This window comes from Tractidigestivibacter sp., assembly GCF_050946515.1.
GTDB lineage: Bacteria > Actinomycetota > Coriobacteriia > Coriobacteriales > Atopobiaceae > Tractidigestivibacter.
Window position 1 is genome coordinate 1 of sequence record NZ_JBMNUX010000002.1, and the last position, 57,333, is coordinate 57,333.

At 59.5% G+C, this 57,333-nt stretch carries 52 protein-coding genes and 1 tRNA gene (1 of these 53 only partly in view); 21 read left to right on the forward strand and 32 right to left on the reverse strand.

The annotated features are described in order from the left end of the window. Positions 1–77: transfer RNA gene (locus ACOYJL_RS01310), tRNA-Pro, on the reverse strand. Positions 78–239: 162 nt separating this feature from the next. Between ACOYJL_RS01310 and ACOYJL_RS01315 the strand changes: the two genes are divergently transcribed. Continuing rightward, positions 240–812 (forward strand): NUDIX hydrolase, encoded by a 573-nt coding sequence (locus tag ACOYJL_RS01315; protein ID WP_433568397.1) that lies wholly within the window; start codon positions 240–242, stop codon positions 810–812. A gap of 38 nt (positions 813–850) precedes the next feature. Here ACOYJL_RS01315 and ACOYJL_RS01320 read toward each other — a convergent pair whose 3' ends face one another. Next, positions 851–1,666, reverse strand: a complete 816-nt coding sequence (locus ACOYJL_RS01320) for a MerR family transcriptional regulator (RefSeq protein ID WP_433568398.1) — start codon at positions 1,664–1,666, stop codon at positions 851–853. A gap of 174 nt (positions 1,667–1,840) precedes the next feature. Between ACOYJL_RS01320 and ACOYJL_RS01325 the strand changes: the two genes are divergently transcribed. The 3 genes from ACOYJL_RS01325 (at position 1,841) to ACOYJL_RS01335 (ending at position 6,988) form a co-directional block, all read left to right on the forward strand. After that, positions 1,841–3,835, forward strand: a complete 1,995-nt coding sequence (locus ACOYJL_RS01325) for an FAD-dependent oxidoreductase (RefSeq protein ID WP_433568399.1) — start codon at positions 1,841–1,843, stop codon at positions 3,833–3,835. Positions 3,836–4,066: 231 nt separating this feature from the next. Further along, positions 4,067–6,130 (forward strand): glycogen synthase, encoded by a 2,064-nt coding sequence (locus ACOYJL_RS01330; RefSeq protein WP_433568400.1) that lies wholly within the window; start codon positions 4,067–4,069, stop codon positions 6,128–6,130. A 201-nt stretch (positions 6,131–6,331) separates the two neighbouring features. Next, positions 6,332–6,988 carry an MIP/aquaporin family protein gene (locus tag ACOYJL_RS01335; protein ID WP_433568401.1) on the forward strand — a complete coding sequence of 219 codons (657 nt, stop codon included), beginning with the start codon at positions 6,332–6,334 and terminating at the stop codon, positions 6,986–6,988. A gap of 76 nt (positions 6,989–7,064) precedes the next feature. On the opposite strand, the gene ACOYJL_RS01340 is transcribed toward ACOYJL_RS01335, so the two are convergent. After that, a complete protein-coding gene (locus ACOYJL_RS01340) occupies positions 7,065–7,658 on the reverse strand; it encodes a metal-dependent hydrolase (RefSeq protein ID WP_433568402.1) in 594 nt (197 codons plus the stop codon). 48 nt (positions 7,659–7,706) lie between these two features. Next, positions 7,707–8,720, reverse strand: a complete 1,014-nt coding sequence (locus ACOYJL_RS01345; RefSeq protein WP_433568403.1) for a dipeptidase — start codon at positions 8,718–8,720, stop codon at positions 7,707–7,709. A gap of 98 nt (positions 8,721–8,818) precedes the next feature. On the opposite strand from ACOYJL_RS01345, the gene ACOYJL_RS01350 reads away from it, so the two are divergent. Further along, positions 8,819–9,478, forward strand: coding sequence for an HAD family hydrolase (locus ACOYJL_RS01350; RefSeq protein WP_433568404.1), 660 nt, complete (start codon positions 8,819–8,821; stop codon positions 9,476–9,478). Between the two features lie 34 nt (positions 9,479–9,512). Here the strand turns inward: ACOYJL_RS01350 and ACOYJL_RS01355 are convergent, their stop codons facing one another. The 5 genes from ACOYJL_RS01355 to ACOYJL_RS01375 form a co-directional block, all read right to left on the reverse strand. After that, on the reverse strand, positions 9,513–10,280 hold the full coding sequence (locus ACOYJL_RS01355; protein ID WP_433568405.1) for a hypothetical protein: 768 nt from the start codon (positions 10,278–10,280) through the stop codon (positions 9,513–9,515). Between the two features lie 13 nt (positions 10,281–10,293). Continuing rightward, positions 10,294–11,061 carry an energy-coupling factor ABC transporter ATP-binding protein gene (locus ACOYJL_RS01360; protein ID WP_433568406.1) on the reverse strand — a complete coding sequence of 256 codons (768 nt, stop codon included), beginning with the start codon at positions 11,059–11,061 and terminating at the stop codon, positions 10,294–10,296. 2 nt (positions 11,062–11,063) lie between these two features. Next, positions 11,064–11,786, reverse strand: coding sequence for an energy-coupling factor transporter transmembrane component T family protein (locus ACOYJL_RS01365; protein ID WP_433568407.1), 723 nt, complete (start codon positions 11,784–11,786; stop codon positions 11,064–11,066). Positions 11,787–11,916: 130 nt separating this feature from the next. Next, a complete protein-coding gene (cbiM, locus tag ACOYJL_RS01370; RefSeq protein ID WP_433568408.1) occupies positions 11,917–12,930 on the reverse strand; it encodes a cobalt transporter CbiM in 1,014 nt (337 codons plus the stop codon). Positions 12,931–13,063: 133 nt separating this feature from the next. Continuing rightward, positions 13,064–13,813 (reverse strand): HAD family hydrolase, encoded by a 750-nt coding sequence (locus ACOYJL_RS01375; protein ID WP_433568409.1) that lies wholly within the window; start codon positions 13,811–13,813, stop codon positions 13,064–13,066. Positions 13,814–14,112: 299 nt separating this feature from the next. Here ACOYJL_RS01375 and serC point away from each other — a divergent pair, with 299 nt between their 5' ends. Continuing rightward, entirely contained in the window at positions 14,113–15,195 is a 1,083-nt protein-coding gene (gene serC, locus ACOYJL_RS01380; RefSeq protein WP_433568410.1) for a 3-phosphoserine/phosphohydroxythreonine transaminase, read from the forward strand. 96 nt (positions 15,196–15,291) lie between these two features. Beyond that, entirely contained in the window at positions 15,292–16,467 is a 1,176-nt protein-coding gene (locus ACOYJL_RS01385) for a phosphoglycerate dehydrogenase (protein WP_433568411.1), read from the forward strand. A 78-nt stretch (positions 16,468–16,545) separates the two neighbouring features. Here ACOYJL_RS01385 and ACOYJL_RS01390 read toward each other — a convergent pair whose 3' ends face one another. After that, positions 16,546–16,863, reverse strand: a complete 318-nt coding sequence (locus ACOYJL_RS01390) for a DUF1292 domain-containing protein (RefSeq protein WP_433568412.1) — start codon at positions 16,861–16,863, stop codon at positions 16,546–16,548. A 199-nt stretch (positions 16,864–17,062) separates the two neighbouring features. Here ACOYJL_RS01390 and ACOYJL_RS01395 point away from each other — a divergent pair, with 199 nt between their 5' ends. From ACOYJL_RS01395 to ACOYJL_RS01450, 12 genes are all read left to right on the forward strand, one after another. After that, positions 17,063–18,475, forward strand: a complete 1,413-nt coding sequence (locus ACOYJL_RS01395) for a M20/M25/M40 family metallo-hydrolase (protein ID WP_433568413.1) — start codon at positions 17,063–17,065, stop codon at positions 18,473–18,475. 115 nt (positions 18,476–18,590) lie between these two features. After that, positions 18,591–19,337, forward strand: coding sequence for a CDP-alcohol phosphatidyltransferase family protein (locus ACOYJL_RS01400; RefSeq protein ID WP_433568414.1), 747 nt, complete (start codon positions 18,591–18,593; stop codon positions 19,335–19,337). Then, positions 19,337–20,479, forward strand: a complete 1,143-nt coding sequence (locus tag ACOYJL_RS01405) for a D-alanyl-D-alanine carboxypeptidase family protein (RefSeq protein WP_433568595.1) — start codon at positions 19,337–19,339, stop codon at positions 20,477–20,479. The genes ACOYJL_RS01400 and ACOYJL_RS01405 overlap by 1 nt, the downstream gene beginning before the upstream one ends. A 49-nt stretch (positions 20,480–20,528) precedes the next feature. Then, entirely contained in the window at positions 20,529–21,416 is an 888-nt protein-coding gene (locus ACOYJL_RS01410) for a hypothetical protein (RefSeq protein WP_433568415.1), read from the forward strand. Between the two features lie 49 nt (positions 21,417–21,465). Then, positions 21,466–21,843: a RidA family protein gene (locus ACOYJL_RS01415; RefSeq protein WP_433568416.1), complete on the forward strand. Its 378-nt coding sequence runs from the start codon at positions 21,466–21,468 to the stop codon at positions 21,841–21,843. A 42-nt stretch (positions 21,844–21,885) separates the two neighbouring features. Continuing rightward, a complete protein-coding gene (locus tag ACOYJL_RS01420; RefSeq protein WP_433568417.1) occupies positions 21,886–22,320 on the forward strand; it encodes an FHA domain-containing protein in 435 nt (144 codons plus the stop codon). Between the two features lie 6 nt (positions 22,321–22,326). Then, positions 22,327–23,061, forward strand: coding sequence for a transcriptional regulator FtsR (ftsR, locus tag ACOYJL_RS01425; RefSeq protein ID WP_433568418.1), 735 nt, complete (start codon positions 22,327–22,329; stop codon positions 23,059–23,061). 61 nt (positions 23,062–23,122) lie between these two features. Further along, on the forward strand, positions 23,123–23,659 hold the full coding sequence (locus tag ACOYJL_RS01430; RefSeq protein WP_433568419.1) for an adenine phosphoribosyltransferase: 537 nt from the start codon (positions 23,123–23,125) through the stop codon (positions 23,657–23,659). 158 nt (positions 23,660–23,817) lie between these two features. Beyond that, entirely contained in the window at positions 23,818–25,101 is a 1,284-nt protein-coding gene (locus ACOYJL_RS01435; protein ID WP_433568420.1) for an NlpC/P60 family protein, read from the forward strand. A gap of 45 nt (positions 25,102–25,146) precedes the next feature. Continuing rightward, positions 25,147–26,493: an NlpC/P60 family protein gene (locus ACOYJL_RS01440; protein WP_433568421.1), complete on the forward strand. Its 1,347-nt coding sequence runs from the start codon at positions 25,147–25,149 to the stop codon at positions 26,491–26,493. A 144-nt stretch (positions 26,494–26,637) separates the two neighbouring features. Further along, positions 26,638–28,245 (forward strand): chloride channel protein, encoded by a 1,608-nt coding sequence (locus ACOYJL_RS01445; protein WP_433568422.1) that lies wholly within the window; start codon positions 26,638–26,640, stop codon positions 28,243–28,245. A 443-nt stretch (positions 28,246–28,688) separates the two neighbouring features. Next, on the forward strand, positions 28,689–31,088 hold the full coding sequence (locus tag ACOYJL_RS01450) for an RICIN domain-containing protein (protein ID WP_433568423.1): 2,400 nt from the start codon (positions 28,689–28,691) through the stop codon (positions 31,086–31,088). Positions 31,089–31,207: 119 nt separating this feature from the next. Here the strand turns inward: ACOYJL_RS01450 and ACOYJL_RS01455 are convergent, their stop codons facing one another. The 6 genes from ACOYJL_RS01455 to ACOYJL_RS01480 all read right to left on the reverse strand — a co-directional run bounded on the left by ACOYJL_RS01455 (position 31,208) and on the right by ACOYJL_RS01480 (position 36,431). After that, entirely contained in the window at positions 31,208–32,146 is a 939-nt protein-coding gene (locus ACOYJL_RS01455; RefSeq protein ID WP_433568424.1) for an NAD(P)/FAD-dependent oxidoreductase, read from the reverse strand. A gap of 110 nt (positions 32,147–32,256) precedes the next feature. Continuing rightward, positions 32,257–33,519: a uracil-xanthine permease family protein gene (locus tag ACOYJL_RS01460; protein ID WP_433568425.1), complete on the reverse strand. Its 1,263-nt coding sequence runs from the start codon at positions 33,517–33,519 to the stop codon at positions 32,257–32,259. 88 nt (positions 33,520–33,607) lie between these two features. After that, the gene (locus ACOYJL_RS01465) at positions 33,608–34,921 is read right to left on the reverse strand and encodes an NCS2 family permease (RefSeq protein ID WP_433568426.1); all 1,314 of its coding nucleotides are present in this window, start codon (positions 34,919–34,921) and stop codon (positions 33,608–33,610) included. A 60-nt stretch (positions 34,922–34,981) separates the two neighbouring features. Beyond that, a complete protein-coding gene (gene dut / locus ACOYJL_RS01470; RefSeq protein ID WP_433568427.1) occupies positions 34,982–35,431 on the reverse strand; it encodes a dUTP diphosphatase in 450 nt (149 codons plus the stop codon). Continuing rightward, positions 35,421–35,876, reverse strand: coding sequence for a transcriptional regulator NrdR (nrdR, locus tag ACOYJL_RS01475; RefSeq protein WP_433568428.1), 456 nt, complete (start codon positions 35,874–35,876; stop codon positions 35,421–35,423). The genes dut and nrdR overlap by 11 nt, the downstream gene beginning before the upstream one ends. A gap of 102 nt (positions 35,877–35,978) precedes the next feature. Beyond that, entirely contained in the window at positions 35,979–36,431 is a 453-nt protein-coding gene (locus ACOYJL_RS01480) for a LysM peptidoglycan-binding domain-containing protein (RefSeq protein WP_433568429.1), read from the reverse strand. 192 nt (positions 36,432–36,623) lie between these two features. Between ACOYJL_RS01480 and lexA the strand changes: the two genes are divergently transcribed. Both lexA and ACOYJL_RS01490 read left to right on the forward strand, forming a co-directional pair. Next, a complete protein-coding gene (gene lexA, locus ACOYJL_RS01485; protein WP_433568430.1) occupies positions 36,624–37,283 on the forward strand; it encodes a transcriptional repressor LexA in 660 nt (219 codons plus the stop codon). A 21-nt stretch (positions 37,284–37,304) separates the two neighbouring features. Continuing rightward, positions 37,305–38,114, forward strand: coding sequence for a heparan-alpha-glucosaminide N-acetyltransferase (locus ACOYJL_RS01490; protein ID WP_433568431.1), 810 nt, complete (start codon positions 37,305–37,307; stop codon positions 38,112–38,114). Here the strand turns inward: ACOYJL_RS01490 and hflX are convergent. From hflX to ACOYJL_RS01570, 16 genes are all read right to left on the reverse strand, one after another. Then, positions 38,111–39,460, reverse strand: coding sequence for a GTPase HflX (gene hflX / locus ACOYJL_RS01495; protein ID WP_433568432.1), 1,350 nt, complete (start codon positions 39,458–39,460; stop codon positions 38,111–38,113). The genes ACOYJL_RS01490 and hflX overlap by 4 nt on opposite strands. Positions 39,461–39,463: 3 nt before the next feature. Further along, the gene (gene miaA / locus ACOYJL_RS01500) at positions 39,464–40,432 is read right to left on the reverse strand and encodes a tRNA (adenosine(37)-N6)-dimethylallyltransferase MiaA (protein ID WP_433568433.1); all 969 of its coding nucleotides are present in this window, start codon (positions 40,430–40,432) and stop codon (positions 39,464–39,466) included. Next, positions 40,429–41,805 (reverse strand): tRNA (N6-isopentenyl adenosine(37)-C2)-methylthiotransferase MiaB, encoded by a 1,377-nt coding sequence (gene miaB / locus ACOYJL_RS01505; RefSeq protein ID WP_433568434.1) that lies wholly within the window; start codon positions 41,803–41,805, stop codon positions 40,429–40,431. The genes miaA and miaB overlap by 4 nt, the downstream gene beginning before the upstream one ends. Next, on the reverse strand, positions 41,806–42,126 hold the full coding sequence (locus ACOYJL_RS01510) for a stage V sporulation protein S (protein WP_433568435.1): 321 nt from the start codon (positions 42,124–42,126) through the stop codon (positions 41,806–41,808). Positions 42,127–42,266: 140 nt separating this feature from the next. Then, positions 42,267–43,361, reverse strand: coding sequence for an ATP-binding protein (locus ACOYJL_RS01515; protein WP_433568436.1), 1,095 nt, complete (start codon positions 43,359–43,361; stop codon positions 42,267–42,269). A 6-nt stretch (positions 43,362–43,367) separates the two neighbouring features. Further along, on the reverse strand, positions 43,368–44,918 hold the full coding sequence (gene rny / locus ACOYJL_RS01520) for a ribonuclease Y (RefSeq protein ID WP_433568437.1): 1,551 nt from the start codon (positions 44,916–44,918) through the stop codon (positions 43,368–43,370). Positions 44,919–45,207: 289 nt separating this feature from the next. Further along, the gene (locus tag ACOYJL_RS01525) at positions 45,208–45,915 is read right to left on the reverse strand and encodes a regulatory protein RecX (protein ID WP_433568438.1); all 708 of its coding nucleotides are present in this window, start codon (positions 45,913–45,915) and stop codon (positions 45,208–45,210) included. Continuing rightward, entirely contained in the window at positions 45,912–47,030 is a 1,119-nt protein-coding gene (gene recA, locus ACOYJL_RS01530) for a recombinase RecA (protein WP_433568439.1), read from the reverse strand. Before recA ends, ACOYJL_RS01525 begins: the two co-directional genes overlap by 4 nt. A 204-nt stretch (positions 47,031–47,234) precedes the next feature. Beyond that, on the reverse strand, positions 47,235–47,762 hold the full coding sequence (locus ACOYJL_RS01535; RefSeq protein ID WP_433568440.1) for a CinA family protein: 528 nt from the start codon (positions 47,760–47,762) through the stop codon (positions 47,235–47,237). A 1-nt stretch (position 47,763) separates the two neighbouring features. Continuing rightward, the gene (gene pgsA / locus ACOYJL_RS01540; RefSeq protein ID WP_433568441.1) at positions 47,764–48,375 is read right to left on the reverse strand and encodes a CDP-diacylglycerol--glycerol-3-phosphate 3-phosphatidyltransferase; all 612 of its coding nucleotides are present in this window, start codon (positions 48,373–48,375) and stop codon (positions 47,764–47,766) included. Beyond that, entirely contained in the window at positions 48,376–49,701 is a 1,326-nt protein-coding gene (rimO, locus tag ACOYJL_RS01545; protein ID WP_433568442.1) for a 30S ribosomal protein S12 methylthiotransferase RimO, read from the reverse strand. It lies immediately after the preceding gene. Between the two features lie 12 nt (positions 49,702–49,713). Then, positions 49,714–50,211, reverse strand: a complete 498-nt coding sequence (locus ACOYJL_RS01550) for a YajQ family cyclic di-GMP-binding protein (RefSeq protein ID WP_433568443.1) — start codon at positions 50,209–50,211, stop codon at positions 49,714–49,716. Positions 50,212–50,284: 73 nt separating this feature from the next. After that, positions 50,285–51,937 (reverse strand): helix-turn-helix domain-containing protein, encoded by a 1,653-nt coding sequence (locus ACOYJL_RS01555; protein WP_433568444.1) that lies wholly within the window; start codon positions 51,935–51,937, stop codon positions 50,285–50,287. 3 nt (positions 51,938–51,940) lie between these two features. Beyond that, complete coding sequence (locus ACOYJL_RS01560) at positions 51,941–54,526, reverse strand: DNA translocase FtsK 4TM domain-containing protein (RefSeq protein WP_433568445.1); 2,586 nt, start codon at positions 54,524–54,526, stop codon at positions 51,941–51,943. Continuing rightward, complete coding sequence (locus ACOYJL_RS01565) at positions 54,527–56,191, reverse strand: ribonuclease J (protein WP_433568446.1); 1,665 nt, start codon at positions 56,189–56,191, stop codon at positions 54,527–54,529. It abuts the gene before it with no gap. A gap of 222 nt (positions 56,192–56,413) precedes the next feature. Further along, on the reverse strand, positions 56,414–57,333 hold the 3' portion of the coding sequence (locus ACOYJL_RS01570; protein ID WP_433568447.1) for a hypothetical protein. The gene runs 379 nt beyond the window's last position; the window shows 920 of its 1,299 coding nt (coding positions 380–1,299); its start codon lies beyond the right edge, outside the window; its stop codon occupies positions 56,414–56,416.

Sequence of the window (57,333 nt, forward strand, 5' to 3'; positions counted from 1 at the left end):
TGGTCGGGTGGACTGGATTCGAACCAGCGACCCCTTGACCCCCAGTCAAGTGCGCTACCAAACTGCGCCACCACCCGAATATTTGTTTGCGCTCGCGCGCGAGGAATAATGTAGCATTCTGCTCGGCAGGATACAAGCAAAGTTTTCAATTCCTCCACGAATTGCCGTTATTTGTTGACAGCATCACGAACTTCTCGCGCGATCGCGACGAGAGCGCCTCTAGACACAGGGGAGAGGGCATGGACGACAGCAACCTCATGTGGCACGTCGCAAGCTCACGCCAGCTCATAAAGGACCGCTGGTTTGACCTGCGGGAAGTCCACTACCAGATGCCTGGCGGGACCAAGAACCCCTGGCCGTACTACACCTTCTCAAAGCGCAGCTACGTCGTGATTGCCGCCATCGACACGGATGGCAACTACCTTTGCGTGCGCCAGTTCAGGCCCGGGATAGGGGAGGTCACGCTCGAGATGCCAGCCGGCGGGATCGAGGGGGACTCCAAGCGCCCCGCAGAAGAGGCTGCGCTTGCCGCGGCGCGTCGCGAGCTTAGAGAGGAAACCGGCTACGAGGCGGATCAGTGGACGCACCTTCTGACGATTCCCTCCTGGGCCACGCTGAGCGACGACTTGGCATACCTCTACCTGGCGCAAGGCTGCCGCCGCGTGGGCAGCCAGGAGCTGGACGAGACAGAAGCCCTCTCCGTGGAGACCCACAGCCCCTCAGAGATGCGCGAGCTCGCCCGTGCGGGAAAGCTCCAGCAGGTGGTTCACGTCGCGGCGCTCTACCTGGCAGAGGAAGCGCTTGGAAGGTAGCCGCCGCGCACGAGCATGCGGCCATTCTCGACGCGCCCCTATGCCAGCAAGAGCCGCGCGTGGAGAAAGCGATGATACCCGTCCGCCTCGTGCGTGCGGCAGATGAGCCTTCCCGCCAAAGGCCCGGCTGGCCTTGCGCCGCGCCGCGCAGCCTCGGCCAGAAGCCCCTCAAAGACCGAGATGTTGAAGCCTCCTCGGTCTCCGGCGTCCAGATAGGTCGAGAGCGCCTCTCCGCCATTCAGATGGAAGACGTACGGGCCTTCCTCAGGACCGCCGAGCTCGCGATAGATCTTCTCGTCCGCCGAGAACCCCCAATAGTACGAGCCGGACGCGCAGTCGGGAAAATAGAACGTGGCGGCAAGGCAGCCGCGGTACTCGTCCACGAAGTCAAGCTCGTCGGAGCCAAGCCCCTTCAGGAACTCGTGGTCCTTGCGCTCGGCAATCATGACCTGCCCGCCAAGGCGCTCGACCGAATAGGACGGGGCCTCTCCCTTGGCCATCCGGGCGCGCGCCTCTTGGACGCGCGACATCTCGGCCTCCAGCCTGCGGGCGGACTCCACGACAAGCTGCTGGCGGCGGAGCTCGTGCTCAAGCGCCTCCGTGCGCTGGTCGAACATCTCGTGGATCTCGTCGAGGCTTCCCTCTTGGACGATGCGCCTCACTTCCTTGAGGGAGAAGCCAAGGCCCTGGTAGAGCTTCGCGTCCCAAAGAAGGTTGACCTGCCAGTCGTCGTAGGAGCGGTAGCCGTTATTGGGGTCAATCTCGGGAGAGATGATTCCCTGCTTCTCATAGAGCCTCAGCGTGTCACGAGAAAAGCCGAGGTTTCGCCTGATGTCGCCCTGTCTCTCTCCCATGTCCCTCGCTTCTTCCCTCGTCAACGCCGCAGCTCATGCCGCCGGCAAAACGAAAAAACTCGCTTGACCTGGGGGCAACCCCCCGGTTGAAGATAGCTCAATAGTAACCGTTGGCTTTGCCAGCGCCCCAAAGGCAACCTTTGCCGGGGAACCACACGTGAGATGGAGACTGCGATGAAGCTTGACACCTTGTTCTCACCGATGAAGATCGGCACCTGCGAGATCCCGAACAGACTCGTCGTGCCCGCGATGGTCACGAACTATTGCAACCTCGAGGGCACCATCACCGACCGCTACCTTGCCTACATGGAGGAGAAGGCCAAGGGCGGCTGGGGCCTGCTGATAACCGAGGACTATTGCGTGCAGGAGAACCGCAAGGGCTACACACGCATACCCGGCCTTTGGAACGATGGGCAGATTCCCGGAAACGTCGAGCTCACGAAGCGCGTCCACGCGCACGGCTCCAAGATCTTCTGCCAGATGTATCACCCGGGCCGCCAGGTGATGCCCCAGTCCACCTTCGGCCTGGACACGCTCGCGCCCTCCGCCTCGACGGACCCCGCCACCCAGGCAAGCGCACGCGCCATGACCGTCGACGAGATTCACCAGCTGGTCGCTGACTTTGGCTCTGCCGCCGGTCGCGCCAAGAAGGCCGGCTTTGACGGCATCGAGCTCCACTGCGCTCACGGCTACCTGCTGGCCGAGTTCCTCTCGCCGGCCATCAACAAGCGCGTCGACCAGTACGGCGGCTGCTTCAACAACCGCGTCCGCATCATCGACGAGATCATCGCCGCGATGAGGGAGCAGGTAGGCCCCGACTTCCCGATCCAGGCGCGCGTCTCGTCCGAGGACTTCGTCGCAGGCGGCCGCACCATGGCCGAGACGCTGGAGCTCTGCCGCCACCTTGAGGATGTCGGCTTTGACGCCATCAACTGCTCCAACGGCATGTACGCCTCCGCTCCGACCGACGCGATCATCGCGCCCATGTTCACCCCGCACGCCTTCAACATGGACCGCGCCGAGCAGATAAAGCGCGCCGTGGGCATCCCCGTTATCTTGTCCAACCGCGTGAACGACCCGCAGATGGCAGACACCCTGATCAAGATGGGCAAGGCAGACTTTGTCGCAATGGGCCGTGGCTCGCTCACCGACCCGCGCATGCCCGAGAAGGCCAAGTGCGGCAAGTTCGCCAACATCCGCTATTGCATCGGCTGCCTGCAGGGCTGCGAGTTCCCGCTCTATATGGACTCCGAGGTCACCTGCCTTGTGAACCCGCGCGTTGGCCGCGAGTACGAGAACAAGATGGAGAAGGTCGAGAGCCCCCGCAAGGTCATGGTCATCGGTGCCGGCCCTGCCGGCCTTCAGGCGGCCGAGACGGCTGCGCTGCGCGGCCACAACGTCGAGGTCTTCGAGGCTCAGGGAGAGCTTGGAGGCGCTTTCCGCTCGGCAGCCTACCCCGTAGGCAAGGGCGAGCTGGCAACCTACGTCAGCAGCCTGCGCGCCGACCTCGAGGAGCTGGGCGTGCCCGTACACCTGAACGCGCCCGTCACGGAGGAGACCATCGTCGCCGAGAAGCCCGACGCGATCATCGTCGCCACCGGCTCCAAGCCGCTGACGCCGCGCATCCCCGGCATCGAGGCAGCCGTGACCGCCGAGGACGTGCTTCTGGGCAACGTGACGCTCCCCAACGGCCCGGTCGTTGTCTGCGGAGGAGGCGAGGTGGGAGCCGAGACCGCTCACTTCATCACGCAGGTTCACCCCGACGTCACCATCCTTGAGATGCAGCCTGACATCTGCATGGACATGATGCCCATCACCAAGGCGTGCCTGATGCAGATGCTTGGCGAGGCTCACGTGAAGGTGCAGGTAAACGCAACAGTCCAGGAGGTCCGCTCAGGCGTAGCCGTCAAGGCGGCGGCATCCAGCTGGGTTGACCAGAGCGCCTCGCAGGCAGAGGGCTACGCGGTCGTCTACAAGGGGGCTGACGGCGAGCTGCATGAGGTCCCGTGCGCAAGCGTCGTCTCGGCGTTTGGCTACAAGGCCTATAACCCCCTCGAGGACATCGCTCGCGCCCGCTGCAGCGACGTGAGGGTCGTCGGCAGCGCCGTGAAGGCCGGAAACGCGCTCGTCGCCTCTCGCGAGGGCTACGAGGCAGGCCTTGCCGTCTAGCCTCCGGCCTCAAGCGGCAAGACGCTCAAGCTTTCGCGTCGCCAAGGCGGGCACCGCATCAAAGGTGCCCGCCTTTTTCCGCCGCTTCGACCTTGCCTGGCCGCGCAAGGGCGAAGCGGCGCGACTTTGGACTGCTCGTGTCGACAGATAGCCCATTTACCATGCAAAATAGGTCACGGTTGCGTTACGTTTATGTCACTGGTTAGTTCGTCATTACGTTTGGGGGAGAGCATGGCAAACAACGCTCGCAAGACGACCACCTCGAGACCTGCCGCAGCAGCCGCCACCAAGACGACAAAGACGGCAGCCTCTTCGGCAGCCAAGACTGTCGAAGAGACCAAGAAGCCAGAAGAGCCAAAGCCCGAGAAGACAACCTCAGCGACCGCCAAGGCAACCACGCCGAAGCCCGAGAAGAAGGTCGAGGCGGAGCCTGCCGCCAAGGCGGATGCGCCAATGACCAGCGCGAAACCCGAGCCAACTCCCAAGGCTGGCGCCGTCAAGCCTGCCAAGAAGGCGGCGCCCGCGGCAAAGAAGCCCGCAGAAAAGAAGACTACGCGCAAGGCCAAGGCATCAGCCGCCAAGGCCGCAGAGAAGAAGACGGCACCCGCGAAGAAGCCTGCCGAGCCGACAAAGTCTGAAGCTGCCCCCAAGGCGGCGGCTGCTCCTGCAGCCAAGGCCGAGCCAGCCCCGAAGGCGAAGCCGACGCCCGCGCCCAAGGCCGAGGAAGCGCCGAAGGCAGAGGCAAAGCCTGCCCCCAAGGCAGAGGCAAAGAAGCCGAATCCCGCTCCAGCAGAGCCCAAGCCTGAGCCCGCTCCCGCGCCTGAGCCGAATCTCCCGCAGCCGCGCCGCTCCGTCGCCTTCATCGGCTCCGAGTGCTACCCGTTCGTGAAGACCGGCGGCCTGGGCGACGTCATGTATGCGCTTCCCAAAGCGCTCGTGAAGCAGAACTGCGACGTCAAGGTCATCGTCCCCAAGTACGCCTGCATCAAGCAGGAGTGGAAGGACAAGATGGTCTATCGCGGCTCGTTCCAGATGGACCTTTGCTCTGACGGTCGCTCCTTCTACGTCGGAATCATGGAGTACGTCTCGCCCAGCGGCGTTGTCTACGACTTCATCGACAACGAGGACTTCTTCAGCTACGGCAACCCGTACACCAACTTGGTCGACGACATCCCGCGCTTCTGCTACTTCTCGAAGGCGGCTTTGGCAGCCCTGAACTACATGGGCTGGATTCCCGACGTCATCCATTGCCACGACTGGCAGGCAGCCCTTGTGCCCATCTTCCTGAAGACCATGTTCCAAGGCACGTACCTTGCGCGCTCCAAGACGGTCCTCACGATCCATAACCTGCGCTTCCAAGGCAAGTACAACATCCCGACCATCAAATATTGGACCAACCTGCCCGACAGCGTCTTCAACATGGGCGCTCTTCAGGAAGACTGGACCGAGGCCAACTGCCTAAAGGGCGGCCTTGCTTACGCAGACATGATCACGACGGTCTCCGGCACGTACGCGCAAGAGATCCAGACCCCCGAGTATGGCGAGAAGCTAGACGACCACCTGCGCTACTACTCTTGGAAGCTCCGCGGCATCGTGAACGGCATCGATCCCGAGATGTGGAATCCCGCCACGGACAAGCTCCTTGCCGCCCCGTATAGCGCCGAGAACTTCCTGGACGAGAAGCCCAAGAACAAGCGTGCCTTGCAAGAGGAGCTTGGCCTTGAGGTAGACGACAGCAAGATGGTCATCGGCCTTATCTCGCGCCTCACCAACCAGAAGGGCCTTGACCTGGTGAACGACGTCATCCCCGGCCTTATCGACGGCAACACGCAGATTGTCATCTTGGGCACCGGCGACCCGCAATACGAGGACTCGTTCCGCTATTACGAGAACACGTACAAGGGGCAAGTCTGCTCCAACATCATGTACGACGAGGGTCGCGCGCACAGGATCTATGCGGGAGCCGACGCGCTGATGGTCCCCTCTCGCTTCGAGCCCTGCGGGCTCACCCAGCTCATCGCCATGCACTACGGCACGGTGCCCATCGTTCGCGAGACGGGCGGCCTCAAGGACACGGTGCAGCCCTACAACCAGTTCAGCAACGAGGGCAACGGATTCACCTTCGACCGCTACGAGTCAGGGCTCCTCTACGACGCGGTCAACCGCGCCAAGACGCTCTACTTCACCAACCGCTGGTGCTGGGACCAGATGGTGCGCCGAGACATGGAGAAGGACGTGACGTGGGACAAGTCGGCGCAGCAGTATCGCTGGCTGTACCTGGAGCTCACGCAGTAAGCGTATGACCTCAAGCGAGGCTTGGCAGTTGCCAGCCGACGCGATGCGGACCCGTCGTCTATGCGGCGGGCCCGCTTTCTTCTTGCCGGATATGGTTATCCAAACGCAAAGGCAGCACAGTCCAAGATTCCTGGACGCGATTGAAGTGGTAGCATTTTAGCTGCCCGTTAAATCGCAGCTTAAATGTTTGAGGGTGGTTGCATGAAGAAGTACCTAGCAGAGTTCATCGGAACGTTCGTCCTCGTGTTCGTCGGCTGCGGCGTTGCCGCGGTCACCGGGTGCAACGGTGACGTCAACGCCTCCTACGTCCTTACGGCACTTGCCTTCGGGGGGACCATCGTCGCAATGGCCTACTCCATCGGCAACATCTCTGGCTGCCATGTCAACCCCGCCGTCTCACTCGGCGTCTGGATGACGGGCGGCATGTCCTCGTCCGACTTCGTCGGCTACCTGGTTGCCCAGTTCCTCGGCGGCATCGCCGGCGCCGCGGTCCTCGAGGCCCTCATCGGCACGAGCATGGGCCTTGGCTGCAACGGCCTCTACGACGGCAGCGTCGGAAAGTCGCTGCTCGTCGAGATAATCCTCACCTGCATCTTCGTGCTCGCCGTGCTTGGCGCCACCAGCAAGCCCGAGAACTCCTCGGTCGCAGGGCTTGTCATCGGCGGCTCGCTCACCCTGGTCCACCTGATGGGCATCTACTTCACCGGCACCAGCGTGAACCCTGCGCGCTCCTTTGGCCCCGCGCTTCTCATGGGCGGAGAGTCCCTGTCCGTCGTGTGGGTCTTCATCGTGGCCCCGCTTGTGGGCGGCGCCCTTGCGGCGCTCATCTGGAAGGGTCTCAACGCCCAGTCCAAGTAGCTGCCAGCACCTCTAGAGCCACAAACTGCCTCGTCGCGCAAGCGGCGGGGCTTTTTTCTTGCAGGCGACCCGACCGTCAGAGGGCGACGCGCGACAGAAGGGAGATTGCCGAGAAGGCGCATACCAGAAAGATTGCATGGTCGATCGTGCCGCCAGAGTGGCAGAGCCCAAGCGAGAAGCCAGCCTTCAGGGGGAAGAGAATCCGCACGCCCTTGCTGTTCAGAAGGTCAAGCGCCACATGAGAGGCGAAGCCGACGGCAAACGGGGCAGCAAGCGAGGGGAGCGAGTGCCAAAGGCTTGCTGTCAAGATGACGGCCGCCAGAATCGAGTGCATAAAGCTTCTATGCGGGGTGAGCGACCCCACCATGCAGGTTCCGACGAACACGACCGCCGCTATCACCGGGACTGGTCCTGCCTGGTCGAGCGCTCCAGCCCAAAGCGACTGAATCGAGAATCCGTCAACAAGAAGGCTTGCTGCCACAATCGCAGCCAGCAGGAGCCATGCGACGCGTGCGTCGCGACCCTGCTCGCTTGCACGGGCGTCGACGTCGGGAACAAGGCCGCCGAGGCCTCCGCCGATGACGCAAGCCGCGGCAAGGCTTGCCGTCTGCGGCTGAACAAGCGCGAGGGCGGCGGTGATTCCGGCTGCAAGGTGAGTCTTTCCCGTCATCGCGCGTCTCTTCCTTCCGTCACTCAAACCTGTCGAACCAGCATCGACCTAGTCAGCTTCTACCCGCGAAAAGAACTCGCGCGCATTGCCAAAGCAGAGGCGCTCGGCCTGCTCGTCCCCAAAGCGCTGGCGCATCATCTTGACGAGCCCGCGCATCTTGTCGCAGGGCTCGAGCCACGAGGGAACGTTGCTCCCGTCGTAGTCGCTGCCAAGGGCCACAACGCGCTCGCCGCCAAGGTCAAGCCAGTGCTCCACGTGGGCAAGAAGCTCGTCGGGCGAAGGGTCCTTCTCGCCAGAGATGAAGCTCCTGCAGAAGTTGAGGCCGACGACCCCTCCTGCGTCGCGAATCGCGCGGAACTGGTCATCGGTGAGGTTCCTTGGGACGTCCCGCACCGCGCGAGAGTTTGAGTGGCTGGCCGCAAAGGGGCGCTTGGAGATGCGCGCCACGTCCCAGAACCCCTCGTCGTTCAGGTGCGAGACGTCGACGGCGATGTGCCTTCGCTCGAGCGCGCCCACTGACTTGGCGCCAAAGTCGGTCAGCCCTTGGTGCGTTTCATGCCCAGATCCTAGCGGGTTCGCTCCGTTCCACGTGAGCGTCACCATGCGCACTCCGGCAGCGGCGATCTTCTCGAGCATGTCGGGGCTAGCGGCGAGAAGCCCGCCGCCCTCGATCGTGAGAAAGCCGCAGGTCTTGCCAGAGCCAAGCACCTCGTCAACCTCGGAAGCGCAGCGGGCGACGCCCAATAGGTCGGGATGGGCGGCGACATGGCTGGGAAGGGACCTTGACACCACGTCGAAGAAGCGGGCCGCCTCGTCGGGCGCAAGCTGGTCCGGGATGAAGACGGCCAGGCACTGGCACCATGAGAAGCCTGACATCGCGTTGAGAGACAGGTGGCCTTTGCTTATCGCGAAGTCCTGCAAAGTGCCCCGCTCGACGGAGCCTTCATCCCCAGGGGCGTAAGAGGCGTGGCCTCCGTTGAGCTCGTCGGGAAGGAGCGGCCAGGCAAGCCGGTCCAAGGTGTCGCAATGCAAATCAAAGATGCGCGTCTTCTCTTGTGCCATCGGTCCTCCGTAGCTTTGCGTCTCACGATTGCGATGCCGTCAGGCTATAGTTTGGCTTACCACAACCGCGACTATTGGCAAGAGAGGTACCAGAGCGCATGATTCAAGGTGCAATATTCGACCAAGATGGCCTGATGTTTGATACGGAGAAGTCTTGGCTCAAGGCATGGAAGCCAGCCCTTTCTGAGTTTGGCTACCCCGACGTCCCCGAGGGCCTTCCCGCCGCCACGAGAGGGACCTCAGGCGACAGCTTCTACGCGGCCATCCATCGATTCTTTGGCCCTGAGGCCGACGCAAAGGGGATCCGCGACGCCCTCAGCCGCCATGCCTACGCCGACATCCGTGCGCACATCGAGAAGAAGCCGGGCCTCGACGAGCTTCTTGCCTGGCTCTCAGACCAGGGCGTCCCCTGCGCAGTGGCAACCTCTTCCCCAAGGGGAGACACCCTGAACAACCTGCGCAGGAGCGGAATCGAGGAGCGCTTTCAGGCGGTGGTGACTGGCGACCAGATCACGCGCTCGAAGCCTGACCCGCAGATCTTCAACATCGCGGCGTCCCTGATTGGGACCGAGCCCGCCCATACGCTGGTCCTAGAGGACAGCAAGCAGGGTCTGCGGGCAGGCCATGCCGGGGGCTTCATCACCGTGATGGTGCCAGACCTTACGCCGCCTGACGAAGAGACCGACGCCCTCTGCGACGCTTGCTGCGCGAGCCTGCTTGAGGTACGCGACCTTCTCGCCTCAGGAAAGCTCGGGTAGCCCGTGGTGCCTGCCGACGGCTTTGCGCCCGCGCCTACGGGGCAAGGAAGTGCAGGTACTCGTCGAACACGTTGAAGAGCATGTCGCCCGAGACCACGGGAATGTCCGCAGTCGAGCCCTCGAGCGGAACGTGCGTATAGAGGTCATGGGCACGCGTGAGCACCAGGGCCGGGTCGACGTCGTAGGAGTCCCCGAGAACTACCTCCAGGTAGGGGGCGTACTTTGCCGCCTGCTTGACCTCCTCATGGTCAATCTGGTCCTTCATCTTGAACTCGAGCGAGAAGGCATGCTCAGGCGAGATCACCAAGACGTCGGTGTAGATTCTGATGCGTCGGGCCCGCCGAATGCGCAGCTCGAAGCAGATCTCCCACGATCCGCACGCAAGACCAAACTCCCGAAGCGCCTGGAAGTTCTCTCGCATCGCCTGGCGCGTGTCGAGAAACGAATGGACGAGACCGCGTGTATCGTTCAAGTTGCGCCCGATTCTCTGGCAGCCGGCCTCAAGCTCGGAAAGCCAGCCATGCTCGTCCTGGTCCATAAATTCTGCAACCGTTCCGTACCAGCCGGAAAACTGGTCGAGACCCGCGTGGGGAACGTCTTGGCGAATCATGCCGTACCACAGGTAGTCACGGTCCCGATAGCACAGGTCAGATATGAAGGGGGAGCGGTAAAGGTACTGGTTCACGACCTTGCGTGGAAGCCCCAGCGTTTGGGCTATGTCTCTTGCCTTCACTCCGTCATGGCGGCAGATTGCGGCATAGATGGCGCGCTCGCGCTCGTCGGCTGCCGACTTCCAACGCATTGCGGCCCCTCCCTTACCGACCGCTCGGGACGTTTAGGTGAACGTGCGGCCTGTCCTCGTAGCCGTGATAGTCTCCAAAGTAGACGAAGTAGTCTGCGACACGGTCCGCAAGAGACTGGTCGTGGGTCGCCACGACGAGCGTCTTTCCCGCCGCATGGAGCTCGTCGAGAAAGCCCAGCATCCACTCGCGCGAGCGCTGGTCGAGGCTTGCCATCGGCTCGTCAAACAGGTACACGTCAGGGTTCATCGACACGATGCAGGCGATGGCGACCTTCTTCTGCTCGCCGCCGGAAAGGTTGTAGGGGGCGCGCCGGCGCAGCTCGGAGATGCCGAGAAGCTCGCAGACGTCGCTCACGCGGCGCTCCACCTCCTTGGGCTCAAGGCCCATCTGGCGCGGCCCAAACGCGATCTCGTCCTCGACGCTCGCGCAGAAGAGCTGCGAGTCAGAGTCTTGGAAGATGAAGCCGACGCGCTGATGGAGGCGCTTCGAGAAGGCAGGGTCGGCCATGCTCTTCTCGTCAACGACCCGCCCGTCAAAGCGGTAGCTTCCTTGCTGCGCCAGGTTGAGCCCCACCATCGCGCGCAGAAGCGTCGACTTGCCCGACCCGTTGTCGCCCATGAGCACCGCCGCGTCGCCCGGGTAAATGTCAAGGTCTATGTGGGAGAGCACCGCATGCTCTCCGTAAGCGAAGCAGAAGTCGTCGAACGAGATGAGGGGGCGCCCTGCGGCATGGGCGTGGGGGCTGTGAAGCGACAATGGGTGCGCTGAGGTATGACGCATGGCTAGGCGACTCCTTCAAGATAGACAAAGAGAATAACGCAAAGGACGAGAATAGCGCACCACGCCGCGTCAACGGGCTTTGGGGCCGTGCGCCCTGCCGGCGCGTACTCCCCTTCGAACCCGCGGCAGCGCATCGCCTCGCTGGTCGCCCGTGACGCCTCGGCGCTCTTGAGCAGCGTGACGCCTCCCACGCCCCCGATCGACGAGCCCTTGTCGCGGTTCTTGCCAACGCTGCGCAGCTTGAGGGCGCACAGGACCTCGAGCGCAACGTGACCGAGGTCGACGATTCCCTTGAACGCCAGCTCGAGCGTCATGATGGCAAGGTTGGGAACGTGAAGCGTCCTGAGCGCCCCAGTGAGCTCGGAGGGCGTCGTCGAAAGCGTCACGCACATCACGATGGAGACGGAGACGAGCACCTTTGACCCAACGCGCACGGCTGAGGCGCTTTGGCCAAGGAAGATTGCAGGGATCATGATCAGCACCGAAAACCCCGCCGCGGCAAAGGCGGTTGCAGCCGTGCGGGCAAGCGCGCGCTGGGGCAGAAGCGCAACGCGGACGAGCAGCGCGGCAAGCATGACAATCGTGAACGCCCAGTTGGTTGAGACCGACGTGAGCACAATCAAGAGAAGCCCGCCTACCGCCTTGAGCGTCGCGCTGGGGGAGAGCCTTCCGCTCTGGCCGTCGTCGATGCGCAGCCTGCCAAGAGCGCCAGCCAGCGAAAGCATGCTCCTCTCTACAAACCCGTCGCTGTCGCGACCGGGCGCATACGACTCCGACGAAAGAAGCCACGATGGGAGGGAGCCCGCGCCCCTTCTTGTCGCAGAATCGAGAGCCAGGCTCTCGCTATCCCTCTCGCTAGACAAATTGCGCCTTAGGCTTGACCGCAGCTGCCACCAGCCTAAACACGATCACGAGAAGCGCAACGCCAATCACAGCAGACAGGATGTAGCCCACCCAGTCTGGAAGCGCGCCGAACGTGTAGTCCGGAAAGAGCGCCGTCCACTCCCATCCGCCCGACATGCCCGAGGGGACGTATCCGACCATCTCTCCGAGGTCATCGGCGGCCCACTCGCCCCAAGCGTCGCCCGCGGCTAGAAGCCCAAGGGGGCAGACCGCAATCAGCGAAGCCAGCAGCGCCCCGACAGGGAAAAGCGACTCCTTCTCGACGTTTCCTTGCCCCTGCTGGCCAGTCATGTCTGAAAGCCCAAAGCTCGGCGTCACGCGGCGAACGAAGGCAAGAATGCCCACGGTGAAGACGATCTCGGCCGCGCCGCAGACGGTGAGATGCGCCGCAAGCATGGTCGGGATCGAGACCCAAAGCGGATAGGGGCAGTACAGGGCGTTGCCTGCGGCATCGGAAAAGAGCAGCGGCTGGACGCCGAGCTCGATGGCCGCACAGAGGGCGGCGGCGTTGATTCCCAGATACGAGCCTACGCCAGCGGCAACAAGCTCGCGGGCGCTGCCGTCATGCTTCGCGAGACCGCAGACAAGCCTATAGGCCCCAAAGCCGACGAAGGGCAGGACAAATGCCATGTTGAAGCAGTTGGCACCAATGGCTAGCACGCCGCCGTCGCCAAAGAAGAGCGCCTGTACGACAACGGCGACCGAAATCGAGATGACAGCGGCCCACGGACCAAAGAGAATGGCGACAAGCGTCCCGCAGACGGCGTGACCAGTCGTTCCTCCAGGGACGGGAACGTTGAACATCATGGCAAGAAAGCAAAACGCGGCCGCGACCCCCAAGAGCTGCATCTTTTCTCGAGGAACCGTCCGGCGCACCTCGCGGGCGGCATGCACCCACACGGGGATCATGACGACGCCCATAGCGCCGCAGGTAGAGGGGCTCAAATAATTCTCGGGAATGTGCACGTGGGTTCTCCTTGAAAATGCGTCCAAAAAGTTTGAAAAACCTTACCACACGTAAATGAAGACGCGACCATGCCGCTGGCGACAATCCACGCCAAGTGGCGGCCCATCGCATGACGAAGAGCCCGCTCGACCGTTAGAGAATCTGCTCGAGCAGGGCGAGAAGCCCTTCCTCGGAATCGACTTCCCAGGTTGCGGGCTTGGCGCCCTCGGGCATGGCGCGGTGACGGCGGTTGAGCCAGATCGAGCGCATCCCCGCGTTCTGCGCGCCGACGACGTCGGTTGCAAAGGCGTCGCCTACATAGAGCGCCTCCGAGGCGGAAACGCCCGTGCGGCAGCATGCAATCTGGAAGATCTTGGCTCCTGGCTTTGCGGTCCCCAGAGGCTCCGACACAAAGACGTTCTCGGCTGGAATCCACTTGCCAAGGCCAAGGACACGGATCTTGTCCTGCTGCTGCGCGCCTCGCCCGTTTGAGATGAGCCCCACACGACCGTTCTTGGCGCAAAGGTCGAGCACGCTTCTCATGGTGGGGGAGAGCCTCATCGCAGGGGCCGTCTTTGTCGCATAGAACTTCTGCGCCGCGCAGGCTTCCTCAAAGCTCGCGTCGACGCCAAACTCCTTGAGAGTTCCCTGCATGCGGCGGGCATACTCCTCAACGGAAGGGTGCCTGCCTGCGGCGAATGCCGCAAAGACCTCTCCGCTGTGGCGGCGGCTCGCATCGTAGAGCTCGCCCGCAGAGACGCCAGGAAGCTTCCCAAGGACGTTCTCGACTGCATAGGCAAAGGGGAGCGCCTGGTCATAGAGGGTGTCGTCAAGGTCGAAGAAGACTGCAGCGATGCTCGCCGAGCCCCTCTCGCCACATTCTTCCTTGTTCTTGCCATCCATGAGCAACACCCCCAACCCATCTTCGCTCAAGGCGCAAGGTCTTGCCGGAAGCACTTTTCTTGACGCCCCCAGCACCTAGAAGGGTAGCGCATGCCGCCGTCGCTGGCAGAGGCGCCTCTTTAGCGCAATAGAATCTATTTTGCAAGCTCGATTGCGCTACGAGCCGGTTAACATCTCGGAAAATTATGCGCATCTGAAAAGCTTTTGACATTTGCTGGCTAAGATGGTTCAGCAACGGCCGCCTCACAGCGCGAGCGTGTTGGCGGGAAACCCTTGAGTTGCTTAGTGGAGTGATAAGCATGGCACGCGTTTTCAACTTCTCTGCCGGTCCTGCCGTCTTGCCGGAGGAGGTCCTCTCTCGCGCGTCATCAGAGATGCTCGACTGGCATGGAACTGGCATGTCCGTGATGGAGATGAGCCACCGCTCCAAGGCGTTCAAGGAAATCATCGAGACCGCTGAGGCCGACCTTCGCGAGCTTATGGGGATCCCCGATAACTACAAGGTCCTGTTTGTCCAAGGCGGCGACAGCCTCCTGTTTGACAGCGTCTTTCTGAACCTTGCCCCGCACAAGAAGGCCGACTACATCGTGACCGGCAACTGGTCCAACAAGGCGTTCAAGGAGGCTCAGGTGCTGGGCGACGCCCAGTGCATCGCAAGCTCCAAGGATAAGAACTTCACCTATGTGCCCGATGTCTCCGACCTGCCCATTCGCGACGACGCCGACTATGTCTACATCTGCCAGAACGAGACGATTCACGGCACCCGCTATGTTGACCTGCCAAATACCAAGGGCAAGGAGCTTGTTTCCGACCAGTCGTCGATGTTCTTGTCCGAGCCCGTCGACGTGACGAAGTTCGGCTGCATCCATGCCGGAGTGCAGAAGAACGTCGGCCCTGCGGGCGTGCAGGTTGTCATCGTGCGCGAGGACCTCATTCCCGACGACATGCCAGGCGTCCCCACGCTGCTTCGCTTCAAGACGCAGGCCGATGCCGGATCGCTGTACGACACGCCGAACTGCTGGGGCATCTACGTCTGCGGACTTGTCTTCAAGTGGCTGAAGGCGCGTGGCGGCCTTGAGGCGACCAAGGAGTACAACGAGGCAAAGGCCAAGGTTCTCTACGACTACCTCGACGAGTCCAAGCTCTTCAAGAGCACCGTCGAGCCCAAGTACCGCTCCATCATGAACGTCCCGTTTGTGACGGGCGACGCCGACCTGGACGCCGAGTTTATCGCTGAGTCCACCGCTGCTGGGCTCGCAAACCTCAAGGGCCATCGCTCAGTGGGCGGCATGCGCGCCTCGATCTACAACGCGATGCCCATCGAGGGCGTGCAGAAGCTCGTCGAGTTCATGAAGGACTTCGAGACCAAGCACCAGGCATAGCGCAACCGCGAGCCAACCGAAGCGCCCGGCCTTCGAGTCGGGCGCTCTTGCAAACGCGTCTGATACGACAAACACCAAGCCTGAGGGGGCTTACCCATGTACAAGGTACATTGCATGAACAACATTTCGCGCGTCGGCACCGACAAGCTGGGGGGCAACTACGAGCTCGTGAGCGAGCTAGACGGCGCTGACGCAATTCTCGTCCGCTCCGCCAACCTCCACGAGGTCGAGTTCCCGAGCTCCCTTCTTGCCATCGCGCGCGCCGGCGCCGGCGTGAACAACATTCCGCTTGACACGTGCGCACAGAAGGGCATCGTCGTCTTCAACACCCCCGGTGCCAACGCCAACGCAGTGAAGGAGCTCGTGATTGCCGGCATGCTGCTCTCCTGCCGCGACATCGTTGGAGGGATCAACTGGGTTTCGGAGAACTCTGACGACCCCGATGTGGGCAAGAAAGCCGAGAAAGCAAAGAAGCAGTTTGCCGGACGCGAGCTTGCAGGCAAGACTCTCGGCGTCATCGGTCTTGGCGCAATCGGCTCCGCCGTCGCAAACTCCGGTCGTCAGCTCGGCATGAAGGTGCTTGGCTATGACCCGTACCTTTCAATCAACGCCGCTTGGAGCCTTGACCGCAACATCCAGCACGTCACCGACATCAACGAGATTTGGGCCAACGCCGACTTCATCACCATCCACGTTCCGGCGATGGACAGCACCAAGGGCATGATCTCTCGCGAGGCCATCGAGAAGATGAAGCATGGCGTCGTAGTGCTCAACTACGCCCGCGACGTGCTGGTGGACGAGCAGGCCATGGCAGCCGCGCTCGATTCGGGGAAGGTCGCCCACTATATGACCGACTTCGCCAACCCGCAGTCTTGCAACATGAAGAACGCCATCGTGACCCCCCACCTCGGCGCCTCCACTTCTGAGGCCGAGGACAATTGCGCGGTCATGGCGGTCAGCGAGCTTCGTGATTACATCGAGAACGGCAACATCAAGAACTCCGTCAACTTTGGTGCCGTTGACCTGGGCGTCCTTACCACCGGCTTTCGCATTGCCCTGTTCCACAAGAACGTGCAGGGCATGATTGGCAAGATTACGAACATCCTCTCCGAGGCCGACCTGAACATCGAGAACATGGCCAACAAGAGCCGCGGCGAGTACGCCTACACCTTGATCGACGTTGCAAGCGGCAATGTCGATGAGGTAGCAAAGCGGGTGGCAGCCCTCAACAACGTCGTTCGCGTCCGCGTGATCAACGCGCAAGACGCATAGCGAGCAGCTCATAAGCCAGAGAAGCGCCCCGCTCCGGGTCTTCGGAGCGGGGCGCTGCCGTTTTTCGATTGGCCTTTTCTACTCGATGTAGTTCTCGAGCTCGGCGCTCGCCCTCTCGAACTCGTCATCGTCAATGTCTTCGATGCTGAAGCTTCCATCGCTGTACGTGGCATACCCATAGATGTAGATGCTGTCGGGGTCGTTCTCGGAGGCAAGCGCGACGTACTCCTTGCCATCGCAAGGGAAGATGCTCATCACCTCGCAGCGCTCGGAGTCGCCGTCATCAAACTCCAGCGTAATGAACTCGGGCTCGTCGTCCCATTCTTCCTCTTCGGGCTCTTCCGCGTCGTCGAGGTCGAATTCCGGATCTTCGTAATAATCCTCGTCCTCTGCCATGATCGCTCCTTTTACAGTGGCGCGGCGCACCCTATGGCGCCTTTGCGCTGAAGTGTACCCGCATCGGGCCGTTTCAGAAGCGTCAAGTATTTCTCTTCTCGGTGAGTAGCGGTAAAGACGTCGCTACCATAGAAAATCTCAGATTGGAAGCCGCCGCTGGCGCCGCTGGCGCCACCGCAAACGGACTGGAGGGCAGCACATGCACGCGGGCCTTGACGTGTACGAGCACTACGCAAACGAGAACGACTATCCCGACCTCGACGTGGCCGGGGCTGCCAAGCGCCTTTCCGCTGCGATTCGCTGCAAGACCATCGATTTGGGAGACGACACCGACCCAGAGCCCTACCAGAAGCTTCACGAGCTCATCCGCACTTCATTCCCGCACGTAATGGCCGCCGCTACGATAGAGGAGATGGGCCTCGACCTTCTTATCACAATTCCCGGCTCTAACCCCGCTCTTGACGCGGCGCTCCTTCTTGCGCACCAGGACGTCGTGCCCGCACAGGACTCCCCCGCATGGGAGCATGGCCCCTTTGAAGGCTACAGAGACGAGCGCTATATCTGGGGGCGCGGGGCGCTCGACATCAAGGATATGCTGACCGGCGAGCTTGAGGCCCTCGAGTACTTGCTTTCGCATGGAAGGCGCCCCCAAAGGACCGTGATTCTCGCCTTCGGGCATGACGAGGAGACCATCAGCCGCGGAGCGACCGCCCTTGCGGCCGAGCTCAAGGCTCGGGGCGTGCGCGCAGCCTGGCTATTGGACGAAGGGACGACGACGATGTTCGACGGGGCCTCATGGGGAGCCCCCGGCATCGCAATAAGCGACATCTGCGTCTCGCAGAAGGGCTTCTTGAACGTTCTTCTCACCGCTCCCGGAAGCGGAGGACACTCGTCCAACCCGTTCGGCGGCACCTCGCTTGAGCACATGGCGCGCGCGATAACGGCGATTTCAGACGAGATGCCTGGCCCGCTGCTGAACGACGTGATGCGCGAGACGTTCCGCGCCTTAGCGCCATGCATCACGGAGGAGCCGCTAAAGTCCCTTGTCCAGGATGTCGATGCCAACGCCGACCAAATCGCCCGCCTTGCTTCTGGGCGGCGAGAGCTCTATCCCTTCGTCGCGACGACCATGGCAGCAGACATGCTTGAGGGCGGAAGCGCCGCCCCAAACGTGATGCCCGGAGATGTCACCTCCATCCTCAACTTCAGGCTGCTTCCCGGCACCACCGCCGAGGACGTGATGGCGGTCGTGAACCGCGCGCTCTCGAAGTCGGGAACTGACGTCACCGCAAGGGCGATCCATGAGACTCCCGCAGGACGCCAAGACTCTGACCAAGGCGCGGGCTATGCCGAGCTGAAGGAGGCTCTAGAGCACTTCTACAAGGACATGCTCGTCGTTCCGTGCTTCGTCTGTGGAGGCACAGACGCCATACGCTACGAGGGCGTCTGTGACTCTGTCCTAAGAATCACGCCGTTTCGCCCGACGCCTGAGGAGGAGTCGGAAGGGGTGCACGGAACCAACGAGCGCATCTCTCGTCGCACCTATGCGCAGGGCATCCGCGTCCTTATTCGCCTCCTTGAATCGACCTCCTTCGCAGGCGCCTCCTTGTAAATCCCGTTATCCTTTCCATGATGGGGTACCATCTTAGTCTTGGAGCGCCCGAGACGGCTCGCCAGCCGCCCTAGCACAGACGACGTACTTTTCATAGATGCCTCGGAGGACAAGCGTGTCAGACAAACTGAACAAGCTCGGCACATCTCTCAGGTCGGTCACCGATTCCGACGCGGAGCTCGCACAGGAAAATGGCTCGTCCACAGATCCGGTAGGAACGCCCAATAACCCTTCGCACCAGATACTGACCGTCTCGAACGTGATCACCGCCTGCCGCTTTGTGCTGACGATCGTCTTCTTGGTGCTCTTTGTCCAGGGAGGGCACCGCTATCTTGCCCTCACGCTGTACGCCATTGCCGCCATCACAGACTTTCTGGACGGCCAAATCGCGCGCCGGACCCAGACAGTCAGCTGGCTCGGCAAGGTAATGGACCCCATCATGGACCGCGTGCTGCTGTTCACGGGCGTGCTAGCCATCGTGCTGACCGGCGAGCTTCCCGTTTGGGTCGCCGTGTTCGTGATTGGCCGCGATGTCTACCTGGCCATCGGAGCGCTCATCTTGCAACGCTACCGTCGTCGGCCCGTCGACGTCATCTACATTGGCAAGATTGCGACGGCGCTACTGATGTTTGGCTTCTGCGATTTGCTTCTTGGGCTTCCCGTAGTCCAGGGGCTTGGCATTGTGAACGTTTCGTGGCTACCCGGCCTCAACTCTCAGGCGGCCGCGCTTGGCATCTTCTTCGTCTACGTAGGCGTCTGCTTCTCGTTCGCGACCGCCGTGGTCTACACGCGGGAAGGCCTGAGCATTCGCAGGAAAGCAAAGGAAGAGAGCGCCGACACTCGCGAGAGGAGCTCCAAGTGATGAGGTTCCGAATGCTTCTGGGCACGCTCGCATCGATGCTTGTGGCTGTAGCCCTGACGTTTCTGCTGCCGGGATCTGCGATGGCCGAGGTCACCGGCGAGCCCGATCTGAGCGAGGCCGAATGCGCGATCGTCGAGGACTCAGCCGGCAACGTGCTGTGGGCGAAAAACGAGTACACGCACATGTCGATGGCCTCCATCACCAAGGTCATGACGGCCATGGTGGCGCTCGACTCCGGAATGGACCTCGACACCACATGCACCATCTACGAGACCGACCTTGGCGCGGACTCCCAGACCGCCGGCTATACGACCTCTGACACCCCGACGCTGCGAGAGCTGCTGCGCGTGATGCTCGTCTACTCCGCCAACGACGCCGCCGAGAACATCGCCATCAACGTCGCGGGCTCCGAGGAGGCGTTCGTGGAGCTCATGAACCAGAAGGCCGCCGAGCTCGGCATGGACAACACTCACTTCTCAAATCCCCATGGGCTCGAGGAGGACGACCACTATTCTTGCGCCGCAGACCTTGCGCTGATGGGGCGCACAGCACTCTCCGAGTACCCCTTCATTGCAGCGACGGTGCATCTTGAGAGCGTGACCGCCACAATCGACGGGACGGAGACCACGCTGTACTCGACAGACGACCTTATTGGAAGCTATCAGGGAGTGCGCGGCATAAAGACCGGCGCCGTAGGATCGGGCACAGCCTTCTTGGGCGCCTGCCAGAAGGATGGCGTCGAGCTGTTTACCTGCGTGCTTGGCTGCGACACCAGCGACGGCCGCTTTGAAGATACTGCGGCGCTTCTCGACTGGGCATATGATAACTATGACGAGCTTCTCGTTGCTCGCCGCAGCATGATCGTGGACGTGCGGCCTTGGGCGTACAACTTCGCCTTCACCTGCGTGGTTCGACCCTCCGAGGACGAGTATGTGGTCGTTTGGCCCGACGGAGGAGACCTGAACTACACAAGCACCTTCGTCAAGAGCTCGATCCTCCTGGACAAGGGAGAGCTTGCGGGAACCACTACGTGGAGCCAAGACGGACGAGAGGCAGGCTCGGTCCACTACACAACCACGCTTCGGCTGGATACGGTACCGAGCATAAACATCTTTGCGCTTCCGCTCTTCGGCTACTACTAGAGGCAAGGCCAGAGGCGGCAGGCGCAGAAGGGCAAACTGGAGGAATCTCATGGCCAACGAATCAAGCGACGGCCCCAGCAAGACGCCGAAGGCAACGCGCGGCGCGCTTTACGAGGAGCACCTCGCGCTCAGGGCCAGCTTTACGAAGTCAGAGGAGAACGGGCTCATCTATCCGACGAGCTATGACGGAGAGGACGATCTTTTATCCGCGCTTGGCGGGGCCCTTGTGTCAGACCTCACCGGGTCGACATATCGCTTGGTTTCTGGCTCAAAGCCACAGGAGCTTTGCGAGATGGCGTTCTGCGCCAAGAAGCTCGAGGTAGGGGAGTGCGCCTTCGAGCCCGCCCTCACGGGCGACGGGTCCATCACCTCGGTGCCTCTTCTGGCAAGGACCGGCGCCCACGAGTACGTTGCGCTTGACCCCACAGAGCGCGGATCGGTTGTAGCTGGTTGGGTGAGCTTTCTTGCTGGAATCAGCCAGGATGGCAGGGCTCCCTTTGAGGGAACGACGGTAGAGGACGCGAGCGCAATGCTTGTGCCGCTGTTCGTTGCAGGCAGAAGGGCGTCCGAGCTTGTCGCCGACTATGTCCCCAATTGCCGCGCCGGCCTTCCTCGCGCAGGTAGGCTTCTCAGCGTGATGCTCGACGGCCACATCCCTTCCATCGTGGGCTCTGTGCCCATGGGAGGGCCCCACGCAGAGCCGGCCTATGTGATCTTCGTGCAGCCTGGCCACGCCCGCGTCATGTGGAGAAGCCTTCTTTCGTTCAACTGGGCAACTCCCATGGGGCGCGATGCCGTGCGAAATCTCTGGGACGATCGCCTTCCTTGGGCAGAGCGCCTGTCGTCAACCGACGTCGTAGAGTTTGGGGAGGATGAGCTCAAGCGCTGGGGCCTGTTGCGCGACGGAAGCGACTTCGTGGGCTCGCGAGGAATTTAGCCCATCATGGAGGCATGGACTTCAGGCAGGAACAAAGCGGAGGTTCACTATGAAGTATGCAATCAACGCCATGGGCGCTCCAGAGGCGCAAGGACCCTATTCTCAGGGAACCACGGCCGGTCGTCTGGTGTTTGCCTCCGGCCAGCTGCCTGTCTCAGACGATGGAACCAAAATCGTGGGGTCAACGGTTAGGGAGCAGACCTCGCGCATCATTGACGTGGTGGAGGCGATCCTTGCTGAGGTGGGCTGCACGCTCTCAGACGTGGCGCAGACGACGGTCTATCTGGCAGACATAAACGACATGGAGGCCATGAACGAGGTGTACGCAAGCCGCTTTCCACAGCCAGCGCCGGCACGCTCGGTCATCCAAGCGGCTGCGCTTCCAATGGGCGCGCTCGTGGAGATGGACTGTGTAGCCTGCAGGTAGAGTTATATTATAGAACGCGAGTACGTATCGAGGGGAGAGGCAATGCAACCTACTTCAAACCACTCATCAGATATGGGCGCAACAGAGATCTTCCGCATGCCGCCACAGGACGCCACCGTCCCAGACCTCATGGGAAGCCAGAAGCCCGAGCATCCAACGCTTACCATCGTCAAGGGCCCCCAGATTGGGCAGACCTTTGAGCTCGACGAGCCGATCATTACGCTTGGGCGAGACCCGCGCAACAGCGTGTTCCTGAACGACATGACCGTTTCGCGCCACCATGCGCGCATGGACCTTCGCGGCGGAGACGCAGGCTTTGCAACCGTCGAGGACCTAGGCTCGCTCAATGGCACCTGGGTCGACGGCGCCATCGTGAGCAAGGCCGCCCTCAAGGATGGCTCCACCATTCAGATTGGCACGTTCCGGATGGTCTTCCACACCAACGCAAAGCCACGCAAGATCTCTACGCAGGGATAGCCACTGATGGATGAAGCCGGGTACCTAACAATCGGCAAGGTGGTTGACAAGCTGCGCAACCGCTATCCAGACCTCACGGTCTCCAAGGTTCGCTACCTTGAAGACGAGGGGCTTCTTAATCCTTCGCGCACGCCGAGTGGGTACCGTCTTTACTCGCAGAAGGACATCAAGCGGCTTGAGACGATTCTGTATTTGCAAAAGAATCGCTTTTTGCCCCTTTCGGTCATCAAAGACGAGCTTGACCGCGCGGCAAACGGGTCGCCGAGCAAGCTCGACGGCGAGGGGGGCTCAGCGGCCCTCCTCGCGCCAATTTCCGAGGAGGACACAAAGAAGCTTCATCCGATTGACCGCATGCCTGAAGTTGCGGGCGTGTCGGTGAGCTTTGTGCGCCAGCTCTCCGAGGCGGGAATCATTTCCCTCAAGCGCTCTCCTCACGGTCGAGACCTCGTGGACGGCCGCGACCTGTCGCTGATTCGCACCTGTGACGAGCTGCGTCATTTTGGCATTGAGCCCAAGAACCTGCGTCAGTATGTGAACTCCGCCAACAGAGAGTCCGCAATGTTCGAGCAGGCGCTTGTGGTGTACGCAAAGAAGGGCGGAGGAGTAGAGGTAGAGGCAACGGAAGAGACACGACAACGCTTTGAAGAGGCTCTCTCCCGCATGCTTTCGCTGACCGGAAAAGTTCGATCAGAGCTTATCTCGCGCCGCGTCCACGAGTCGTTCAAGGACATGGAAGGTTAGCCAGCAAAAACCCATGACCGCACCGGTCTCATAAGCATAAACGCGTGGAAAGGACATCACCATGGCAAGCTTCGACTACGAGAGCCGCATCGTCAGCATCCCCGACTATCCGAAGCCGGGCGTGATCTTCAAGGACATCACCCCGCTCTTTGACGACCCGGTCGCGCTGTCAAACGTTGTTGATGACATTGCCGATCACTTCCTCGGGCAGAAAGTCACGAAGGTCGTTGGAGCCGAGGCTCGTGGCTTCTTGATTGGCGCTCCCGTGGCATACAAGCTTGGCGCCGGCTTCGTTCCCGCGCGCAAGCCCGGAAAGCTTCCCCGCGACGTATACTCCCAAAGCTATGCGCTTGAGTATGGCACCGACGAGCTGCAGATTCATAAGGATGCCCTGAGCGCCGACGACAACGTCCTCATTGTGGACGACCTCGTTGCCACCGGTGGCACCGCAATCGCTACCGCAAAGCTGGTCGAGCAGTCCGGCGCGAAGATTCAGGGCTTCTCGTTCATACTCGAGCTTTCCTTCCTGAATCCCCGCCAAGAGATCTCGAAAGATTACGGAAATAGAGAGGTCTATACCCTCGTAAAGGTTCAATAGCTACCTGAGCCTTTCCCAGGCTTTTCATTCAGCAGTTTGGAGTTGTCTCGATTTTCTTTCAAAGGCGGTTTTTATTCACTCCAGAATGCATTAGTCTGGCTTGAACGACGGGCATATTGATTTTTCAAGCCCCAACTCCGTCGAAAGGGTAGCTAAGAATGATGCCACATGGCAAAAAGATTGTTACTGCCGGCCTCGTCTTTGCTCTCACGACGCCTGTAACGGCGTTTTTGGCTCCAACCGTCGCGGTAGCTGAGCCAACCCAGAGTGAAGTAGACGAGGCAGCGGCAAAGGTCGACTCGCTTGCCTCCGAGCTGAGCTCGCTGCAGAGCCAGCTTTCCGATGCCACCTCAAGCCTTGAGCAGACGGGCTATGACATCGCAAGCACCGAGCAGCAGATTTCTGACACGCAAGCCGAGCTCGATCAGAAGCAGGAGACGCTTGCAGACCGCATGAAGTCCTCATACAAGTCAGGCTTGGGAAGCACGCTTGAGTTCCTGCTTTCCTCGACGTCGTTTGAGGAGCTTGGGTCGAACATCCTGTTCCTCGACAAGGTCTCTGAGTCTGACGCAGCGGCCATTCAGGAGGTCAACGACCTCAAGAGCTCTCTCGAGAGCCAGAAGGCAGACCTCGAGCAGAAGCAAGCGGACGAGCAGGCCCAAGTTGACAGCCTGCAGTCTCAGACCTCCGAGTACGAGTCCCAGGTTGCAGAGGCGCAGAGCTACTACGACTCCTTGAGCGCCGAGCTGCAGGCAGCCGTTGCCGAGCAGGCGTCAGAGAGCACCGAGACCGTTGTCAACGCAATCGAGACTCAGGAAACCATTTCCTCCAACACCGCCGACACCAGCACTGACACAAGCACCGACTCTGGAAGCACCACGAGCAGCTCTACCAGCACGGACACAAGCTCGAGCAGCAACGACACCAGCAGCTCCAACACCAGCTCCAGCACGAGCTCCAACACCAGCAGCTCCAATAGCAGCTCTTCCAACAGCAGCTCGTCGGGCTCTAACAATTCGAGCAGCAGCTCCAACTCTTCGAGCTCGAGCAGCTCTAGCTCTTCCAGCAGCAGCTCTTCCAGCTCGAGCAGCTCCTCTAACGTCGTCTCTGGCGGCGGCGTGGCCACGGCGCTCTCGCTCGTCGGCTACCCGTACGTCTATCGCGCGGTTGGCCCCAACGCCTTCGACTGCTCTGGCCTCGTGTGCTACTGCTATGGCTACGCTCGTGGTCGTACCACGTACCAGATGATTGCGTCCCTCAAGGCAAGCGGCGACTGGAAGACATCGATCGACGAGCTCAGCTATGGCGACCTTGTCTTTGAGTATGACAGCTCTCACGTTGGCATCTATCTGGGCAACAATACGATCGTTCATGCTGCAAACTCTGCTTCAGGTGTCATCGTCGGCCCGATTTTAGACTTTGAGGGCGGCGGCACTTACTAAGACACGATACGAACCTTTGCATTCCGAAACTTAAAGGCAGAAACCATGCACTCTAAGAACATCACACGAAGGGGAATGGTCATTGGGGGAGCCAGCCTCGCATGGGCTGGTCTCCTCTCTTTTGCTCAGCCAGCATTTGCTGACGACGCGACCTCCGACGAGCTGCAGGCGCAGCTCGAGGAGGCTCGACAGATGCTTGACTCCCTGGGAACTCAGCTCTCGAGCTTGGAATCTACGCTCATGGACGCTGAGGGCGACTTGGAGGACATTCGCTATCAGATCGAGCAGACCGAGTCCCAGATCACTCAGACCGAAGACGAGCTCCGCCAGAAGCGAAGCGACCTTGAGGCGCAGCTGCGAAAGACGTACAAGGCTGGCAATAGCGGAATCATTGACGTGCTCCTGAACTCTTCCTCCTTCGAGGAGCTCAGCTCGAACATCTACTACCTTGGCAAGATGAACGAGCAGCAGTCCGAAGCCATCAACGAGGTCAACGCGATCTCGGAGACGCTCAACCAGCAGAAGGAGCAGCTGCAGCAGCAGGAGGACGAGCAGGAGGCCAAGGTAGAAGAGACGCAGCAGAGCGTCGACGACTACCAGTCGCAGCTCTCTGAGGCCCAGGACTACTACAACGGCCTTGACGCCGCGGTGCAGGAGGCACTTGCCAAGGAAGCCGAGGAAGACTCCACGAGCAGCGTAAGCACTGCGATCGCCTCCGTCGAGAGCGCAAACGACGCGGTTTCTACCACGACTTCCTCTGACTCTGGCAGCACTGACAGCTCTAATAGCTCGAGCGAGACTTCGTCCTCTGACACCTCTTCCAACTCTGGCGATACGAGCTCTTCGAGCAGCAGCTCTACGACCACCTCTGACTCTTCGAGCAGCAGCTCGTCGAGCTCGAGCAGCTCATCTACGAGCTCGAGCTCTTCGTCCTCAAGCTCTTCGAGCAGCAGCTCGTCTTCCTCCAGCAGCTCAAGCTCGTCTTCTGGCGGAACGAAGTACTACTCAAGCAGCATCATCGCCAACGCGGAGCAGTTCATCGGATATCCCTACAAGCGCTGGACCCAGGGCGTCAACTACGGTCCGGACGCCGACGGCTTCGACTGCTGCGGCCTTGTTGCGACAGCATATCATATGGCTGGATATTCTACGCCATCTTATGCAACGTCTGTGCCAGGCCTTATAGCCGAGATGAAGTCGCGTGGAAACTGGAAGGACTGCAGCCTGTCAAACTACCAGTCAGTGCTTTCTCCGGGAGACGTCATCTTCTGCTCCACCGGCCACGTCGCCATCTACTGTGGCGGCACTAAGATGATTCACGCGCCGTATCCCGGTCAGTACGTTTGCTATGCAACCGTCTATGCATGCATCGGCGGAGGCTTTGGCGGCTAGCGCCAGGCAAGGCCCTTTACCGCGCCCCGAGATTTGTAGGCATGTCGGCTTCTTCCAAAATGGGGAGGCCGACATTTTTTATGAACAGGCGCTGATGTAAGCTGTGTGTGCACGAATTTGCACGACCAAGGGAGATTTCGTCTCATGACAGAGAAGGCGGCTCGGCAGCTCAAGGCAGGTAGGCGCCTGTCGAGAAGATTCCAAGTCTTTCTTGTAGGGGAGGGCGCGCTCGTTGGCCTTGTGGGCGGGGGAGTCGTCACGCTCTATCGCCTCTCCCTTTCGATTGCTGAGAACGGCCTGAGGACCTTGACCAGCGAATTCGCGGGAAATGCCTTGCTTATGGCCGCGTGGTTCGCAATTCTCGCCGTCATCTTGATGGTCGTTTCCAAGCTGATGCTTTGGGAGCCATACACGCAGGGGAGCGGCATCCCCCAAACTGACGCCGAGGTGATCGGTCGCATCGACATGCCTTGGCACCGCGTCATGGCGGCAAAGTTCGCCGAGGGAACCCTTTGCGCGTTTGCGGGGCTTTCACTTGGGCGAGAAGGCCCTTCGGTGCAGCTTGGCGGAATGTCAGGAAAGGCGGTCTCCAAGGCCCTCAAGCGAGACCGCGGAGAAGAGAGGCTCTTGGTCACCTGCGGAGCCGCTGCGGGAATGTCGGCCGCGTTTCACGCTCCGCTGACTGGCGTGCTCTTTGCTGTCGAGGAGATACACAAGCAGTTTAGCGCGCCGCTGATCATCTCAGTCATGACGGCGTCCGTAGTCTCTGACTTTCTCGTTTCCCAGGTGCTGGGCGTTCGCCCCGTCCTCAAGCTGAGCTTCGCAAACGACCTGCCGCATGTGGACTACCTTGTCGTCATCGTTCTTGGCGTGGTTTGCGGCATTGCGGGAGCGTTGCATAATAAGGGCATGTTTTATGCACAAACGCTTTACGACAAGATCAAGAAGAACCTTCCATACGCACGGCTTGCCATACCATTTGCCGTTGCCGGAATCGTCGCGTTCACGTTTCCGCAGCTCATGGATGGCGGAGACGCTATCGTAGAGATGATCCAAGCGCCTGGCGTGCTTGCGACAGGGGCAATCGTCTCGCTTCTGATTGGAAAGTACCTGTTCACGACCATCAGCTTTGCCTCTGGCGCGCCTGGAGGGACGCTCTTTCCGCTTGTCGTGATGGGGTCGCTCGTTGGCGGTCTTTTTGGCGTCGGCATGATAAACCTGTTGGGCCTTCCTTCGGGATATGTCTCAAACTTTGTAGCACTTGGCGTGGCAGGGCTTTTCTCAGGCGTCGTAAGGGCTCCCGTGACAGCGGTCGTGCTGGTATTCGAGCTCACGGGGTCCCTGGACTCGCTGCTGTCGGTTTCCATTGTGTCCATCATCGCGTACGTCACGGCAAACCTCATGAAGGTCGACGGGTTCTACGAGTTCCTGCTCGCCAAGCTTCTGGGAACCACCGCTGACGACCCGGACGTTCAGGGAGAGTCCGAAACCGAGATACACACGTTTGTCGTAGGCATGGGCTCCGCCATGGAAGGAAAGCTCATCAAGGACGTCTCGTGGCCCGAGGGGACGCGCGTCATCACGATTGACCGGTCGGGACAACAGATCGTTCCCACAGGAGGAACGCAGATCGAGGCGCTTGACACGCTGCTTCTGATAATGCGAAGCGAGACAGAGGAAGAAGACGAGGCGACGATACGACAAATGACCCGTGGCGGCGTGGAGTCTAGATGGACTCCAACGAAACGGTAGCGACGCAAGACTCAGCGCGGACGAAGGGTGCGCAACCAACGAGGCGCGCCCTTCGTTCTTGAGTCAAGCAGAATTGAGTCTGTCCACTCAAAGCTTGGGGGACCGATTCGCGTGCGTGTTTCCGAGCAAGACTCGGGGGGCGCTCTCGGGCAGGGTGAGAAATTCTCTTCTTCTCTCTAGTTTACATAAGATATATTATCACGCATTTATTTTAGGATTTGTCGACCGACATAGCAGTTGCCCCTGAAACACTAGCTTCTACCTGCGGAAATTCTAACGAGGCTCTGAGAGCCGTTTTAAGCGATTAAAAATGACCTTCTGGAGTACTTGCCCATGGGATTTCGAGTTAGCTTGGCCGATACGTTATCAACGTAACCCCAAATGACTTCGATGCTATAGTTACAAGTCTCAATGTTTGTCGGCAACGCAAGGAGCACACTCTCATGAAACGAGGCAAAGTCTTACAGCTGTCCCTCGTCTTGGCAGCTTTGCTCGCCACTGGTCCCGTCGTAGGCATTTCGCCTTCGACTGCATTCGCCGCTGATGACGAGGCTTCTGTAACTGAAACAACTGCAAACGAGAATGACGGCAACGCTTCGAGCGACGAAGCAACTTCCGTTGAGGACGAATCCTCTGCAGCGCCTGAAACTACTGAAACTGAAGCTACTGACGATGCCGCCCAGACCGAAGACGATGTAGACGAGTACGGCTTGACGGAAGATCAGCGCACGTATGCTGGCGTCTCGGCTGAAAGCGCTGCAAGCAGCTCTGGCGTACGAAGGGTCCGCCGTCTTATGAAGAGCACGTCATCCGCAACAACGCGCAGCTCGGACTATACGCAGCTGTCAGGAATTGATGTCTCTTTCTATCAGAACACCATTGACTGGGCTTCTGTAAAGGATGCCGGCAACGACTTTGCCATGATCAAGCTGGCTGGTCGCGGCTGGGGCACCAGCGGAAAGCTGTATACCGACCCCATGGGCAAAAAGAACCTTGTGAATGCCAAGAAGGCCGGTCTACAAGTTGGCGTCTACTTCTTCAGCCAAGCAATCACAACTGACGAGGCCGTCGTCGAAGCTGATTACATTTGCGACCTTCTCGACTCGTATGGCGTGGAGCTCGACTTGCCTGTCATTATTGACTACGAATACGAGTCTAACTATCGCTTGAACAACGGCGCCTCTAAGGAATATCGCACAAAGGTTATCAGGGCTTTTTGCGAAGAGGTCGAGGCTCGCGGCTACACGCCTGGCATCTATGCAAATAGCTCAATGCTTGCCAACACCATTGACGGCGTGTCGCTTGCTCGCGACTATTTTACTTGGGTTGCTTGCTATGGTGTCAGCGCCATCAATTACTACACAGGCGTCTATGACATGTGGCAATACTCTCAGTACGGCACCGTCGACGGCATTGAGAGCACGAGCGTCGATATGGACTATTGGTATAAGGGCGACGTCGAGCCAGGCGGCTCGGCAGATACCGATGACTCCGGCAGTACTGACACGTACTCGCCCATTACCGGAACTCAAAGCATCGCCGACGGCATGTACACGCTTCACAGCGAGGAAGACTTGTCGTATTGCTTGGATATCAGCTGTGCGAGCATGGACGATAGCGCGAATGCCCAGCTTTACTCCTCAAATGACACCGCTGCCCAGAAGTTCCAAGTGACGTATCTTGGCGACGGCTATTACTCAATCACGAGCGTCAACTCGGACAAGGCTCTTGACGTTTCTTGTGCATCGACCGCTGCTGGCGCCAACGTTCAGCAATATGAGAGCAACGGAACGAAGGCTCAGAAATGGGTCATCAAGTCGACTGATGACGGGTATTACCAGATCTTGTCTTCCTATACCGGATACGCTTTGACAGCTTCGAGTAAGTCAGGAATTTCTGATGGAACGAACGTCACCGTTGACACAAACAACGGTCTCTCCACGCAAAAGTTTCGGCTGAGCCCCGTTGCAGATGACGCGACCATCGGAGACGGAACATATGTCGTTCAATCTGCCCTCAGCAGCTCATATGCCATGGACATCGACAGTGCAAGCAAGTCAAATTATGGCAACTTGCAAATCTACACCAAGAATGGCACCAAGGCGCAGAGCTTCCACTTTGAATACAAGGGATATGGCACTTACGAGATTACAAATGTGAACTCCGGCCTCGCCATCGATTTGAGCGCCGCTGGTCTTGATGATGGCACGAACGTTCAACAATACGAGCAGAACGACACGTTGGCGCAGCGCTGGTACGTAATCGCAAACACTGACGGCACCTATACGCTTTACTCTGCGCTCAGCGGTGCGGCTATAGACGTTTACCACGGCGTTGCCGACAATTGCCAAAACGTGCAGGTCTACTCCCCTAACGGCACGGCAGCCCAAAAATGGACGCTCAACTCGGATGTTAGCGGCACCTACACCATCGTTTGCGCAGGTAACACTGGGTATTGCTTGGACATCGACTGCGCAAGTACCGAAGATGGCGCAAACTTGCAAATCTATCAGTCAAACGGCACGAAGGCTCAGATTTTCAAGATTGTTGCTTTGTCCAGCGGGTATTGCTACATCCAAAACGTCGGGTCTGGAAAGGTTATCGACGTTCGTCACGCTGGAACCGACGACTACACGAACATTTGGCAATACACCTATAACGGCTCGGATGCTCAGCTTTGGAAGATTCTGGCCAACGGCGATGGAACGTATACGTTCATCAACAAGGGCAGCGGAAAGGCGCTGGACATTTCGTGCAACCAATATGCCAATTGCACTAACGTGCAGCTCTACACCAGCAACGGAACTTATGCACAGAGATTCATTCTGAAGGATATTTCGTAGCTGGTTTTCCGAAAGGCATGCCGCTAGAAGCGGCAAGATATGACAACGGCGCGGTCCCAAGCACTTGAACTTGGACCGCGCCAATCCTTAGCAAGAGGCAACTGAGGCTATTTAGCGAATCACTTTCTTAAGTACTCGGAAGCGCTTGTAGCCGCGATTGCGCCATCAGCGGCAGCGGTGATGATTTGGCGAAGCGACTTCTTCCGGACGTCACCAGCTGCAAAGAGACCGGGAGTGCTAGTGGCCATTCGCTCGTCCGTCACGACATAGCCAGATCCGTCTAGCTCAGCAAGACCGCGCACAAGCTCAGTCTCAGGGACACGACCAACAAAGACGAAGATGCCGAACGACCCCTCGTCATAGGTTTCCGTGCTGGTCTCGCACGTCTGGTTGTTGCGGAAGGTAATGCTGGAAGGCAGCTCTCCCCCATCAACGGAAACGATGCTGGTAAGGTAGCGGACGGAGACCTTCTCGTTCTCCTCAATCTGACGCGCTACAGAGGCTTGTGCACGCATGTGGTCCTTGCGGACGATCATGGTTACATGGCTAGCAAAGCGGGTCAGGAAAAGCGCCTCTTCGGCTGCAGAGTTGCCACCACCGATGACAAAGACTTGCTTGCCGCGATAGAACATTCCGTCGCAAGTAGCGCAATACGAGACGCCATGACCCGAGAAGCGCTCCTCGCCTTCAAAGCCAGCCTTTCTCGGCGTGGCACCACCAGCAAGGATCACGCTCCTTGTGGCCAACGGTCCATCGCTGGTCTCAAGCGAGAAAAGCCCGGTCTTCTCGTTGTGGGAAAGCGAAGTGACGCGAGAAGTTTTTACTTCTGCACCAAGGGACTCCGCCTGCGACTTCATAGCCTCAGCCAAGCTGTAGCCATCAGTGTTCGGAACGCCAGGATAATTGTCGATCTCTGCGGTAAGGATCGTCTGGCCACCAAATGCCTCTTGCTCTAGCGTCACGGCGTCAAGCAAGGCGCGCTGAGCATAAATTGCCGCAGTCAGACCAGCGGGGCCTCCGCCAATGATTACAAGGTCTTTTGTCATGTTGTCGGACATAGGGGGCTCCCCTCCTTTGATGATTTCTCATTCAAAGGGAGGATACCCCCTACTCCTAAACTTCTATTCAATTGCTATGCAGTTAATCACATTTAGCACAAACGGATTGCTTATGCCGCAAACTCTTCTGCCTCGTCGGAAGTCGGAAGGATGAGGTTCAGCAAGATGCCGACGAGCGTAGAGGTAGCCATGCCAGGAAGCGTGTAGCTGCCAATGGGGATAGAGACGCCAGCAGTCTCCATGCCAACGCCCAGGATGATAACGACAGAGGCAATCATGAGGTTGCGGTTGTCGTTGAAGTCGACCTTGTTAGTCACGAACATCCTAAGACCGTTGGAGGCGATAAGACCGAAGAGGAGCAAGCAGACGCCACCCATGACAGGCGAAGGGATGGACTGGATGAGCGCGGAAAGCTTGGGGCAGAAGCCGCCAACGATAAGCGCAAAGCCGCCGGCATACCAGAAGATCTGCGTGGAATAGACGCGCGTGACGCTCATGACGCCGATGTTCTCAGCATACGTCGTGGTGGGAGGTCCACCGAGGAAGCCAGAGATGATGGTCGAGATGCCGTCGCCAGCAAGCGAACGGGGAAGCATGGGACGATAGTCCTTGCCCACGATCTCGCCGACAGCAAGCAAGTGACCGATGTGCTCGATGACCGTAACGATAGCGACAGGGGCAATGATGATAATGGCGCCAACGTCAAAGGTTGGTGCAGAGATGCGCGGAAGCCCAATCCAAGCTGCGCTGACAACGCCGGAGAAGTCGACAATACCAAGCGGGACGGAAATCAGATAGCCAATCACGATGGCGAGAAGCACGGGAACGGTCCCGAATATGCCGCCCATGCTGGAGAAGACTACTGCAGCCACAAGCGTTATGGCAGCAACGATGGCATACGTCGTGTCGAACGTCGTGTCATTGATGAAAGCCATGTTGACGGCAGTGGCGGAAAGTCCGACGCCAATGACAACCATGACAGATGCCACGAGGACGGGCGGAAGCAACCGGTCAAGCCAGCCGGTACCAATAAGCTTGATGACGCCAGCTACCACAAGAAAGACAACGCCAGCAACGATGACGCCGGACATGGCAGCAGAAAGGCCCTTTGTTGCTCCAACGGCAACGATGGGGCTGATGAAGGCAAAAGAGCTGCCAAGGTAGCTAGGAATCTTGTTTCTCGTGACAAGCAAATAGCAAATGGTGCCGATGCCTGAGCACATGATTGCCACGTTGGGATCAAGCCCGGTCAAAATGGGCACGAGGACGGTTGAGCCAAACATGCTCATCATGTGCTGAATGCCAAGAGGAATGGCTTTGCTCACTGGTACGCGGTCATCTACGCCGATGATCTCTCGTTGCTTTCTAGCCACAGCTCTCCTTTCCTCGAGTTTGCGCTCGAAATGCAAACGAAGCTAAGAAAAAAGGCCCCAAGCGAACGCCTGGGGCCAGACACTACTCCTAAGACAGCAGGAAGTAGACGACGAATGCGATTGTGGCAACCCACATCAAAGGCTTGACCTTCTTAGCCTGACCGGTCACGAGAGCGACGATCACGTAAGAGATAAAGCCAAAGCCGATGCCGTTAGAGATCGAGTACGTCATGGGGATGCCTGCGATGACCATGAATGCAGGGAAGCCCTCAAGGAAGTCCGACCAATCGATGTCGACGACATCGCCCATCATGAGGAAGCCGACAAGCACCAAAGCGCCGCAGGTAGCAGCAGAGCTGACGATGCTGATGACGGGCGCGAAGAAGGCGGCAACGATGAAGAGGATGCCGGTGAAGACGGAGGACAGACCAGAGCGACCACCGTCGGCTGCGCCAGAGGCAGACTCGACAAAGGTAGTGATGGAGGAAGCGCCGACAAGGCCACCGACAGCAGCAGCGGCGGAGTCAACAACAAGGATCTCCTTGATGTTCTCGACGGTGCCATCATCGTTCAGGAACTCGCCTTGCTTAGCGACTGCCATGGCGGTGCCCATGGTGTCGAAGAAGTCGGACATCATGAGCGAGAAGGCAAAGACGAGAAGAACAGGCGTCGTAAAGACCTTGACGATGGCAAGAGTGCCGTCAGAGCCGGCCATGAAAGGAGCGCCGAAAGACGAGAAGTCCAGACCGGAAACAAGACCGGTAGGAGCTGCGGTGACGCCCAGAGGAATGCCGCAAATGACAGCAATGATGATGCCCAGGAGAAGGGCGCCCTTCACGTTCATGACGTAAAGGACAACCGTGGCAACGATAGAGATAAGACCAACGAGGAACGTTGGGCTAGAAACGTCACCAAGAGAGACCATGGTCGACTCGTTGGCAACGATGATTCCGCCATCAGAAAGGCCGATCATCGCGATGAAAAGACCAAGACCAACAGAGATGGCATGGCGAAGCGAAACAGGGATGGCATCCATGATTGCCTCGCGAAGACCGCAAAGAACCAAGATGAGGATGGCCAAGCCCTCGACAAAGATGACGGCCATGGAGACGCGCCAGTCATTGCCGTCAACTGCAGCCAGCGAATAAGCGACGATGGCGTTGATGCCCATGCCTGATGCGCAAGCAAGCGGGCGGTTTGCGCAAAGACCCATGAGGATGGTCATGATGCCCGCACCGATGCACGTGGAGGTAACGGCTGCCGTAGAAGGCACGCCAGCAATCACCAAAAGCGCAGGGTTGACGGCAATGATGTAGGCCATCGCAAGAAACGTTGTGAGACCTGCGCGAAATTCCTGGCCAACAGACGAGCCACGTTCGCTGATCTTAAAGAAACTGTCCATGCAAGTCACTCTCCTTCGTAAACTCTCAAAGCTCTGTCATGGCGACGAAGGCCGCTGAAGTTACACGCCGCTGGACCCAAACCCGCCGGCGCCGCGATCCGTCTCATCAAGCTCGTCGACCTCTTCAAGTTGGACGACGGGAACGCGCTGAATAACAAGCTGGGCGATCCTCTCGCCGCGCTCGATATGGATGGGTGTGGAATCGTCTAGATTGACGGCGCAGACCTTGAGCTCGCCACGGTAATGGGAGTCAACAAGGCCGGGAGTGTTTGCCATAGAAAGCCCCTCGCGAAGGGCAAGACCGCTTCTAGGCTGGACAAAGCCTGCGTATCCCTCAGGGATGGCAACGGCAAGACCGGTGCCAACAAGGCGACGCTCATGAGGAGCAAGGGTGACGTCCTCATTTGACCTCAAGTCAAGACCGGCGTCGCCTGAATAGGCATACGTGGGGAGCTCAACCGTAGGGTCAAGCCTCTTGATGGGCAGCTTTACTGTCTCGTCAGGACTCATTGTTCAAGCTCCTTAGCTCTTCGCTAAACTCATCGACATCCTTGAAGTCTCGGTAGACAGAGGCAAAGCGGACATACGCGACCTTGTCAATCTTGACAAGGCGCTTCAAGACCATGCTTCCAAGCTCCTGCGAGGGAACTTCGGTAATGCCGCTGTCACGAAGCTCGGACTCAATGCTGTCGATGAGCCCTTCAAGCGTCTCGATTGGAACGTCTCGCTTAACCGTTGCGGTCATGAGACCACGCATGAGCTTTTGGCGTTCAAAAGCCTCTCGATGACCGTCCTTCTTTACAACCAGGAGAGGACGCTCTTCTCGGCGCTCATAGGTTGTGAAACGGAAACCGCACTTTACACATTCACGGCGACGGCGAATTGCGTCGTTGTTCTCAGAGGGACGAGAGTCAACGACCTTAGACTCCTCGCAACCACATTTGGGACAGCGCATGATGCCTCCTAGAAAGAAATACCTCTAGGAAGTTATCACAGATATGCACCCAAAGAGTTGCTGATAGAAATCCGAAACCCACTTGAAAGGGAGAAAAGCCCTTTACTGAGCTTGAGGAACCGAGATTGTCTGACCAGGCTGAAGAGAAGAGTTGTCAAGGGAGTTCTTCTGGCTTATCCACGTGACAACTTGAGACGTGGAGAGACCGTCAACGGGATGGCTCTCGGCAATGGACCAAAGAGAATCACCGGGCTGCACGATAACGGAGCAGGTAGAGATTTGAGAAAGAGCTTGTTGCGATTGAGCTGAGATGGCGGCATCACTTATGGCAGAGGCGACAACAAGAACAAGGGAGAGAGCCGCCGCCATAAGAAGCGCCGCAACAACGAAGCGCTTCTCTTGCTTGGCGTTCTGGCGAGGACGCTGAGGGCGCTGCGGGGCAGGAGCCGGAGCGTTCTTATAACCCTGGATAAGCGTGAGCGAGCGATAAGTTGTTGGCTTAAGGGCGGCGTTGCCATCGGTGCCGAAGTACGTTGTGCTCGCAGTGTTAGTCATGATGTATCCCCTCTCGTTTGGCTGTCGGCGTCTTTTATACGAGGTGGGCCGGACAAGAATTGCCATACTGATAGCCGAACGTCTGTACTGTAATTATGGAGGAACAGTTGTTCGTGTCAAGAGAAAATAGAACAAATGTTTGCAATGATTTGGAAGTGGGGTTATCATCAGTACAAGACGAAGGGAGACACCATGCCCAAAGGCAAACTTGGCAAGCGTCAGCGCGCCATATATGACTTCATCTGCAGCTACACAAATGAGCACGGCTATCCCCCCTCGGTAAGGGAGATTGGCGCTGCTGTCGGTCTGGCTTCGCCTTCGACAGTGCACATGCATCTAAAGGCCCTTGAAGAGATGGGGCTCATCAGCAGAGACCCCAAGAAGCCCCGAACCATTGAGGTAGTTCAAGAGCATCAGCCTAAGGTTGAGTCCACTACTGAGAACCTTGCCACCGTCACCCAAGACGTAGACAAGAACATGATCTCGCTTCCCCTTGTCGGGCGCGTTGCCGCAGGTACGCCAATCTTGGCTGAGCAAAACGTTGAGGAGATGCTGACGCTTCCAACAAGCATCGTTGGTGATGGAAGCTCCTTCATTCTCCGCGTTCGCGGGCAGTCTATGATCAATGCCGGCATCTTTGATGGCGACTACATCGTTGTCAAAGAGCAGCACGAAGCCCATGATGGCGAAATTGTCGTGGCCCTTATCGATGACTCTGCAACGGTTAAGACGTTCTACCGCGAGAAGGACCGCATTAGGCTTCAGCCTGAGAACGACACCATGGAACCCATCTACGCAGAGAACCCTGTCATTCTGGGCAAGGTCACGGCATTGATTCGCTCTATCAACTAGCTTCAACTGGCTGGCATCTGTATGGGCTCGGATAAGAACCGCGAAAGCAAGCAAAGCAAAGGTCAGAAGGCAAGCCTGGCTGAGCGGCATCGTGCAAAGCTCTCATCTCGCATAGGAATATTTGACCTTCTACGAGGCATCTCCGTCATATCAATGGTGCTCTTTCACTACTGCTATGACTTGCGCTTTCTTGCCGGAAAAGATCTTGCCTGGTTTGCTCCCCCATTCATCGACATCTGGAGAGCAAGCATCTCGTGGACGTTCCTCTTGATTGCGGGATGCATGTGCGCGCAGTCAAAGAGCAATCTCAAGCGAGCAGGACGCTACGGAGCAGTGGCGTTGGCAATATTCCTCGTGACGTACCTTGCCGCGGTAGATGTCCCCATCTCGTTTGGCATCATCTTCTGCATGGCGGCGTCCACTTTCATTGCCGCCCTGTTGAAGAAAGCGCATCTTTTGCCCAAGAACCCCGTTGCAGCAATCTTGTTCTTCGTGCTCTTTCTTGCTTCGCTCCACATTGCGCAAGGGACGTTTGGGCTGGGCAGCCATATTGTCACCATGCCTGGTTGGCTTTACCAAACAGAATGGCTCTCTTGGCTTGGATTCCCTGGTCCTAACTTTGCGTCAGGCGATTATTATCCCGTTCTCCCCTATACGCTTCTTTACCTATCGGGTGCGTCACTAGGAGGATGGTTTGCAAAGAGGGGCTATCCCAGCTGGGCAAAGAGCGCAAAGGTTGCCCCGATAAACTTTGTTGGGCGCCACGCTCTTGCCGTCTATGTCATTCATCAGCCAGTGCTGCTCTTGCTCTCCGGCGTTGTCACGCTTTAGGACTCTTGAGAATCAGCGTCCGACGAGCCGTTCCCCGGGACGGCTGTGTCTTCATCCTCAATCATGTACGGCTGTAGCGTCTTTCTAAGATGCTCGGAAGCGCTCACCGTCGCTACTAGTCCACCTTGCGTGTAATGCTCGCGAATGACGCGGCAACGCTCGTGGACCATGTTCATCAAGATGCCCTTCTCGTACGGGATGCAGACGGTGCAAACTTCCTCGCCGCGAGAAGCTTCCTTGGCAACACGGTACAAAAGCCCATCAAGCCCGCGCTTCTCCTGTGCCGAAATGAGCAAAGCATCAGGATACGATGCCAGAAGGCCTACCTCTTGCTCATGCGTAATGAGGTCGCACTTGTTGAAGACAACGACTGATGCAATGCCGTCGGCGTCAATCTCTTTCAAGACCGCCCGAACGGCCTCAATTTGGCGCTTCACGTTAGGGTCTGAGGCGTCCGCAACCAAAAGGAGAAGGTCGGCGGCGCGAGCTTCGGCGAGCGTCGACTTAAAAGCCTCGACCAAAGTCGTAGGAAGCTTCTGAATGAAGCCAACGGTGTCGGTGACCGTGACGCGGCGCCCTTCCTCAAGCTGGATGGCGCGCGTAGTCGGATCAAGGGTGGCAAAAAGCTCGTCTTTCACGTAGACGTCGGAGCCCGTCAAGGCATTCAGCAACGTAGACTTTCCTGCGTTCGTATAGCCAACAAGTGCCACACGATAGACGCCAGAATCCCAGCGAGCCTTGCTTTGGACCCCACGGCGCGTCTCAAGCCTCTGAAGCTCAACGCGAAGCGTAGAGATGCGCTTTCTGACCAAGCGGCGGTCAACCTCAAGCTGGCTTTCGCCTTGGCCAAAGCGGCTGCCGATGCCGCCACGGGTCTGCTCGCCAACGAGGTGGCTCCACATACCACGAAGACGGGGATAGACGTATTGAAGCTGTGCCAGCTGAACTTGCAGTCGTCCTTCTCGCGTTGTAGCGTGGACGCCAAAGATGTCCAAGATGAGGGCCGTGCGGTCGATGATCTTGACAGGCTCGCCGACGATCTTCTCAAGGTTGGACTGCTGAGAGGGGGTCAGCTCATCATCAAAAATAACAACGTCGATATTCAAGCTGTGCACTAAGCGCACAAGCTCCTCAACCTTGCCTTTGCCGATGAACGTCTTTGGAACAGGAGCATCCAGACGCTGCGTAAGGGTCAAAACGACGTCGGCTCCGTCAGTCTGAGCAAGGCGAGCCAGCTCAGCCAAAGAATCGTCTAGTGACCAATCGCCATTTCGGCCAAAATCGACGCCAACCAAGATTGCTCTCTCGCGCTTAAGCGCAGTGGGCTGAGGCTCAAAGCGTGCCATATGCTAAGCCTCCTTCATGTCAGACGACGAATTTGTGCCAAGAGCGTCGCTTACGATGGCAGCGGCAGCTTCCTCAGGAGACGTTTGGTCAAGGTCTATCCACTTGACTCGCTGGTCGTGCCCGAACCAAGAGAGCTGACGCTTTGCGTAATGGCGCGTACGGCGCTTGATCTGCTCTCGCGCCTCATCAAATGAGCAATTGCCTTGAAGGACCTCGAGGATCTCCTTGTAGCCAATGGCCTGGCCAGAAGTACGGTCGGTCGAAAGGCCCAAGGGAATCAAGTCTTTAACTTCATCCACCAGCCCTTGGTCAAACATTTGATCCACACGGCTGTCAATGCGCTCATACAAGCGCTCACGAGCCATCCTAAGCCCCCAAATGCGAGCTTGATAATACGGAGCCCGCTTTGAGAGTCCTTCGTGGTGCTTGGCGTAGCTGACGCCCTCATCGAGCATCTCAAGCGCCCTGACAACGCGCCTGACGTTATGGGGGTGAATCAAAGCCGCGCTCTCGGGGTCTCGAGAAAGAAGAAGCTGGTAAAGGGCATCGGAGCCTTGCTCGTCAGCCATGCGTTCGTATGCGCTCCTGCGGTCGTCGCCAACGGTGCCGGCGGGAAACTCCATCTTGTCGATTACGGCGTTCAAGTAGAGTCCCGTTCCACCGCAAAGAACAGGAACGAGCCCGGCGTCTAGCTGGGAGTCAACAACGGCACGCGCATCCTTCTGAAAGCGCTGGACAGAGTAGTCGTCAGAGACGTCGGTCACATCGACCATCAAAAGAGGAACCTTTCGCTCCCCTTCCGGCGTCTTTGCTGTGCCGACGTCCATGCCCCGATAGACTTGCATGGCATCGACGGAGATGACGGGTGAGCCCAGCTTGAGCGCAACAAGCTCGGCAAGAGCGCTTTTCCCTGAGGCGGTAGGGCCAACAATGCAGATGACGGGCCCACGAGGGCTTGCGCCCTCGGTCACGAAAGTGCCCCCTCGACGTCACCACGAAGATACCAAGTGCGAGCTTGCTTCACGCGAACATGAGCAATCTTGCCAATGGCGTCCTCGGCAGACATTCCCTCCGGAAGCTGGAAGTGCACGGTGCGGTTCTTCTCGCTATGGCCAACCATGACTTGAGGGTCACGCTTGGACGGGCCTTCCACAAGAACGCCGACCACATGGTCGAGGTCCTCTTGGTTTGCCTCGTGAGCTTGGTTTGCCACTTGGTCAGCAAGGCGGTCAAAACGCTCTTGGATGACCTCGTGAGGGGTCGGGTCATAAATCTTTGCCGCAGGCGTGCCAGGGCGGGGCGAATAGATGAACGTATAGGCTGCCGAGAAGCCCGCCTCGCTGACAAGGGAGAGCGTCTGCTCAAAGTCCTCTTCTGTCTCGCCAGGGAAGCCGACGATGATGTCTGTCGTCAGAGCAAGGTCAGGAATGGCAGTGCGGAGCCTATCGACAAGCGCAAGATACTCCTCGCGCGTGTAGCTGCGGTTCATTGCCTTCAAGATGCGCGTAGAGCCGGATTGGACGGCCAAGTGCAGATGAGGCATAACGGCTGGGGTCTCGGCCATGGCGGCAATGGTCTCGTCCGAAAGGTCCTTTGGGTTGGACGAGGTAAAGCGGATGCGCTCGATTCCCGTCTGACCAACCTCGCGGAGAAGCTCGGCAAAGCGGGGCTCCCCGTAGATGTTTCGACCGTACGAGTTGACGTTTTGCCCAAGGAGGCAGATCTCGCGGACGCCGTCAGCAACGAGAAGCTGGCATTCTGCGACGATGCTCTCCATGGTGCGGCTGCGCTCGCGCCCACGGACATACGGGACGATGCAGTACGTGCAGAAGTTGTTGCAGCCGCTCATGATGGGCACCCAGGCATGATAGCGCTCGGCGCGATGGCTGGGAAGGTCGGTGGAGAAGCCCGGGCGACCCTCAACGGTATCAACCTCAAGCGGGTTCTTCTCGTGATCTTCGAAAGCTGCGGAAAGAAGGCCTGGCAAGCTTGCCAAGGCGCTTGTGCCAAAGACGACGTTCACATTAGGAATGTGCTGGCGAATGCGCTCGCCGTCACGCTGGGCAATGCATCCGCCAATGGCAATGACGCGCTTGCCCGAAGGGGGCTTGGGCGCGGAAACCATGGCAGAAGCTTGACCATAAAGGCGCTGATCGGCGTTCTCGCGAACGCAGCACGTCATGTACACGACGATGTCGGCATCGTTAGGGTCGGCAACCTCTATGCAGCCGCATGAATCAAGAAGGCCAGAGACCCTCTCGGAGTCATGCATGTTCATTTGGCAACCGAACGTCTTGATGTTGTAGGTCTTGCCGACAAGAACCTGATTCTCTGCTGCCGTCATCTACGCAACCGAACCCGCGTTGTCGACAGAAGAAGGAACGCCTTGGCTTTGGGGCGTCAAACGATGCACGTAGATGGCAAAGCGAATGGCAGTCCTGCGCTCGCCGCTGATCTCGATGTCAGAGAAGGTAGGAGCGCATGAGATGTCGACACCAGTCGGAATCAGAAAACCACGCGCAATGGCGATTGCCTTGACGGCTTGGTTAACTGCACCGGCACCAACGCACTGCATATTGACGGGGACACCGTCCTTGACCATACCCGCGATGGCGCCAGCCACCGATGCGGGCGATGATTTGCTAGAGACCTTCAGGAAATCCATGCTGCGACTCAACTTTCAAATGGTGCGGTCATGTTGTCTTTTGTGCGTTTTGGGTGCATTTGACTTCATTGAATATTAGTCAATTGTAACCATGCAGCTCTCGATATCAAACCCTGACAAAAAACTCAAGGAAAACGCCGCTAATCGGCGTCTTGGAGGTCAAAAGTTACGGTAATTCGCCCTTTTCCAACACGAATTTTTGGGTCAGAAGCAAGCGAAACGTAATAACGCTCTCCAATGAAGTCGAAGTCGCGCTCTAGAAGGCGCGAGAACTGCTCTGAGTCATCCTTGGAGAGCTTGAGACCACGGCGGTCGCGCATAAGGTCAACCTCGCGGGAGCCGGAGCGCCGCGAATCAGGCTTTCGCAAGAGTCGAGAGGCGACGCTCCTCAAAGGACGTATCTGTCCGGACATGACACGATGGGCAGTGCGTTCGCTCATCTCAAGTCCAAGGCTCTGGGAGACCTTCATGAGCTCTTTCGCATCCGCAGAGGCACGAGGACGCTCGAGGACGGGAAGCTCGGCGAGGTCGTCGATAAAGAGAAGCTCGGAATCGTTCACGGAGAGGGGAATACGTTCGCAGATCGTGGCAACGATCTCGGCGGGAGATCCCAAATAGACTTCGCAGGTGCCGTATTCCTCCAAGGCGAACTCACAGCATGTGCGGACGATGTTATGTGGCCCACGAACGCAAGAGCGGTTGCCGTCGTCGTCCTCCCCAACCTGCGGCCACGTCGACTGGTCTGCGCGCTCGGTAAGCTTGGTCGCATCGGTGACCACCTGGATCGAGCAACCCTTGCCCACGTCTGATGAGACAACGCGTGCAGAGACGGAGTTCTCCTTCACCGAATAGAGAGCCATGCCACGCCCGTGAACGCCCCAGCGGTCGGTGTGGACGCTCTCGAGCTTGGAGGTGACGCGCGCCTCAAAAACGCGCTCCTGCATCTCGGGAGGGATGCCGGAGCCATCGTCGAGAATAGTCGTTGTTCGTATTGTCCCCTCGCGCGCCGTTGAGACAAAGATGTGCTTTGCTCCGGCGTCTCGCGAGTTCCTTAACAGCTCGATGACAGCATCCTCGACGCAGCGAATGTCATGCTTTGCCTGGCGGCGCTCCGCCTCGGCAACACGGAGTCGGACATAGCCGTCGCCGAGGTTCTCCTCAACGCGAAGGGCACGTTCGCCGCCCATAGAGGCAACGAAATCAACGAGGCTCGTGTCCTTCTTGGTTGAGGTCATTGCATGCTACTTTGCTACGTCGACTGCACGGGACTCTCGAATGACGACGACGCGGACCTGACCGGGATACTCCATCTCGTCCTCGATCTGCTTCGCAATATCGTGGGCAAGGACCGTTGCCTGGGCATCGGAGATCTTCTCGGGCTCCACCATCACATGGAGCTCTCGACCAGCCTGCATGGCGTAGGTGCGCTCGACGCCATCGTGGGCATTGGAAATCTCTTCGAGCTTCTCCAGGCGCTTAATGTAGGTCTCAGCGGACTCGCGTCGCGCGCCAGGACGAGCGGCAGAAATGGCGTCGGCAGCCTGAACGAGCACGTCCAAAACGGTATCAGGCTCCACGTCGCCATGGTGCGCCTCGATAGCGTGAACGATCTCCGGACGCTCGTTGTAACGGCGGGCAAGGTCGGCCCCGATAACGGCATGCGGGCCCTCAACCTCGTGGTCGATTGCCTTGCCAATGTCATGGAGAAGGCCAGCGCGCTTGGCGGCGGTGGGGTCAAGGCCGAGCTCCGAGGCCATGACGCCGGCAAGGGCTGAGACCTGCGCGGAGTGCGTGAGGACGTTCTGCCCAAAGGAGGTGCGGTACTTGAGCGCGCCAAGCGTCTTGACGAGCTCAGGATGAAGGTCGTGGATGCCCGCGTCGAAGGCGGCCTGCTCGCCGGCCTCGCGAACGCGTTCGTTCACCAAGGTCTCTGCCTTCTTATAGAGCTCCTCGATGCGAGCCGGGTGAATGCGCCCATCAGCAATAAGGTTTTCGAGAGCAACCCGTGCCGTCTCGCGGCGAACGGGGTCGAAGCTAGAGAGAACGACGGTTTCTGGCGTGTCGTCGATGACCAGCGAAACGCCTGAGACCTGCTCAAAGGTGCGGATGTTTCTTCCTTCACGACCGATGATGCGACCCTTGAGGTCGTCGGAGGGAATGTGAACGGTGGTGACGGTGATTTCTCCAGCCTGGTCTGCAGCGCAACGCTGAATGGCCGTTGACACGATCTCTCGCGCGGTCTTGTCGGCCTTTGCGCGAACGTTCTGCTCGGACTCGCGCAGGATCTGCGCCTCCTCGCGAACGCAGTTGGCGCGAATGCGAGAGATGAGCTCCTCGTGGGCATCGTCGGAGGAAAGGCCCGCGATGCGCTCAAGCTCAGCAGTCTGCTTCGCCTCGAGGCCATCGAGGTCGTTCTTCCTGCGATCGAGCTGGCTTTGCAAGTTAGAGAGCTGGCGCTCCCTCTTGTCGAGGGCGTCGTTTCTGTGGTCCAGGGACTCCTCGCGCTGCATGACGCGATTCTCCATGCTCTGAATCTCGCCCTTGCGCTTCTTCTCCTCCGCCTCGGAGTTCTGCTTAAGCTGAAGAATCTCCTCCTTTGCTGCGAGGACGGCCTCCTTCTTCGAGGTGTCAGCCTGTCGATTGGCCTCGGCGGTGATACGCTCTGCCTCGGACTTCGCATTCTCTAGCTGCTGGTCTGCCGACTTTAGTCGTGAGTTGCTTGCGCCCGCTAGGATGAACGCCGTGATTCCGGCGCCCACAGCCAGGCACACGATCGCAATAAGTACTTCCATGACTGCTCCTTGAATAAACACGTGAGATTCGCATGAGTTCAGGAGACCCTGCGCGCACGCGCAAGGAACCCGCCGTCAGAAGTATCCGGGCCGAATGACAGGAGCGTATTCAAGGTGCTAACAAGCAAAGCAAAAAGAAACGACAGCTGGCAGACCAGCAGAAGATACACCTTCAGGCATATCCAATCGTATGTTCGAATTAAGTGCGTGTCAAACAAGGCGAGAAGCCCGTCGGCAAAAGGCGAGAACGATTCACCAAATAAACTATTTATGTTAGAAAAACGCTTGTTCAGAGGCCTTCGTCCTCACGAGCCTCGTCAAGCACCCGACGCGCAGTCTGGGTGGCAAGCGATATTGAATAGCCTCTCCCGACAAGAAAACGCACAATCTTTTGGTAGTCATTCTTTCCGGTAAGGTGCCTTCTAGAAGCAAGCTCGTATGCGCGATCGGCCTCGTCGCCTTCAGAAATGAACTCCTCTGGCCAACCGGGAACGTCCTCCGCGTTGACTCCCCTTCGCGAAAGCTCGCGCTCTATGCGCTGTCGCCCCCAGCCCCGTGAGACTCCCGAGCGAATGAAAGAGCCGGCAAAGCGAATGTCATCCACAAGGCCGCACTCCACAGCGCGCTTGACCGCAGAGTCGACAATGTCTTTGGGAAAGCCGTCATCCGAGAGCTTCTGAGAAAGCTGCGAAGAGGAGTAGTCGCGACGATTGACCAGCGTCTCGACCCTTCCTGATACGGAAGACTGCTCCATACTGCGAATTTCAAAGAGCAGCTCCGCTCGAGAGCCAGGAACAAGCTCGCCTGAGCGCGCCTTGGCATCAAGCTTTCGACCCACAACGGTAGGGACCGAGAAGGTCTCTTCGCCATGACTTTCCGAACGAACGGTCACGCGTGCGCGTGGCCGCCTTCCCGAGAGGCTCGTCTCTCCCTTCTTGGGAAGGCGGACCTCCCAATCAAGGGGACCTGACGGCCACTCCCCTGCCCTGGCACTCACTTCTCGGCGCCCTCGTCGGCGTCATCGGAGCCAGAGTCATCGTCCAAAGCAATGGGCTCCCCCACGCGCTCGTCGCCAAGAGCGAGGCCGCATTTGACACGAACCTTATGGTCTATCTCTTGCATAAGGTCGGGGTTCTCGGACAGGAAGCGCTTTGCTGCCTCGCGGCCCTGGCCAAGGCGCTCGTCCTCGTAGGTATACCAAGCCCCAGACTTGTTGACGATGCCGTAGTCGACGCCCATGTCAAGCACCGAGCCCTCCTTAGAGATGCCAAGGCCATACATGATGTCGAATTCCGCAGACTTGAAAGGCGGCGCCACCTTGTTCTTGACCACCTTGACGCGAACGCGGTTGCCGATGACCTCGCCGTTCTCCTTGATGGTGTCAATGCGACGAATGTCCATACGCACCGAGGCAAAGAACTTCAGCGCGCGACCGCCGGGAGTTGTCTCGGGGTTGCCAAACATGACGCCAATCTTCTCGCGCAGCTGATTAATGAAAATGCAGGTGGTGTTTGACTTGGAAAGCGATCCGGCAAGCTTGCGGAGGGCCTGGCTCATAAGACGGGCCTGAAGGCCAACCGTGGTGTCGCCAATCTCTCCCTCTATCTCTGCCTTGGGAACAAGGGCTGCGACGGAGTCAACGACCACGACGTCGATGGCGCCAGAGCGCACGAGCATGTCGCAAATCTCGAGCGCCTGCTCGCCGGTATCGGGCTGCGAGATAAGCACTTCGTCGATATCGACGCCGATGCGGGCAGCATAGCCAGGATCGAGGGCATGCTCGGCATCGATGAAGGCCACGACGCCGCCCATGGCCTGCGCCTCTGCAAGAATCTCAAGGGCGAGCGTCGTCTTGCCCGATGACTCTGGGCCATAAATCTCAACAATGCGACCGCGTGGAACGCCTCCAATGCCAAGGGCGGCGTCCAACGCAAGCGAGCCCGTGGGGATTGCCTCGACCTCAAGACTGGCCGCGCCGTCGCCAAAACGCATGATAGAGCCCTTGCCGAACTTCTTCTCTATCTCTTGCGTAGTATTCTTTAGGGCTTCCTCGCGCTCCTTCTCAGTCTCTGGGTGGTTTATCTCTTTTGACGGACCCTTGCTTTTGGCCATTGTCTCTCCTCGTCTATTGACTGGCGTCGATGATATACGAACATTCGTTCGTAGTCAACACTGCTATGGCAACACTAGCAGGGATTCCTCTCAGGAATCTGCCAGCAAACTTTCGGCTCTCCGTCGCATGCCTTGCGGCTGCCTTTCGTCGCAGGCCGCCACCAGCGCACGAGGAGAGGGCGACCAATAATGGGAAGGGAAATCCTACGCAGTACGAGGCCGAATCTCCGCAACTCCATCGCGGAGAAGCCCAAGCGCACGATAGACTGCCTGTTGCCTGACCTCAGCCCGGTCTCCCGAGAAAAGATTGGGGAACGTCTTTGTGCCCTTGTCCGTCGCAAGGCCCATCCAGACGGTTCCGACCGGCTTTCCCGGCTCTGCGCCGCCGGGGCCCGCGATGCCGGTGATGGAGACGGCCACATCGCAGGAAAGCACGCGCCGAGCGCCCTCGGCCATGGCGGCAGCGCACTCGCTCGAGACTGCGCCGATGCCAGGGGCGTCCAAGATGTCTTGAGGCACGCCCAGGACCTCGTGCTTCACGGAGATGGCATAGCTCACGACACCGCCCCTGAGCGCTGACGAAGACCCAGGGATCGCGGTGATGGCGCCAGAGACAAGCCCCCCGGTGCACGACTCCGCACAGCCCACGGTAACGCCGGCAGCGCGGCACTCCCCCACAAGCTTGCTTGCGACATCTAGGACCTCTTCAGAGAATGGCTCGGAGCTTGGCATGCTATGCCTCCTTGACATATGGCCAGCACTTGATGAAATAGTCGACGCCGGACCAAATGGTGAACACGACTGCGACGAGCAAGACAACGTAGGACAGCGCCAGAAGGCCCGCGGAAAAGACGCTCGGCGCAAGCGCGTCAGAAAGCAGGATGCCGCAGATGGAAGTCATCGTCGTGGCGGTCTTCCACTTGCCAAGATTCGACGCGGCGACGACCTGTCCCTTGGAAGCCACGACCATTCGCAGTCCCGACACAAGAAACTCACGCCCAACGACAACGAGGAGGACCCAAGAGGAGACCTCGCCATACTCAAGCAGGTAACAAAGCGCTACGACTACGGCAAGCTTGTCCGCGATGGGGTCCAAGAACTTGCCGAATGTCGTGACCTCGTTTCTGCTTCGCGCCAGATAGCCGTCGAGCTTGTCCGTAAGCGAGAGAACCACGAAGCAGACAAACACCGCCATGCCGCCCCATGAGGGGGCGTCCTCCGCCGCCGGCCCCACGAGCTCGGCAAGCAAGAGCCACAGCGGAACGAGCACAACGCGGATGCAGGTAACTACGTTTGCCGGGGTCCAGAGAGTAGTTTTCTGAGGGGTCTGGCCCTTCTCGCCCATTTAAGCGTCCTCCTCAACAATCTCGCCAACGAGCTCGTAGCAGAACGAATCAACAAGGTCGCAGGTCACAACGTCACCAACGGTCGCTTCGCCGGTCGCAATGTGAACGGCGCCGTCGGAGTCAGGGGCCTGGAACCAGGCATGGCCGATGAGCTCGGGACCGTCATCGGACTCCTCAATGCCATCGATGATGACCTTCGTGCGCTCGCCGACATGCGAGGCCGTAGCAGAAAAGCCAAGCTGTTCGGTCAAATCCACAAGGCGCTGCGCGCGCTCGACCTTGACCTCTTCTGGCACCTGGTTTGGCATCGCGGCGGCGCGGGTGCCCTCCTCCTGCGAATAGGCAAAGACGGAGCAGTAGTCAAACTCCTCGCGCTGAATGAAGTCGAGGAGCTCGTCAGCCTCCTCGTCGGTCTCGCCTGGAAATCCCGCCATCGCCGTGGTGCGCAGCACCATGCCGGGAACCTCGCGGCGCAGGCGAGCGAAGAGCTTCGAGAACTCCTCGGGGGAGCCCTTGCGGCCCATGTCTTTGAGAACGCGCTCGGAGCAGTGCTGTATGGGGATGTCGATATAGGGGAGAACCTCAGGCACGTCACGGATTGTCGAGACGAGCTCGTCCGTCATGCCCTCGGGCTGCAGGTAGAGCACGCGAATCCAGCCGCCGTAGGGACGCACGACCTCGGCCACCTGACGAAGCAGCGAGGCCAGAGTCTGGGGCGTCTCAAAATCCGAACCCCAGATGCCCGTGTCCTGCCCTATGAGCACGACCTCGCGCACGCCGCCCTCCATGAGGGCAGACACCTCGGAGAGGATCTCGTCGGCAGGGCGGGAGAAGTACCGTCCGCGGATATAGGGTATCGCGCAGAAGCTGCAGAAGCGGTCGCAGCCCTCGGAGATCTTCACGAAGGCGCTTGCGCCCTCGATGGTGCGCAGGACCTTGGGCGCGCCAGGAGACGGCGTCGACGTGACGCCCAAGACTGAGTCGATGACCCCAACGATTCCGTCCTCCTCGTCTGACTTCACGAAGGCGGAGACCTCCGGAAGCTCGGAGGGCAGGCCGTCGCCATAGCGCGACGGAACGCAGCCGCACATCACAATAGGAAGCTCGAGCACACCGTCCTCGGCGTCCTGGGCAAGCTCGAGCGTTGCCTCGACGGACTCCTCTGTGGCCGAAGCAAGGAACGAGCAAGTGTTCACTATTGCAACGTCGGCGTCATCGACGTCCTCGGCCTCGCCGTAGCCGGAGGCAAGCAGGAGCGCTCGCATGCGGTCGGTGTCGACTTCGTTCTTGGCGCAACCGAGGGTCACAAACAAAACTTTGGGCATGAAGATGAGCTCCTAGCGATAGTTGACAAACTGGAGAGGCTGACCATAGTCATTGCCCTTGAGAAGCGAGATGACTGCCTGAAGCGCGTCCTTAGAAGTGGAGCTCACGCGAAGCTTATCCCCCTCGATTGTGGGCTTTGCCTTGATCTTGGAATCGCGAATGTCCTTGGAGATGCGCTTGGCGAGGGCGGCGTCAATTCCCTGGACAAGGCTGCCCGTCTGGCGAACGCTCATGCCAGAGGCGGCCTGGGGGTTGTCCCACCTAAGCGCCGAAAGGTCGACGCCGCGGCGGACGAGCTTGGAACCAAGGATGTCGCGCACCTGACCGGCCACGAACTCGGATGGCGCCAAGATCGTAAAGGTGCCGTCAGACTTTGAGAGCTCGAGCTTGGCGCCAGTTCCCTTGAGGTCGTAGCGTTGGGAAAGCTCGCGAGATGCCTGCTGGTAGGCGTTGTCCACTTCCTGCATATTGACGACGGAGACAACGTCGAAGCTTGATTCTTTGGCCATGGCGCTTCCCTTCTGACCGCGCGTGCGGCCCTTGAGCTTCTGCTGGAGCAGAAAGACAACGGATACGAACGACCTAGTTGCTGGAGCTGGAATCCACCGACGTGGACCCCGACGAGGTCGTGGTCGAGCTCGACGAGCTGTCGGAGCTCGTCGTGGACGAGCTGTCAGTAGAGGTAGTGTCGGTAGAGCTCGCATCGGTGCTGTCAGTCGTGATGGGCGTTCCCTCGATGGTGACTGTGCCCAGACCAGACGCCTTTGATTCAAAGCTCACCTGCTCCCCATTCTCGGTCACGGTGACGGCAGAGGGGTTGCCGACGCGAATCGTAATGGAGTCGGTGACCGTGTAGGTCTGAGACCAAGGGCCGGTCAGCGTGTTGGCGACTTCGCTCGTGCCGTCGTTGGTGATCTCGACCCACGAGGCCTCGCCATCAGCGACAGTGACCGTCACCTCGGTCTTCTCGACCGTGGTATCGGTAGCCGTGGCATCGGTCGATGCAGAGTCGGTGGCAGTGGTGTCAGAGGTGTCGGTTGAGGTCGTGTCGGTGGTGGTTGTGGTTGTCACGGGCGTCGAGCTTGAGGTGTCCGTAGATTCAGAGGAGTCGGTGCTGTCAGTAGTGGAAGTTACGGGAACGGTGTCGCGCGTGGTCGTGGACGTCCCAGTGCTGACGCACGACTGCACCGAGATGCTCAGGATCAACGTCAGAACGAGCGCGAGCACGAGGATGATCAGCAGGATGGTCCTTCTGTTGTCGTTGACAGGAGCGCGGCGGCCGCGCCGAGAGACGTCTCCCCTGCGTGGGCTGGCGCTCTTCCGGCGCTGGACGTTGGGGCGGCTGATGTTCGCAATGTTTCTAGAGGAGCGGCGGCCAGAAATCGTAGAGGCGCGGTCGTAGGGGCGAGCGTCGTAGTCATAGCGAAGGTCGTCGGTGTACTCCCCCGCGCTTACGCGGCGCGTGCTCACGTCGTCGCGCCGATAGAGGCGAGAAGAGCGCCGCGCGGTCCGCTCGGCGTTCTGACGCAGCTCCTCGACGCCGTTTTGGCCATCGCGAAGCAGGCGCTCCGCGGGATCGTTGACGTTTCTGCTGCGGCGCTGCTGGGCGGCATTGGCGCGCTGGCGGCGTGCCGCGCGCTGCACGTCGTAGTTGCTTGGGCTCTGGGAGCGCGAGTCTTCGTAGCTGGAGCGGTCGTTGTAGGGCCTGCCATAGACATACTGGGCGTGCGAGTAGGAAGGCGACCTTCCCGCCTGCCCACGGCTGCCGGCAAGCGGCACGGAACTGGGAGTCCTTGTCTTGACACCAGAGGTTGTGGCAAAGGCGCCCATGTCTCCAGCAGGACCTCCCGAGGTCGGAAGAAGGCCGCGATGCTCGACGTAGGCCTTGGGGCGAGAGCCAACTTCGTTCACGACCTCGTAGCCGTCGACCCCACGACCGGCCTGCACGTCGCGCGTGCGCCTGCGCAGCTCATGAGACGAGGAGCCATTCTTGTGCTCGTAGAGCGCCTCTTGAAATAGGTCGACGACCTCGCGTGGGTTGAGCCCCAGATAGCGGGCATACGAGGAGAGCATGCCCTGAGCGTATCCGCTTTGGGGCATCTCGTCGAAGTTGCCCTCCTCAAACGCAATGAGGACGGACTCCTTCAACTTCAGCACCTGTGAGGCTTGCGTGATGGAGAGGCCCAGCTGGCGCCTGCGGTTGACGAGCATTTCACTAAAGCGCGGACGTTGCATGACCTACACCTCCCCGTAGTCGGATTCAGCGGCCTTCAGGTCTTCAAGCCCCTCTTTGTCGAGAAGCACCTCGCGCGGCTTGGAGCCATTGGCGGGTCCGACGATTCCCTTGTTCTCTAGCATGTCCATGATTCTTCCCGCCCTAGCGTACCCCACAGAGAGGGACCTCTGTAGGCTGGAGGTTGAACCAAGCTGAGAGTTCACAACGATATCAGCGGCCTCCCACAAAAGCGGATCGTCGGCGGTGGGAGCACCGGTGCTCGCAGCGTTTCCGCCACCAGGGGAATTGGGAGAAACCGCGGTCAGGATGTCGTCGTGGTAGTCGGTCTCGTGGTGTTCCTTGATGAAGGAGACGACGCGCTCGACCTCTTCCTCGGAGACGAAGCAGCCCTGTGCTCGGCGTGGACGGGCTCCGCGAAGCTTGTAGAGCATGTCGCCATGGCCAAGCAGCCGCTCTGCTCCCGTCTGGTCGAGGATGATGCGCGAGTTCATGCCGTTGTCGACCGAGAGCGCCACGCGGTTGTCGATGTTTGCTTTGATGAGGCCGGTGACGACGTCGGCAGACGGGCGCTGCGTGGCGACAATAAGGTGGATTCCTGCCGCGCGACCCAGCTGGGCGATGCGCACGATGGAGGCCTCGACGTCCTTGCCGGCAACCATCATGAGGTCAGAGAGCTCGTCGATCACGATCACGAAGTAGGGCATGTGCTTTGGCGGGTTTTCCATGTCGGCGTACTTGCCGCCGTCGACCGCCCGGTTGTAGCTCTTTATGTCGCGCACCTTGTAGTGCTCGAACACCTTGAGGCGGCGCTCCATCTCGGTGACGCCCCAGGCAAGGGCGCTCGCAGCCTTATTGGGCTCGGTCACAACAGGAACATAGAGGTGCGGCAGGCCCGCGTAGTAGGTGAACTCGACGCGCTTGGGGTCGACCATGATGAGGCGGACCTCCTCTGGCGTCGCGCGCATGAGGATGGTCATCACGATGGAGTTCAGGAGAACCGACTTGCCCGAGCCGGTGGTGCCAGCCACAAGAAGGTGCGGAAGCCCTGCGATGTCGACAACGACGGGCTTGCCCTCGGAGTCGCGACCAAACGCGGCCTCGAGCGGCCCGCCCTTAACATACGGAAGGACGTCGCCCAGATAGACGGGCTGGGTCTCCTTGTTAGGAATCTCGATGCCCACAAGCGAGGTGCCCGGGATGGGCGCGAAGATACGAACGGACTTGGCGGCAAGGGAGAGCGCGATGTCGTCCTGCAGGTTCGTGATCTTGTTCACGCGCTCGCCCTCGCCCATCTCGATCTTGAACGTCGTGACCGAGGGGCCGGCAACCCAGCCGACCACGCGCGAGGAGAGCCCGAACTCCTCCAAGGTTCCTTGTAGCTTGGCGGCAGTCTCGGAGAGCTGCTCGGAGGACTCGGCGCTGGTAGCGGAGTTGGGGTTCACCTTGAGCATGTCCGCTGGCGGGAGCACCTTGTCCTTGCTGCCCTCGGTGGGCGTGACGCCCTTGGCGGGCACGGAGGGAGCCTTCGAGAGCTTGGTCGTGGCGGCGACAGTGGTTGCGTCAGCAAGCGTCTCGGCAGCGTTCTTCGAACGGCCCTTGCGGCGCGAGAGCAGGGTCGTCTTCTCGCCGGGCTCAACGCCCTTCTCGGCGCCCTTGCCCCCAGACACCGCCGAAGCCGCGGCCTTCGCCTTGCCAAGGAGGGTCGTGGGCGCGTCGTCGAGCGTCGCGGTGGCGTCGGAGGGCATGCTGGTAGCGGCACCGTTCTCGATTGCGGGCATGACCTGGGCCTGCCTTCCGCGCTTAAGCACGGTGGTCTTGCGTTCGCCAAGGTAGGTGGTCTCGCCCTCCCCCGTCTCGTCAAAGAGCGAGGGCTGGGTGGAGCCCTGCGAGGACATCGCAACGGCCTCGGCTCGAGCCTGGCTTGCCGCCTCCCGCTCGGCCGCGCGCTCCTCTCGGGCAATCCTGCGAGACTCGGAGGCCTCTTGCGCCCGAACGTGCAGCTTGGAGACGGCGTTTGAAATCGAGAAGCCGCACACCACTACGCCCGCGATGATTGCTCCCACCAAGATCACGTTACCGATGACCACGCCGACGAGCTCGATGAGCACGTAGGCTATGAAGCCGCCAACGTAGCCACCCGCGTCCTCAAGGTTGAGCGTGTAGAAGACGCTGTCCGGATTGGTGCCAGCATTTGGGAGGTTGAGCGACAGCATGGCCAAGATCGAGAGCACGATCAGCAGGAGCCCGCCGGCCACGCGACCGGAGATGGGGCCGTCATTGTCCATGAAGAACGTGCAGGCAAACACGAAGACCGCGATGGGAACGAGAAAGGCGCCCGCGCCAAAGCAAAGGCGAAGGGCACTGGCGACCGCGCTCGTGAGCACTGCGGAGGTGGGAACAACGAGCGAGAGCAGCATAGCCACCGCGGCTACTGCGAGAACCACGCCAAGGATGTCGTTTTGCAAAGGAGAGAGGCCGGCGGGCTTGCTCGCAGAGGAGCGTCCGGCCGAAGCCGCCTTCCCCCGCGATGCCTGCCGTGCCTTTGAACCCTTTTTGCCTGCTACGTTTGATCTGCGATTTGAGGGCATTTAGACCTCCATCACGACCGGAATGACCATCGGTCGCGTGTGTGTCTTGTTCCAGAAGAAGTTTGAGAGCGAGTTGCGGACGCCCTTGCGCAGGGAGTCGATGCTGCCCTTTCCGTCGCTGGACAGGCGCTCGACCTGAGAGCGGACCTGCTCGGTGGCGGAGGACATAAGCTCTTCGTCCGAGACGTACGAGACGCCACGGCCAGTGAGCTCGACCGCCTCGACGCTACGGTTGCGCGCAGACAGCGCGACGACGCAGGTGACCACGCCATCCTGCGCAAGCCTCTGGCGGTCGCGCAGCACGACGGGGTTGGCGTCGGTGACGGTTCCGCCGTCGACGTAGACGACGCCGGAGTCGACGGAGGGGCCGCGGCGGACCTTGCCATGGCGCACCTCAAGCGAGTCGCCATTATCGAGGATGAAGATGTTCTTGCTTGGAATGCCGACCTGCTCGGCCAGCTTTGCGTGTGCGCGCAGGTGCTGCGCCTCGCCATGGACGGGCATGAAGTAGCGCGGGTGCACCATGGCGAGCATCAGCTTGAGCTCCTCGGCAGAGCCGTGACCCGACACGTGCACGAGCGTCTTGCTCTTGTCGTAGATCTCGCAGCCAATCTTGGAGAGCGAGTTGATGATCGACTGGACGCTCTTCTCGTTGCCGGGAACGGGCGTGGCCGAGATGATGACCGTGTCGCCCTCGTGAATCGAGAGGCTCTTGTGCTCGCCGTTGGCCATGCGCGCAAGCGCCGAGAGCGGCTCGCCTTGGCTGCCGGTGCACATGACGACGATCTTCTCGTCGGGAATCTTGTCGACGTCGTAGGCGTCGATGATGTTCTCGTCAGCGATCTTGAGGTAGCCCAGCTCGCGGGCCACCTTGGTGTTGGTGACCATGGAGCGGCCCGTCACCACGACCTTGCGGCCAACGGCCGTGCTGGCGTCGCAAATCTGCTGCAGGCGGTGGATGTGGCTCGAGAAGGACGCGACGAACACGCGCCCGGGGGCGTTCTTGATGATGTGGCGAAGCGTCGGGCCGACGGCGGCCTCGGAGGGCGTAAAGCCGCTGCGGGTTGCGTTGGTGGAGTCGGACAGCAGCACGTCAACGCCCTGGGCGGCAAAGCGGTTGATGGCCCCATAGTTGGGGCGGACGCCGTCGATGGGCGTCTGATCGAGCTTGAAGTCGCCCGTATGCATCACGGTTCCCGCCGGAGTCGACATGAAGACGCCGAAAGCCGCAGGAATCGAGTGCGTCATCGCGAAGAACGTGATGTTAAAGGCGCCAAGCGTGATGGTCGAGCCGTCCTGGACTTCGCGGAACTTGGGGTTTTTGATGTTGTGCTCGGCGAGCTTGCCCTGGATCATGCCAAGCGTGAGCTTGCTCGAGTAGATGGGGACCTTATGCGTGAGGTCCTGTAGCAGGTATGGCAGGGCGCCCGTGTGGTCCTCATGGCCGTGGGTAATGATGATGCCACGGAGCTTGTCCTCGTTCTCGAGGACGTAGGTGTAGTCGGGCAGGATGAGGTCGATGCCAGGCTGGTCCTCGTCGGGAAACATCAAGCCGGCGTCAACCATGACCATGTCGTTCCCATATTCGAAAACGGTCATGTTCTTGCCGATACCATCAAGGCCTCCCAGCGGGATGATCTTGAGCGGGGTATCCTTCTTTGGCATTGCTAGAAAAGTCCTTTCGTCGGGTTCAAATGTGCTATGAGACAGCCTTGCGCAAGCGAGCTCGCGCGGCCGAACCGTCAATTTTTGCGTAGTAGCGCAATCAAACATTGTAGTCGAGAAGCGCAAGGCGTCATATGGTTCCACGAGGGATTCACGGTCGATTTTTTGCCGTCGGCGGTCGCGATTTTGAGAGGAAAAAAGCCGGACAGCTCATTTGCGCAGTTAGCGCCTGTTGGCACGAGCCTCCTGCTCGGATGCGCACCCCATAAGGATAACGTCGACGCAGCCGTTCGTGAAGGAGGCGCTTCCGTCATGGGCCGCCGCGATTCGCTTGACCTCTGAGGGCAGCGATGGAGAGGAGTGACCAAGGGGGGCGCCGCCCTTCTCAAGATGGATCGAGGTCACCCCACGCGACTCGCGCACGGTAAGCGAGATTGAGGTCGCGCCAGACTCGAGGGCAAAGGTCAAAAGGTCGTCAAAGAGCGAGTAGACCTCCCCTGGCTCCATGCGAGACAGCGCAGAGCCGTCGGCCACGCAGGTAAGCGTGGCCCCCGCCTGCAGGCATGCCAGGCGCTTCTCGGTAAGCACCGTGTCCAAGGCTTCGTTTCCGGTCTTCACGCGTGCGTCATAGACGCTGATCTGACGGCCGACCTCGGCAAGCGTGGCACGGTCGATGCCTGGTTCGGCCTCGTCAAGAAGGCGCAGAACGCTGTGGCGAACGTCATGAAGGCGGGCGTTCACGACCTCGATGCTTCTTTTTGACAGCTCGAACTGGCGGTCGCGCTCCTTGAGCAGGCGCCTTTGCACGGCCATGTCGACGGCGAGGCCGCTTCTAACAAGCAGCTCGTAGAGAAGCCACAGCACAAAGACGCATGCAAGGCCATGCACGCCACGAAGAAGCGCCACCATGCTAATGCCGACGGCACGGGTATCGGTAAGATTTTTGATAATGAGATCGAAGCCGATGACCACAGCCATTGCGAAGAACATCACCAGCACAAGCGATCGGTCCCGCACCGTCCGCACCCCCGCCTTGCGAACGGCGCTCACGAAGAGCAGCCGATAGGGCACATAGACGATTGCGGTCACCGCAAGAAAGATGACTGGATAGAGAGGGTCGCCAAAGCCCGAGACGCCATGGC

Bases quoted from the DNA above. Each gene is read 5' to 3' on its own strand.
- ACOYJL_RS01315 (WP_433568397.1), top strand. From the start codon at position 240: ATGGACGACAGCAACCTCATGTGGCACGTCGCAAGCTCACGCCAGCTC.
- ACOYJL_RS01320 (WP_433568398.1), bottom strand. From the start codon at position 1,666: ATGGGAGAGAGACAGGGCGACATCAGGCGAAACCTCGGCTTTTCTCGT.
- ACOYJL_RS01325 (WP_433568399.1), top strand. From the start codon at position 1,841: ATGAAGCTTGACACCTTGTTCTCACCGATGAAGATCGGCACCTGCGAG.
- ACOYJL_RS01330 (WP_433568400.1), top strand. From the start codon at position 4,067: ATGGCAAACAACGCTCGCAAGACGACCACCTCGAGACCTGCCGCAGCA.
- ACOYJL_RS01335 (WP_433568401.1), top strand. From the start codon at position 6,332: ATGAAGAAGTACCTAGCAGAGTTCATCGGAACGTTCGTCCTCGTGTTC.
- ACOYJL_RS01340 (WP_433568402.1), bottom strand. From the start codon at position 7,658: ATGACGGGAAAGACTCACCTTGCAGCCGGAATCACCGCCGCCCTCGCG.
- ACOYJL_RS01345 (WP_433568403.1), bottom strand. From the start codon at position 8,720: ATGGCACAAGAGAAGACGCGCATCTTTGATTTGCATTGCGACACCTTG.
- ACOYJL_RS01350 (WP_433568404.1), top strand. From the start codon at position 8,819: ATGATTCAAGGTGCAATATTCGACCAAGATGGCCTGATGTTTGATACG.
- ACOYJL_RS01355 (WP_433568405.1), bottom strand. From the start codon at position 10,280: ATGCGTTGGAAGTCGGCAGCCGACGAGCGCGAGCGCGCCATCTATGCC.
- ACOYJL_RS01360 (WP_433568406.1), bottom strand. From the start codon at position 11,061: ATGCGTCATACCTCAGCGCACCCATTGTCGCTTCACAGCCCCCACGCC.
- ACOYJL_RS01365 (WP_433568407.1), bottom strand. From the start codon at position 11,786: ATGCTTTCGCTGGCTGGCGCTCTTGGCAGGCTGCGCATCGACGACGGC.
- ACOYJL_RS01375 (WP_433568409.1), bottom strand. From the start codon at position 13,813: ATGGATGGCAAGAACAAGGAAGAATGTGGCGAGAGGGGCTCGGCGAGC.
- serC (WP_433568410.1), top strand. From the start codon at position 14,113: ATGGCACGCGTTTTCAACTTCTCTGCCGGTCCTGCCGTCTTGCCGGAG.
- ACOYJL_RS01385 (WP_433568411.1), top strand. From the start codon at position 15,292: ATGTACAAGGTACATTGCATGAACAACATTTCGCGCGTCGGCACCGAC.
- ACOYJL_RS01390 (WP_433568412.1), bottom strand. From the start codon at position 16,863: ATGGCAGAGGACGAGGATTATTACGAAGATCCGGAATTCGACCTCGAC.
- ACOYJL_RS01395 (WP_433568413.1), top strand. From the start codon at position 17,063: ATGCACGCGGGCCTTGACGTGTACGAGCACTACGCAAACGAGAACGAC.
- ACOYJL_RS01405 (WP_433568595.1), top strand. From the start codon at position 19,337: ATGAGGTTCCGAATGCTTCTGGGCACGCTCGCATCGATGCTTGTGGCT.
- ACOYJL_RS01410 (WP_433568415.1), top strand. From the start codon at position 20,529: ATGGCCAACGAATCAAGCGACGGCCCCAGCAAGACGCCGAAGGCAACG.
- ACOYJL_RS01415 (WP_433568416.1), top strand. From the start codon at position 21,466: ATGAAGTATGCAATCAACGCCATGGGCGCTCCAGAGGCGCAAGGACCC.
- ACOYJL_RS01420 (WP_433568417.1), top strand. From the start codon at position 21,886: ATGCAACCTACTTCAAACCACTCATCAGATATGGGCGCAACAGAGATC.
- ftsR (WP_433568418.1), top strand. From the start codon at position 22,327: ATGGATGAAGCCGGGTACCTAACAATCGGCAAGGTGGTTGACAAGCTG.
- ACOYJL_RS01430 (WP_433568419.1), top strand. From the start codon at position 23,123: ATGGCAAGCTTCGACTACGAGAGCCGCATCGTCAGCATCCCCGACTAT.
- ACOYJL_RS01435 (WP_433568420.1), top strand. From the start codon at position 23,818: ATGATGCCACATGGCAAAAAGATTGTTACTGCCGGCCTCGTCTTTGCT.
- ACOYJL_RS01440 (WP_433568421.1), top strand. From the start codon at position 25,147: ATGCACTCTAAGAACATCACACGAAGGGGAATGGTCATTGGGGGAGCC.
- ACOYJL_RS01445 (WP_433568422.1), top strand. From the start codon at position 26,638: ATGACAGAGAAGGCGGCTCGGCAGCTCAAGGCAGGTAGGCGCCTGTCG.
- ACOYJL_RS01450 (WP_433568423.1), top strand. From the start codon at position 28,689: ATGAAACGAGGCAAAGTCTTACAGCTGTCCCTCGTCTTGGCAGCTTTG.
- ACOYJL_RS01455 (WP_433568424.1), bottom strand. From the start codon at position 32,146: ATGTCCGACAACATGACAAAAGACCTTGTAATCATTGGCGGAGGCCCC.
- ACOYJL_RS01465 (WP_433568426.1), bottom strand. From the start codon at position 34,921: ATGGACAGTTTCTTTAAGATCAGCGAACGTGGCTCGTCTGTTGGCCAG.
- dut (WP_433568427.1), bottom strand. From the start codon at position 35,431: ATGAGTCCTGACGAGACAGTAAAGCTGCCCATCAAGAGGCTTGACCCT.
- nrdR (WP_433568428.1), bottom strand. From the start codon at position 35,876: ATGCGCTGTCCCAAATGTGGTTGCGAGGAGTCTAAGGTCGTTGACTCT.
- ACOYJL_RS01480 (WP_433568429.1), bottom strand. From the start codon at position 36,431: ATGACTAACACTGCGAGCACAACGTACTTCGGCACCGATGGCAACGCC.
- lexA (WP_433568430.1), top strand. From the start codon at position 36,624: ATGCCCAAAGGCAAACTTGGCAAGCGTCAGCGCGCCATATATGACTTC.
- ACOYJL_RS01490 (WP_433568431.1), top strand. From the start codon at position 37,305: ATGGGCTCGGATAAGAACCGCGAAAGCAAGCAAAGCAAAGGTCAGAAG.
- hflX (WP_433568432.1), bottom strand. From the start codon at position 39,460: ATGGCACGCTTTGAGCCTCAGCCCACTGCGCTTAAGCGCGAGAGAGCA.
- miaB (WP_433568434.1), bottom strand. From the start codon at position 41,805: ATGACGGCAGCAGAGAATCAGGTTCTTGTCGGCAAGACCTACAACATC.
- ACOYJL_RS01510 (WP_433568435.1), bottom strand. From the start codon at position 42,126: ATGGATTTCCTGAAGGTCTCTAGCAAATCATCGCCCGCATCGGTGGCT.
- ACOYJL_RS01515 (WP_433568436.1), bottom strand. From the start codon at position 43,361: ATGACCTCAACCAAGAAGGACACGAGCCTCGTTGATTTCGTTGCCTCT.
- rny (WP_433568437.1), bottom strand. From the start codon at position 44,918: ATGGAAGTACTTATTGCGATCGTGTGCCTGGCTGTGGGCGCCGGAATC.
- recA (WP_433568439.1), bottom strand. From the start codon at position 47,030: ATGGCCAAAAGCAAGGGTCCGTCAAAAGAGATAAACCACCCAGAGACT.
- ACOYJL_RS01535 (WP_433568440.1), bottom strand. From the start codon at position 47,762: ATGCCAAGCTCCGAGCCATTCTCTGAAGAGGTCCTAGATGTCGCAAGC.
- pgsA (WP_433568441.1), bottom strand. From the start codon at position 48,375: ATGGGCGAGAAGGGCCAGACCCCTCAGAAAACTACTCTCTGGACCCCG.
- rimO (WP_433568442.1), bottom strand. From the start codon at position 49,701: ATGCCCAAAGTTTTGTTTGTGACCCTCGGTTGCGCCAAGAACGAAGTC.
- ACOYJL_RS01550 (WP_433568443.1), bottom strand. From the start codon at position 50,211: ATGGCCAAAGAATCAAGCTTCGACGTTGTCTCCGTCGTCAATATGCAG.
- ACOYJL_RS01555 (WP_433568444.1), bottom strand. From the start codon at position 51,937: ATGCAACGTCCGCGCTTTAGTGAAATGCTCGTCAACCGCAGGCGCCAG.
- ACOYJL_RS01560 (WP_433568445.1), bottom strand. From the start codon at position 54,526: ATGCCCTCAAATCGCAGATCAAACGTAGCAGGCAAAAAGGGTTCAAAG.
- ACOYJL_RS01565 (WP_433568446.1), bottom strand. From the start codon at position 56,191: ATGCCAAAGAAGGATACCCCGCTCAAGATCATCCCGCTGGGAGGCCTT.